Genomic DNA, 57,671 nt, shown 5'->3' with positions numbered 1-57,671 from the left:
GCACCGCGTCGGCGTCGGACGGATGGATCGGGCGCAGGTGGGCCGTCCCGCCGTCGCGCAGCACAACATCGGCTTCCCAATATTCCGGATATACGCCGTCCACGGGCTGATCCACCATAGGCTTAGCCTAGTCATAAACTTACGCAGCTTTCGTTCTGCACCGCTCAGAAGGACCCACCAGCCTCATGGCCCGCCGCCAAACCCCGTCCCCGGCAGGGGAAGCCAGCCAGGATTTCGTAGAAAACATCGTCGATATCGACGTCACCTCCGAGATGGAAGGTTCGTTCCTCGAGTACGCCTATTCGGTGATCTACTCGCGGGCGCTTCCGGATGCCCGGGACGGCCTGAAGCCAGTGCAGCGGCGCATCCTCTACATGATGAGCGAGATGGGCCTCCGCCCGGACCGCGGCCACGTCAAGAGCGCCCGCGTGGTGGGCGAGGTCATGGGCAAGCTGCATCCGCACGGTGACACCGCGATCTACGACGCCATGGTCCGCATGGCGCAGGACTTCTCGCTGCGGCTGCCGCTCATCGACGGGCACGGCAACTTCGGCTCGCTCGACGACGGCCCGGCGGCCCCGCGGTACACCGAGGCCCGGCTCGCGGCGGCGGCCCTGACCCTGACGGACCACCTCGACGAGGACGTCGTCGACTTCGTCCCCAACTACGACAACCAGCTGACCCAGCCGGACGTGCTGCCGGCGGCGTTCCCGAACCTGCTGGTCAACGGCGCCACCGGCATCGCCGTCGGCATGGCCACGAACATGGCCCCGCACAACCTGGTCGAAGTGATCGCCGCGGCCCGGCACCTGATCGAGCACCCGGACGCCACGCTCGAGGACATCATGCGGTTCGTCCCCGGCCCGGACCTGCCCACCGGCGGCCGGATCGTGGGCCTGGACGGCATCCGCGACGCCTACGCCACCGGCCGCGGCTCCTTCAAGACCCGCGCCAAGGTCGAGGTCGAACAGCTCTCGGCCCGCCGCACCGGGCTGGTGGTCACGGAACTGCCGTACATGGTGGGGCCGGAAAAGGTGATCGAGAAGATCAAGGACGCCGTCAACGGCAAGAAGCTCGCCGGCATCAGCGACATCGTGGACCTCACGGACCGCAAGCACGGCCTGCGCCTGGTGATCGAGCTGAAGAACGGCTTCAACCCGAACGCCGTGCTGCAGCAGCTGTACCGCTACTCGCCGATGGAGGATTCCTTCGGCATCAACAACGTCACCCTCGTCGACGGGCAGCCGCAGACCCTCGGGCTGCTGCAGCTGCTGACCGTCTATGTGGAGCACCGCATCACCGTGGTGCGCCGGCGCACCGCCTTCCGCCTCGGCAAGAAGAAGGACCGCCTGCACCTGGTCGAGGGCCTCCTCATCGCGATCGTGGACATCGACGAGGTCATCCAGATCATCCGTTCCTCGGACGAGCCGGCCGCCGCCAGGACCCGGCTGATGTCCATCTACGACCTCTCCGAAATCCAGGCCAACTACATCCTGGAGCTCCGGCTCCGGCAGCTCACCAAGTACTCGCGGATCGAACTCGAGAAGGAGCAGGAGGAACTGCGCCGGGAGATCGCCGAGCTCGAAGCCATCCTCGGCTCCAGCGAGCGGCTCCGCGCCCTGGTGTCTTCCGAGCTGGCCGAGATCGCCGAGAAGTACGGAACGCCGCGCAGGACCGTGCTGCTCGAATCCGAGGCCGTCTCCCCCACTGTCGCCGCCCTGCCCGCCGCGCCCGGAGCCAAGGGCAAGGCCAATCCGCTGGCCCTGGAGATCGCGGACGATCCCTGCTGGGCGATCCTGACCGCCTCCGGCCAGATCGCGCGGACCGCCAACCAGGACAGCCTCGCCGAGTCCGGCCCGCGGACCCGGCACGACGTGTTCACCTCCGTGGTGAAAACGTCAGCCCGGGGCGAGATTGCCGCCGTCACCTCCCAGGGCCGCATGCTCCGGCTCCAGGTGATGGACATGCCCGTGCTGCCGCCGACGCAGGGCACGCCGAACATGGCCGGCGGTGTGCCGGCCAAGGACTTCATCACCCTGCTCAAGGGCGAATCGCTGGTGGCGTTCACGCCGCTGGATGAGGTGCTGGCGGTCGGGACGGCCCAGGGTGTGGTCAAGCGCGTCCAGCCCGACTACCCGCTGAACCGCGAGGACTGGGAAGTCATCGCACTCAAGGACAAGGACACCGTGGTCGGTGTCGCCCCCGCGGGTTCCGACGACGTCGACCTCGTCTTCGTGACGCGGCAGTCGCAGCTGCTGCGCTTCCCTTCCTCCGCGGTCCGTCCGCAGGGCCGGACCGCGGGCGGCATGGCCGGCATCAAACTTGCTGCCGGGGACCAGGTGATGTTCTTCGGCGCCGCCAGCCCGACCGACCCCGACGCCGTCGTGGTGACGATCGCCGGCACGGACGGGGCGCTCCCAGGCACCGCTCCCGGGGCCGCCAAGGTCACCGCCCTGAGCGAATATCCGGCCAAGGGACGCGCGACCGCCGGGGTGCGGGCGCACCGTTTCCTCAAGGGCGAGGACACCTTGCTGCTCGCGTGGGCCGGCCACGGCCCCGCAAAGGCGTCCTCCCAGGCCGGGGTGGCCCGTTCCCTGCCCGGGGAACACGGCCGCCGCGACGGGTCCGGGATCCCGCTCTCCCAGGCCATCGACGCGATCGGTCCGAGTATGTCCTGGCAGCCGGAACCCGGGGCGGAAGCCTAGGCCGCTGGGGTTTTCGTCACCCGGCCGCCGGGTCTGCGGCGTTGCCCGGGGACTCGTCACGCCCGACGCTCCCCCATTTGCCACGAGTGGCCGCTATCGATCACCCATTCACCACAATGGCCGCTATTCTGCCCGCCTTGACGGCCATTCGTGGTGAATGGCCGGGGTGGACTCACCTGCGGGCCCGGCTCGAGAGTGCACACGGTTGACTGCGCAGTGCTGTCGTTCGACGCTTCACTGCATGGTCACCGGTGATGAGGGGCCAACCTGGCCAATGCGAATGCGCGAGGCTTCGTAGCAGCAAGGTCGCCTGCCTAACCTGGTCGTGGAGTGCATCCGGCCCTCGACCGCAGCCGGGAAAATGCGCTTAGACTGCTCGCATGCCTATCATCCCGGATATCAAGGATTGGACCTGGGTCCTGCAGCGGCCCTGCCCGGAGTGCGGTTTCGATGCGTCGGCGGCGACGCCCGCGACGGTGGCGGGGATGGTGGACAGTATGCTCCCGCGCTGGCGGGTGGCCCTGCGGCGTCCGGACGCCACGGAACGCCCGGATGGGAACACCTGGTCGGTGCTCGAGTATGCCTGCCACGTCCGGGACGTCTTCACCCTGTTTGATCACCGGTTGGGCCTCATGCTCAGTGAGGACGACGCCCGGTTCGCGGACTGGGACCAGGACCTTACCGCGGTCGAGAAGGACTATGCCAACGCCGACCCGGCCAAGGTCAGCGCGGAACTCACAGCTGAGGGCGAGCAGATCGCGGCCTCCTTCGCGCGGGTCACGGAGGAGCAGTGGAACCGCAAGGGCACCCGCAGCAACGGCTCGGAGTTCACCGTGCTGACTTTCTCGCAGTACTTCCTGCACGACGTCGTTCATCACCTCCACGATGTGGATGGCTAAATTGCGGACGGTCAACGTGCGGAGGGCTGGCGGTCGGCTGCCCCGCTACAGTTCCTTGTCCCAGGCCATGCTGGTGTTGACGGCGACATAGCCCATCTTGGCGTAGAGGGCCAGGGCCCCGGTGGGGTTCTCCGAATCGACGTCGAGCGAGGCCTTGTCCATCCCGGCTGCGGCGAAGCGGCGCATCGCATCGGCCAGGAGCGCCTGGGCCACCCCGCGGCCGCGGAACTCGCGCCGCACACCCAGCAGGTCCGTGTAGCCCTCCTTGTAGCCGCGCGACCCGGCGCTGACGGCGTCATGGCTGGCGAGCTGGTAGCCGGCCACCTGGCCGGTGGACTGCTCCAGGACGACAGCGCTCAGGTCCGGCCGGGCCAGCGGATCGTTCACCACGAAGCCCCAGGCCTCCTCGTCCCGCGGCTCGCTGCCCCAGTGGTCCCGGAACGCGTCGTTGTGCGCGAGCCGCACCGGCTCGTGCAACTCCGGCCCGAAGCCCACGATTTCCAGCCCCTCGCCCAGCACCGCCTCGGGAAAACCGTCCGCCAGGGGCCGGTGCATCTCGTTGTAGTAGCGGACGATCCGGTAGCCGGCGTCCCCGAACAGGGCGGCCTGGTGCATGTGCTGCTGCTCCATATGGAGCCGCAGCCTGGGCGTGGAACCCTGCCCCGCATCCTCGGCAAAACGCTGCCGGGTCCTCGCCTCCATCCAGCCCAGCAACCCGGTGCCGATCCCGTGTCCCTGCCACGCGGGGTCGACGCAGCCGTACCCGATCGCCTTCTCGCCGTCCGGGTTTTTCGTGATCCGGCCGTAGGCCCGGGCCGCGCCCCGCACGTCGAAGCCGAGAACCGTGTTCGCGGCGGCCGGGTTCGTCCGTGATTCGAGGACCTGTTCCAGGTCAGCGCGGCGCTCATACCAGACGGGCCGTTCGACGGCGGCGGTCCGGGCTATCAGCGCCGCCCAGTCGTTCAGGTCCGCGGTGCCGGCAGTCCGCCACTCGAGGCGGGGGTCCAGGCTGGCCAGGGGGTCGCGTCCGTTCATGGCAACAGGCTAACGTCCGGCCTACCCGCGCGCCAGCAACGGCGTTGCCTCCGGGGTCGGCGCAGCAGGGGCGGCGGCCGCACGGTCAAGGTCCAGCCGGCTGTCCTCCGCGGCGATGTCGTCCGGATTGTGGGTCACCAGGACAACGGTGCGGTCCCGCAGGCCGTGCCGGAGCTCGGCCAGCATCGCCCGGCCGGACTCCGCATCCAGGTGGGCCGTGGGTTCGTCAAGCAGGATCACGTCCGCGCCGGTCAGGAGCGTCCGGGCGACGGCGAGGCGCTGGCGTTCGCCTCCGCTGAGGAAGGCTCCGCCGGGTCCGATCCGGGTGTCCAGGCCGTGCTCCAGCCGCCCGATCAGCGGTCCGAGGCCCACCGCGGTCAGGGCGTCCTGCAGCCGCGGTTCCGGCTCTCCGCCGCGCTGGCTCTCCGGCAGCCCCAGCAGCAGGTTGCCGCGGATGGTCGAGTCGAAGAGGTGCGCCTCCTGCGGGCACCAGGCGGCACGCCCGCCCAGCAGGATCTGCCCGCTCGCTGCCGGGAGGAACCCCAGGACGACGGCGAGCAGGGTGGACTTACCGGAGCCCGAGGTTCCGGTGACGGCGAGCCAGCGCCCGGGTTCCGCCGTGGCGGTGAGGCTGGTGAAGACCGGCGGCCCGCCCGGCCAGGCGGCCGCGAGGTCCCGGAGTTCGATGCCGGGCTTGCCGCCGGGCCTCCCGGCGACAGGGACCAGGCCGGCAGACGCGTCGGCGTCGCCGTCGTCTAGGACGCCCGCTGCGCCGATGCGCTCCAGCACGGCCCGCAGCGCGGGATATTGCCGGACGGCCGTCGCGATGGCCGCGTAGGGCTCCACGAGCGCGAGCTGGAGCAGCACCACGACGGCGACGGTGGAGGCCTCAACGGCTCCGCCGAGGGCCAACGGGGCGGCCAGCACGGCGCTGGCCAGGGCGGCGGTGCCGCAGGCCAGCACCGTCAGGCCCTGGCCGAGCCCCTCGGCCCACGCCGAGCGCTGGGACGCGGCGGTCGCGGAGCGGTCTGCGCGGGTGATGGCCGCGAGCACCGGCACGGAGACGCCGTTGGCGTGGAGTTCGGCGCGGGCGTCGAGGGCGGCCGCGACCTGCCGGAGGACGCCGGAGCGCAGCCGCTGCTCGGTGCCGGCGGACATCCGGTCCGCTGCCAGCGCCAGGGCGGGGGCTGCCACGAGGCTCAGCACCGCGGCGGCAATCACGGCAGGGAGCGCGGCCGGGAGCAGCAGCGCGATGCCGGTGACGGCGGCCGCCGCGACGGCCACGGCGGTGAGCGGCGGCAGGACGACCCGGGGCAGCAGCTCCCGTACCGTGTCGACGTCGTCCACCACGGTGCCCAGGACGTTGCCGCCCTGCAGCAGCCGGCGCAGCGAGAGGGCGCGCCGGCTGAGTGACTCCCAGAGCCGGCCTCGGAGCCGGGTGAGGGCCGCAAAGACGGCGTCGTGCAGCAGGAGGCGTTCCAGATAGCGCAGCGCGGCCCGGCCGATGCCGAAGAAGCGCACGCCCACGATCGCGGTGAGCAGGTACAGGATGGGCGGCTGCTCGCTGGCACGGATGATCAGCCAGCCGGACAGCCCGGCGAGGGCGACGGCGAAGAGCGCAGCCAGGGTGCCAACGGCGCCGGCCGCGGCGAATTTAACGCCTACGGGTGCGAGCAGCCGGCGGAGCCGGGTTGCCGTTGACCCGGGCGAGGTGCGTCCGGCCGTCCCCGCCTGCCGCACGCGGGGATCCTCGTTGCCGGCCGGCCCGGGTCCAGTCTGCCCGGCGGCGGCCGGCCGGGAGTCAGGCAGATTGCCGGCAGGGACCCGGGCGGTGGCCGAATCCGTAGCCGGCGCTTCGAGGGCCAGCGCTGTGACGGCGGATGCTGCGACGGCGGATGCTGTGACGGCGGATGCCTCGGGCGCGGCCCCGGGGGCCACGGCCACAAGCTCATCGGCGAGTTCCCGGGTCAGCCGGTCGTGGGCCACCAGCAGGACGGTGACCCTGCCGCGGAGCGCAGCGATGGCACGGCTCAGGGCCGTGGCGGATTCCCGGTCCAGGTGGGCAGTGGGTTCATCCAGCAGCAGCACCCGGGCTCCGGCTTCGATCCTCGCCAGACCGCGGGCCAGCGCGACGCGGCGCAGCTCCCCCGGGCTGAGTTCGGCGGGGTGCTTCGCGGCGAGGTGCTCCGCGGCGCAGGCCGCCAGGCAGCGCAGGGCCGCGGCGTGCTCCGGATCGCCGTCGGCACCGTCCGCCGCAGGTCCCGCGGCGGATCCCAGATACAGACGGATCTCGTCCAGCACGGTGGGGGCCACCATCACGGGATGCTGCGGCACCCAGGCGAGGTCCGCCGTCGTGAATCCGTCGAGCCGTCCGGTGACGGTGGTTTCCTGGCCCGAGCCGCCGCCGTTCCCGATGATGCCGGCCAGCACCCCGAGGACGGTGCTCTTGCCGGCGCCGCTGGGACCGTCGAGGGCGGTGATGCGTCCCGGGGCTGCCGTGAAGGACAGGGGCCCGACGGCGGCATCCGTCCGGCCGCCGTAGCGGACGGTCAGCCCGGCCACGCTCAGGGCAGGCGGACCGCCGGTTCCGGCGTCAGCCCCCGCAGAGGCGGCGGCGTCCGTAGCGGGCCCGGCGGGCCGGAGCGGCGCGGGCTCGGGCGCCCCGAGGACGGCGGTGGTTTCGGCGAGCGCGGCACGGCCGTCGTCGCTGGCGTGGTGGGCGGTGCCCAGTTCCCGGAGCGGGAGGTAGCAGTCGGGGGCGAGGATCAGGGCCAGCAGCCCCGCTTCCAGCGCCATGTCGCCATGGACCAGCCGCACGCCGATGAAGACCGCGACGACGGCCACGGAGAGGGTGGCGATGAGTTCCAGCGCGAGGGCGGAGAGGAAGGCGGTCCGCAGGGTTCCCATGGTCCGGTGGCGGTATTCCTCGGAGAGATCCTCGAGGGCCTTGCGCTGGGCGGTGGCCCGGCCCAGTCCCACGAGGACGGGCAGGCCCTTGGCGAGCTCCAGCATGTGGCCGGAGAGCCGTGACAGGGCCGACTGGGCTTCCCGGACGCGGTCATCGGTGTAGCGGCCGATCAGGACCATAAAGAGCGGGACCAGCGGCACGGTCAGCACGATCACGACGGCGCTGACCCAGTCGGCGTACAGGATGCGCGCCCCCAGCAGCAACGGGATCGCGGCGCAGTTCACCAGGGCGGGCAGGAATTGGGTGTAGTAGCTGTCCAGGGCGTCCAGTCCCCGGGTCGCCAGGATCGCGAGGCCGCCGTCGGAGGGGCCGGCGGACCGGGTGCCGTTGCGCAAAGCACGCTCGAGCAGCTGCGAGCGCAGCTCCTCCTTCGCGCCCAGCGCCGCACGGCGCGACGCGACAGCCTGCGCCCAGACCGTCAGGGAGCGCAGCACCACTCCCGCAACCCCCCAGTACAGCTGACCGCCCCAGCCCGGGTCGCCGGCCATCAGCCCCGCCAGCATGGACGCGACCGCCTGCGCGATCAGCACGAGGGACAGGGCTTTCAGGGCCGCAAGGAGGCCCAGCAGGTAGAGGGCGGCGCGGTTGGCGGGGCCCGGCGGGAACTGCGGTCTCATCAGTTGCTAGTCCTTGGGTGCCAGGGCTTTGGCGGCGATGGCGGGGAGGAAGCTGTGGGCCTCGGGGATGTGTGCGTCACTGACCCGGCGCCGGAACACCCAGTAGGTCCACGCCTGGTAGGCGAGCACCAGCGGCAGCCCGATGCAGGCGACGATGCTCATCAGCCCCAGCGTGTAGTCCGAGGAGGAGGCGTTGGAGACCGTCAGGTTGAAGGCCGGGTTCAGCGTGGACGGCAGCACCACCGGGAACGCGGCGCCGAAGATCGAGGCGCTGCCCAGGAGCAGGAAGGCGCCCAGGGACAGGAACGCCCGGCCTTCGGCACCGGCGCGGGCGAAGTTCCACGCCAGGACCGCGGCGACGACGGCGGCGACGACCGCCAGCACGGTCCACACCTCGCCGCTGAGCAGCTGCAGGCTGATCGCCCAGCCCGCGATCGGCAGCAGCAGTACGGGCAGGAGCCGGACGAACCACCGGCGGGCGCGGTGCCGGATGTCGCCGTCGGTCTTCAGGGCCAGGAAGGCCAGGCCGTGCAGCAGCGAGAAACCAACGACGGCGAGGCCGCCCAACACCGCATAGGCGCTGAACCACGCGAACGGACCGCCTTCGCGGTCGCCGTTGGCGTTGAGCGGGAGTCCGGTGGTGGTCAGCCCCAGCGCTGCGCCGATGCCAAAGGCCGCCACGAGGGAGCCGAGGGAGATGGCCCAGTCCCAGCGGGCACGCCACCGGGGGTTGTCGACCTTGCCGCGGTATTCGAACGCCACGGCGCGGAAGATGAGGGCGACGAGGACCAGCAGCAGGGGCAGGTAGAGCGCGGAGAACAGCGAGGCGTACCAGAGCGGGAAGGCCGCGAAGGTGGCGCCTCCCGCGGTCAGGAGCCAGACCTCGTTGCCGTCCCAGACCGGGCCGATGGTGTTGAGCAGCACGCGGCGTTCGGTGTTGTTCCGGGCGAAGGCCTTCATCAGCATCCCGACGCCGAGGTCAAAGCCCTCAAGGAAGAGATAGCCCGTCCATAGCACCGCGATGGCGATGAACCAGATGGTGGGAAGGAGATCCATGCTGCGTATCCTCTGCGTTTCTTTGGGGAGCGAAGGCTTAGTAGGCGAAGGCCAGGACGTCGTCGGCGTCCCCGGGCTTGCCGGGGCCACCGCCCCTGGGAGTGGCGTCCTCGTTCTCATCCGCGGGCACGTGCGCCAGTTCCGGCATGGCCGCGACCACGCCGCCGCGGACGTATTTGACCAGCAGCTTGACCTCCACCACCAGCAGCACCGCATACACGGACGTGAGCGCCACCAGGGAGGTCAGGAGCTCGCCGGCGGAGACGCCGGGTGAAACGGCGGCGGCGGTGAACATAAACACCTGGTCGATCCCGCTGGGGTCCGGGTTGGGGGCGACGACGAACGGCTGGCGGCCCATCTCGGTGAAGATCCAGCCGGCGGCGTTGGCTCCGAACGGCGCCAGGATCCCGAACACGGCCAGCCGCATGAGGCCGCGGGAGGCGGGCACTGTCCCGTTGCGCGTGGCCCAGAGGGCAACCAGCGCGGCCAATGCCGCCAGCCCGCCGAAGCCGATCATCATGCGGAATCCCCAGTAGGTGACCTCCATGACCGGGACGTACTGGATCTCCTGCCCGGCCCGTTCCCCGTAGATGGGGTTGTCCGGCAGGTGGGTGCCGTAGTCGGCCTTGTACTGGTCGATCAGGCTGTTGACGCCCTGGACCTCGGTGGTGAAATCGCCCTTGGCGAGGAAGGACAGGATCCCGGGGACCTCGATGAGCGCGACGATGTCGTCGCAGTTCTTGGAGCCGACGTTGCCGATGCTCAGGATGGAGAAACCCGTGCCGTCGTGGCAGGCCGCTTCGGCGGCGGCCATCTTCATGGGCTGCTGTTCGAACATGAGTTTGCCCTGCAGGTCCCCGGTGATGGCCGTGCCGGCGAAGGAAATCATGGCGACGACGGCGCCGATCCGCAGGGAGCGGATCCAGACGGCGTGGTCGGTGCGGTCCCGGCCGGGGATGGCGGCCTCGCCGGGTACAACCTTGCCGTCCGCGCCGATGGTGTCGATCCCGTCGTGCCGGCGGCGCCACAGGTGGTACCAGGCGATGCCGAGGAGGAAGGCGCCGGCGACGGCGAGCGCGCCGAAGATGGTGTGCGGGACAGCGACGAGGGCGGTGTTGTTGGTGAAGACTGCCCAGGCGTCGGTCATCACGGGACGGCCGTTGATCATCTCAACGCCCACGGGGTGCTGCATCCAGCTGTTGGCGACGATGATGAAGTACGCGGAGAAGACCGAACCGATCACCGCGATCCAGAGGCAGGCCAGGTGGACGCCGGGTTTGAGCTGCTTCCAGCCGAAGATCCAGAGGCCCAGGAACGTCGATTCCACGAAGAACGCCAGCAGGGCCTCCATGGCCAGTGGCGCCCCGAACACGTCACCCACGAAGCGGCTGTACTCGCTCCATGCCATGCCGAACTGGAATTCCTGCACAATGCCGGTGGCGACGCCCATGATGAAGTTGATCAGGAAGAGCTTGCCCCAGAATTTGGTCATCCGGAGATACTCCGGCTTGCCGGTACGGTGCCACATCGTCTGGATCACGGCCACGACGAGTCCCAGGCCAATCGTGAGCGGCACCATCATGAAGTGGTAGACGGTGGTGATTCCGAATTGCCACCGTGCGATTTCCAAGGCGTCCAAGGCAGTCCTTCACTTGCTAGGAGCAACTTCTACATCACGTAGAAAGATTCTTCTACAGAGTGTAGAACACTTTGAGGGTTCAATGCACCCAGAGTCCCACGGCAGGTAACGGCCCGCAATGCAGGCGGCACCGTAGACTCTTTGGACCCGGGGCGTCGCTGAGTCAAAACCCGGAAGTCATCATTTCCGCACCGTTGGTAGTCTTTAGCCGACCGACGCCTTCCCACGAGTCATCATTTGAGGTGCGAACAATGCCCGCGACGACACCCCCTTCGGGCACCGTCCTTCTCGCCGGCGCCACCGGCGATCTCGGCGGACGGATCCTGCGGAATCTGGTGACCCTGGGGGCCACCGTTCGGGTCCTCACGCGACCAGAGACCGATACAGCGCGGATTGCCCGGCTACGCGCCCAGGGAGCCGAGGTGGTCCAGGCGGATTACGCCGATCCGGACGGCCTCAGAAGGGCCTGCACGGGAGTTGATTGCGTGGTCTCCGCGATAAACGGTCTCGACAGCGCAATCTTCGGCGCTCAAACGCGCCTGCTGGAGGCGGCTGCCGCGGCGGGCGTGCCGCGTTTCATCCCGTCCGATTTCTCCATCGACTACCGTGGTATCCGGCCCCGGAGCAACCGGAACCTGCAGCTCCGCAGGGACTTCGCACAGACACTGGACGCAACCGAAATCCGGGCAACGTCGATCCTCAACGGCGCCTTCACCGACATGCTCTCCGGGCAGGCGCCAATGATCCTGTTCTCCCGTCACCGGGTGCTCTTCTGGTCCGACCCCGACCAGGTGCTCGACTTCACCACCAAGGACGACACGGCCACCTACACCGCCGCCGCTGCCCTCGACGAGCGGGCGCCCCGCGTCCTCCAGATCGCCGGGGACCAGGTCACGGCAAGGACCCTGGCCGGCACAATGACCGACCTGACCGGGACGCAATTCCGGCTCCTCTACGCGGGCAGCGTCGGTTCCCTGACGACAATGAGCCGTGCAGTGAGAGCCCTCACGCCGGCCTCTGACGCACCGTTCCCGCCGTGGCAGGGCATGCAGTACTTCGCCAGCATGTTCAGCGGCGACGCGAACCTGCACCACATCAACAACGACCGGTACGGCAGCCGGAAGTGGACGACCGCCCGGGACATCCTGGAACAGCACCGGCAGCAAAACTGACCGCGGAGCAAGCGAAGCGGGGCATCTGTCCCTGGAACCAACGGGACGTGGCCTGGAACCAACGGGACGTGGTGGCCCGGCCATTTCCCGGCTGCGGGATCGGCGCTCCCACTTGCCGCTAGGGTTTCTGGTCCTTCGCAGCCTCGGTGAAGAGGGCTCCCTGCGCGGCGCCGGAGCCCGACTTGCCGCCGCCCCCGCCGCGCAAAAGGAAAGCGATGCCGACGGCGACCACCGCGCCGGCCAATGGCCCAGCGACATACACCCAGTAGTCATTAAAGTTTCCCCCGGCGAGATCGGGCCCGAACGTGCGTGCCGGATTCATCGATGTGCCGGAGATAGGGCTGCCCCATAGACCGGCCACGGCAATGTACGCGCCCACCGCAAACGCCCCGAGCAATCCGACATTCTGCGCCCCGGAGGCGGTTCCCAGGATGACGCTCACCAGCACCAGCGTCAGCAGTGCCTCCATTCCGAACGCGGCGCCCGCCGAATAGTCCGCCGCCGGGTAGTTGGATCCGTAGGTGGCGGAGACTCCGATCAGGGCCTGGAGCAGCACACAGGCAAGCGTCGCCCCGATGAGTTGTACAACGATGTAGCCGGGCACCCGTCGCCACGGGAAGTCACCGCGGAGCGCGAACGCAATGCTGACCGCGGGGTTCAGATGAGCGCCGGAAATTTTGCCCATGAAAAGGATGATCCCCATCACCATGAGGCCCGGGGCCACCACGGCCGCCGACCGACTGATGACACCGGGAAACGCCTGATTCATCATGCCGCCTCCGGCCGCGACAATGACGAGCAGAAAGGTGCCGTACAGCTCCGAGAAGAGGCGCCTCCATTCCTGGCGCGGATCATTAAAATCCTGGATCCGCAGCAGGATGTTCTGCTCGACAACGCCCAGTTCGCTGGCGAGATTGTGGTCATGCGCCCGGTCCTCATCCGCGCGCACGCGTCCTCTTCTGACTTTTCGCTGATTTTCCTCCATGGCCGATCGCCTCCGCCGACACTGGCATCGTGCCGGCCCGGAAGAGAGCCGGCACCTGAAAAGGCCAATGTACCGCTGCTGGAGTCCCTTGTCAGCGCCGCGGGGGTCGCTCGGTACTAGTTGGCGAACGGCACAATACCGTCCACCAACCAGGGCAGTTCCGGGCCGGTCAACATTTGCGGCGCCAGGGACACCATGAGCCACGCGGGCAGAACCGCCAGACACAGGACATCCTGCCCTGACGTCGCCAATGACGCTTCAACCTCCCGACCTCGTGACGGGATCCTTCGGCATCGCGTTGACCACGGGCCGATTCAGGGCCACAATCGCAAATACCTGCGCAGCCTCATTGAGCGCAGGGCCGAGGCGCGTTTGCGCAACTCAGCAGGGACTGGCCCAGGCAACGGGTGCTCGGGGCGGTTCCTGACCTTAAAGGGAGGTCGTCGATCATGGCCGAGACCAAAGTCAAGCACTGGAGCGTCGAGGAACGGGCCGCGAAAGGCAAGGGCTACCGTAAGAAGACTCCAGTCTCCAGTCCCGCGGGTTGGGTTCCCGCGCCGGACCGGCCGGATCCGGTTGCGCTCCTCGAGGAACAGAATCTTACGCGCGAGCAGGACCTCGTCCCGGTGCGCCACGGACGGATGCTGGTCTCACCGTTCACTTTCTACCGGGGCGCGGCCAAAATAATGGCCGCCGACCTGAAGGACACTCCACGGGCCGGTCTGGTCGCCCAGCTGTGCGGGGACGCCCATCTGTCCAACTTCGGCGTCTTCGCCTCCCCGGAACGTAATCTGCTGTTCGACCTGAACGACTTCGACGAGACACTACCGGGCCCGTTCGAGTATGACGTCAAACGCATGTCCGCGAGCTTCACCATCGCAGCGCGGAACAACGCCTTCACCAAGGCAGAAACCCGCGATATAACCCTTACCGCGGTTCGGGCGTACCGCGAAGCGATGGCCCAGTTCGCGCAAATGCGCACGCTGGATATCTGGTATGCCCGCCTGTCCGAAGAGCAACTGGTAGAAGCGATCGACCTTGCAGCGGGAACGCAGAAGGGAAAAGCGCTCAAGAAGGCAGCCCAGGGCATGGCAAAGTCCGCGCGGCAAACCGTCGCGAAGGCCCACACCCGGGACAGTCTGCAGGCACTGTCCAAGCTCGCCGAAAGCGTCGACGGGCAGTACCGAATCGTCAGCCAGCCACCCATCGTTATCCCCCTCCGGGATCTGGGCGAATCGTACAGCATGTCTGCTGATGAGGTGGAGCACGCGGTTCGTGAGCAGTTCCGGTCCTACCGGGCCACGCTGCCGGATGACCGGCGCCACCTGCTCGAGCGCTTCGAAGTCATCGACGTCGCCCGCAAAGTCGTGGGCGTCGGCAGTGTCGGCACCCGGGCGTTCATCGCCTTGCTCCAGGGCCGCGACCAACAGGATCCGCTGTTCCTCCAGGTCAAGGAGGCGACGAAATCCGTGCTCGAGGACCACTTGCCGAAGAGCAAGTTCAAGCAGCCGGGCGAGCGCGTGGTGCAGGGGCAGCGGATGATGCAGGCCGCGAGCGACATCTTCCTGGGCTGGACCAAGGGCGTCCAGGACAACCGGTACCTCTACTGGCGCCAACTGCGTGACATGAAGGGCTCGGCCGTCGTGGAAGCGATGCAGCCGCTCGGCATGACCTTCTACGCCAATGCCTGCGGCTGGACACTGGCGCGGGCGCACGCCCGGTCCGGCGACCCGGTCGCGATCGCCGCCTACCTGGGCAAGAGCGACAAGTTCGATCTGGCGATCACCGACTTCTCCGCCCGCTACGCCGACCAGAATGAACGGGACTACCAGGCCTTCGCTGACGCGGTCCGCTCCGGCCGCCTGGAAGCAGTCGAGGGACTCTAGGTCACCATCGTCCACGACACGCCCGGGCCGGGCACTTCTACCTCATGTAGAAACTATCCGCAAAACACGCTAAATTTAGGAGTGAAGTATTCACTGACCGCCCGGCCGAGTCGATTCGCCGGGCGGCCCTCACGAAGGACGTACGAATGGCAAGTCTCGGTGAACTGGAACGGGCAGTGATGGATCTGCTCTGGGCAGGCCATGAGGCTGCGACGGCGAACACCCTGCGGGATCTGCTCGCACAGAGCACGCGCCCCGAAAACGGTACCGCCGGCCACGAGGGCAAGGACCTGGCCGTCACCACGGTACTGACCGTGCTCTCCCGTCTGGAGCGCAAGGGCCTGGTCGAGCGTGAGCGCGGCACCCGTCCGCACCGCTACCAGGCAGTGTCCAGCCGTGAGGACCACACCGCTGAACTGATGCACGAGGTGCTGGGCTCGGCACCCGACCGCGAGGCCGTGCTGGCCCGCTTTATCGGCTCCGTCACCGACACTGAAGCAGAAACGCTGCGCAAGCTGCTGGGACTCAGCTAGCGCCCAATGTTCTGGACCTCATGGTTTCTGGCGGTCCTGGCGATAGCGCTGGCCTGGCCGGTGCCTATCCTGCTGTCCCGTGCCCAGTGGCCGGCACGCTCGCCGTTCACGGCGATGCTGCTCTGGCAGGCCATCGCTCTCGCCGGCGGGCTGTCCATGATCGGCGCCATGCTGGTCTACGGACTGGAACCGATCGGGGACAACCTGCTGGCCGGCCTCAAGGCTCTTGCCGGGATGGTCCTCCACAACGCGCCCACCACGGAACTGGGTTTCTGGCACATCTTTGCGCTCTCGGCCGCGGCACTGCTGACAGCCCATCTGGTTTTCACGCTGCTGCTGACGTACTACAAGATCCAGCGCCAGCGGCGCCGGCACCGCGAGCTGCTGGCCCTGCTCGCGTCCCCGTCCGCCGACGGCCCGCGGACCATGGTGATCAACGTCGACTCCCCCGTTGCCTACTGTCTGCCGGGAGGGGCCCGTTCGGTCACCGTGCTCTCTGACGGGCTCATGGCGGCACTGGAACCCGCCGAGCTCCGTGCGGTCCTGAACCATGAGAACGCCCATTTGGACCAGCGTCACCATTTGCTGCTCTGGGCTTTTGCCGCCTGGCGGCAGGCGCTGCCGTGGCTGCCCACCACGCGGCTGGCGCAGGAAGCCGTCAGCTCGCTGATCGAGATGCTCGCCGACGACGTCGCGCTAAGGACCGAGAGCAGGGGCACCCTGATCAAGGCGATCGCGATTGTGGCGAGCGGCTCCCCCGGATTGCCCGCTGCCCGGATGGCTTTCGGCGAACCGGAACTGTCCGACGGAGAGGCAGGCCAGCCGGGTGCCACCGGCGGGGCGGGTTCGGCCCGGACGACGGCGTCCCGCGTCAGCCGCCTGCTCTCGCCGCGGCCTCCGCTCCCGGAACCCCTGCGCGCGGCGGTCCTGGCGGCCTGCCTGCTGCTGCTGGCGGTTCCGACCGCCCTGCTGATTGTCCCCGGTCTGCTGGGCTGAGCCCCTCCGCGTCGACCGCCGCTGGGGCAGGTCCGGGGTCCCACCGGAGAGGCCAACGCGGTCAACGGCGAAGTAAACGCCGGCCGCTTTCCTCTTCATTAAGGGCCGGGTCAGGCGTCGATGCGCTCCCGGTCCAGTCCCGCCGCCCCGGCGATGATGAAGTCCTTGCGCGGCGCGACGTCGGATCCCATCAGCAGGTCGAAGGTCTCTTCGGCGTGCTTGGCGTTTTCGATGCCGACCTTGCGCAGGGTGCGGTGCCGCGGGTCCATCGTGGTCTCGGCCAACTGCTCCGCGTCCATCTCGCCCAGGCCTTTGTACCGCTGGATCGGCTCCTTGTACCGCTTGCCTTCCTTGGCGAGCCTCGCCAGCAGGACATGCAGTTCCGCCTCCGAGTAGGTGTAGATCATCTCGTTGGCCTTCTGCCCGGCGTTGATGACCTCCACCCGGTGCAGCGGCGGGACGGCCGCGAAGACCCGGCCCTCCTCGATCATCGGCCGCATGTAGCGGAAAAACAGCGTGAGCAGGAGCGTGCGGATGTGGGCGCCGTCGACGTCGGCGTCGGTCATCAGGATGACCTTGCCGTACCGGGCGGCAGTGATGTCAAAGCTCCGCCCGGAGCCGGCGCCCACCACCTGGATGAGCGCGGCGCATTCGGCGTTGGAGAGCATGTCGCCCACCGAAGCCTTCTGGACGTTCAGGATCTTGCCGCGGATGGGCAGCAGCGCCTGGAAGTCGGAGGAGCGCGCCAGCTTGGCGGTGCCGAGCGCCGAATCGCCCTCGACGATGAACAGCTCGGAACGCGCGACGTCGTCCGTGCGGCAGTCCGCGAGCTTGGTGGGCATGGAGGACGTCTCGAGGGCGTTCTTGCGGCGCTGGGTTTCCTTGTGGACGCGGGCGGAGATGCGCGACTTCATCTCGCTGACGACCTTTTCCAGCAGCAGCGCCGACTGGGCCTTGTCGTTGCGTTGGGACGAGGTCAGCTTCGCGTTGATTTCCTGTTCCACGACCTTCGCCACGATGGCCCGCACGGCCGAGGTGCCCAGGATTTCCTTGGTCTGGCCCTCGAACTGCGGTTCTGCGAGCCGGACGGTGAGGACGGCGGTGAGTCCTGCGAAGATGTCGTCCTTCTCGATTTTGTCGTTGCCGGCCTTCAGCTTCCGTGCGTTGGTCTCGACCGCCTTGCGGAAGGTCTTGAGGAGCGCCTGTTCGAACCCGGTCTGGTGGGTTCCGCCCTTGGGCGTGGAGATGATGTTGACGAACGTGCGGACCGTGCTGTCGTAGCCGATGCCCCAGCGGAGGGCGACGTCGACCTCGCAGTCCCGCTCGACCTCGGTCAGGTGGCTGTGGCCCTTGTCGTCCAGGACCGGAACGGTCTCCTTGAACTTGCCGGCCCCGTGCAGGCGCCAGACATCCGTGACGGCGGGGTCGGCGGCAAGGTACTCGACGAATTCGGAGATGCCGCCGTCGTGGTGGAAGACCTCCTCGTGTCCGCCGAACTCGCCCGGGGTGCCGGGGAGCTTGCGCTCGTCCCGCACGGTGAGTTTCAGGCCCGGGACCAGGAAGGAGGTCTGGCGGGCGCGGGCGGCGAGTTCGTCGTAGGAGAACTTGGCGTCCGGGGTGAAGATCTGCCGGTCCGCCCAGTAGCGGATCCGCGTGCCCGTGACGCCGCGCTTGGCCTTGCCCACGATGTCCAGGACGGAACCGTCGACGAAGGGCGCGAAGACCGAGGCCGGGTCCGGCCGGGAGCCGGTGTCCTTGAAGCGGCCGGGCTCGCCGCGGCGGAAGGACATCTTGTAGGTCTTGCCGCCGCGGTCCACTTCCACGTCCAGCCGGGCGGACAGGGCGTTCACGACGGAGGCGCCGACGCCGTGCAGCCCGCCGGAGGCCGTATAGGAACCGCCGCCGAACTTGCCGCCCGCGTGCAGCTTGGTGAAGACAACTTCGACGCCGCTGAGCCCGGTTTTCGGTTCGATGTCCACCGGGACGCCGCGGCCGTCGTCGTGGATCTCCACCGAGTTGTCCGCATGCAGGATGATTTTGATGTCATGGCCGAACCCGGCGAGGGCCTCGTCGACGGAGTTGTCGATAATCTCCCAGAGGCAGTGCATGAGTCCGCGGGAGTCGGTGGAACCGATGTACATGCCCGGACGCTTGCGGACGGCCTCGAGGCCTTCCAGTACGGAGAGGTGCCGGGCGGTGTAGTCAGAACTTGGTGCCACGGGGCGGAAACTCCTTCAGGAACGGGACCGTCGCCATTGGACGGACAAAGCTTTTGGCGCTCTTCCTAGGGTAGTCGGAGTGCCGGCGTCCGGCGTGCTGCCACTCCTCCGGGGCCGCACGCGCCGGAACCCGTTACCGAGACGTGATACGCGTACAGCGAAAGTGGGCCATCCGTGCCATGTTTTGGCTGCGAATGCTGGTTATATAGGTATACCGATCTACCAAGGAGGCCGAACATGACAACAGCAGTTGCGGACCGCACACTCAACACCGTCGACCGGTGCGATCGTTGCGGAGCACAGGCGTATGTCCGGGTTGTTCTCGGCGCCTCCGGAGGTGAGCTTCTATTTTGCGGCCACCACGCCCGCGCCGTAGAACCGACGCTCAGGCCGCTTAGCTCTGACTGGCACGACGAGACGGGCCGACTTCACGAGAAGCCGGCGGTCGCGGTCGACTAAAGTCCGGTCCCTAGACCACCACATGAGAAAGAGCCCCTCCGATTCCGGAGGGGCTCTTTCGCGTTCACGACCAACCATTACGAACAGCGCACGTCGTTTAACGAACAATGCGGGGTCCCTCCCGGCCCGATCCTCCGCGGAGGATGAGCCGGGAGGTGACCCCGCATTGTTGATGCGTGCCTAGTCCAGGTAGTCCCGGAGGACCTGGGAACGCGACGGGTGCCGCAGCTTGGACATGGTCTTGGATTCGATCTGGCGGATCCGCTCACGCGTGACTCCGTAGACCTTGCCGATTTCGTCTAAAGTCTTCGGCTGTCCGTCGGTCAGGCCGAAGCGCATCGCGACCACGCCGGCTTCGCGTTCGGAGAGGGTGTCCAGCACCGAGTGCAGCTGTTCCTGCAGCAGGGTGAAGCTCACCGCGTCAGCGGGGACCACTGCCTCGGAGTCCTCAATGAGGTCACCGAATTCAGAGTCGCCGTCCTCGCCCAGCGGAGTGTGCAGCGAGATCGGCTCGCGGCCGTACTTCTGGACTTCAACGACCTTTTCCGGTGTCATGTCCAGTTCGAGGGCCAGCTCTTCGGGTGTGGGTTCGCGGCCGAGGTCCTGCAGCATCTGGCGCTGCACGCGGGCGAGCTTGTTGATGACCTCCACCATGTGCACCGGGATGCGGATGGTGCGGGCCTGGTCGGCCATGGCACGCGTGATGGCCTGGCGGATCCACCAGGTGGCGTAGGTGGAGAACTTGAAGCCCTTGGTGTAATCGAACTTCTCGACCGCACGGATCAGGCCCAGGTTGCCTTCCTGGATCAGGTCCAGGAACAGCATGCCGCGGCCGGTGTAGCGCTTGGCCAGCGAGACCACGAGGCGGAGGTTGGCCTCCAGCAGGTGGTTCTTGGCACGCTTGCCGTCGTGGATGACGAATTCGAGCTCACGCTTGAGCTTCGGATCCATGGTCCCGTCGTCGGCGTTGATCTTTTCCTCGGCAAAGAGGCCGGCCTCAATGCGCAGGGCGAGATCGACTTCCTGCTCGGCGTTCAGCAGGGCGACCTTGCCGATCTGCTTCAGGTAGTCCTTGACCGGGTCGGCGGTGGCGCCGGCGGACATGACCTGCTGCACGGGGGCGTCGTCATCATCGGCGTCCGAGTAGACAAAGCCGGAGCCGGTGGCGGCCGCGGCGGCCTTGGCGGGGATTTCCTCCCCGTCCTCTCCGATCTCGACAGCCTCCACGACGACGTCGTCGAGGTCTACCTCGGCTTCCTCATCGGTGTCATCGTCACCGTTGGCTTTGCCGGCGGCTTGCGCCGCGGCCTTAGCGCCGGGCTTGGGCCCGCGCTTCTTGGGTTCAGGCTTGGCGACTGCCGATGCGGTGGTGTCACCGTCGGCCGAGGCTGCGTCTTTGACAGCCTTGTTGGCTGCGCGCGTGGCGGCGCGCTTGGCGCTCGTCGCCGCCTTCTTCTCCTCGGGGGACAATACGGCCTGGTCGGCGGGTTCCTTCTTCGCGGAAGACGGGGTCACAGAAAACCTTTCTAGCGGCGGTCTGTGGAATCACCATACGGGCAACACCACTATGACCCTGTCAAGTCCGTGTTTGACATCAGGTGCAATCACGACCAGCAGAGCCACTAAGTAGAACTCCTGGGGTGACCGTAATGTTCCCTGTTTCCACGGTTCACTACAAGCACTTGATACACGGACCCAACCGGGTCTCGGCAACCATTGTCTCACGGTTTTCTCAATCGGGACCGACGCGGGGCGCGGGCCCGCGATATCCGGCGGCGGCGCTGCGCCCGGCGTGGGCCCGGCGGTGGACGGCGGTGGCTGGTGCTGGTCCGGGCGTGGCCCGGCGGTGAACGGGGTGGCCTGGTGCTGGCTTGGTGTCAGGCAACGTCAGGCTCGAACCGCTGCCAGGCCGTCTCTCGACTGGCCGCCCAGCCGCAGAGCGTCCCGCGGCGGACCAGCTCCGCCAGCAGCTCGGCCAGCCGGTAGCCCGGGAGCTCCTGCTCCGCGCGGCGGAAGAGTGCATCGGCGAAGGATCCTTTGCCGCGGCACCACTCAATCCAGCCCCGCCCGGTCAGCGCGGCGGCTCCCGCCTCACCGCCGGCGGTGCACAGCTGCTCCAGCACCCGGTCCAGGCGTGCCATCAGGGCCCAGTCCGGCAGCGGTGGTGCCAGGCCCAGCAGGACCTCTCCGTACCCGGGAACCTCCGGCCGCTCATGGCCTGCACCACTGCCGCCGCCCTCTCGCCCGCCGCCCCTTCCCCGGGGGTGCCCACTCCCGGGGCGCCCTCTCCCGGGGCCCCCACACCCGGGGGCCGGGCCGCGCGGCGGGAAGCCTTCCAGCGGAGGCAGCGGAGCCAGAGGTGGTAGAGACTGTTGGGAAGCAGGAAGGGAACCGCCCCCTCCGGGATCCGGCGGTCCGCCGTGGAACACACCGAAGTCCTCGGCTCCGCGCTCAGCGGCCTCCGTCCCGGCCGCCGCCATCACCAGCACCGCGTCGCGCCAGGACGGGACGCACAGGGATGCGCGCAGGTAGCCGGTGAGCGCCGTGGACAGTGTCGGCGCGTGGGTCTGCAGCACGCGCGCCCACACGTCCAGGACCTGGCCGAACTGGTCCCTGTCCCGCACGTGGGCGGAGAACAGCTGCGCCCAGTCCCGCTGGGCCTCCAGCACGGCGGGATCCGGCGGACCCGCCGGCGGCGTGAGCAGGGCGGCGCCGGGAGCCGCGCCCACGGTGCTGCCGCGGTAGACCATCTCGGCGTTGAGCCTGCTGTTCCTGATCTCCTCCACCGGACGCCCGGGCGGTGCGCAGCACGACGGGTCCAGGCAGTAGGCGTTGCGCCAGTGGTCGGCGCCGACGAGCCAGGCGTCCCGCACGGGCATGCCGGCGTCGGCCAGTGCGTTTTCCAGCGCCGCCAGGAGTTCCGCCCACGGCGCGCCGTCCCCGTCGGTTTCGGTGAAGAGGGCCAGCAGCGAGCCGTCCGCCTCGGCGTCGGCCGCCAGGTAGGACACCACGGAACGGGCAAAGCCTGCCGGCCCGGGAGTGCCGGACCAGTCCGGGCTTCCGCCGCCGCCCGGGAGGTCCACCCGCAGCGTGGCACCGAGCCGTTTGCCCTGCATGGTCATGGCCACGAGGCTGCGGGCCGGCCAGTAGCCCAGGGAGTGCGGGATGAACCCGAGGATGTCCTCCGGGCCGGTGATTCTCAGGTGATCGGGAGGTGTCATGAAGCCAGCTTCGCGGCCCGGACAGGCCCGCGTTAGGGCCGGCGTGTCCTATGTGGACAACCCGGGTTGTCAAGCCCGGGCGGACTGCATGGCGTGGACCGCGGCGGGAGACCGGGCCAGGTCCCTGCGGTCAGGGCGTGCGCCGCCGCTCTGCACTGCGCCGGCGCTGTTCGGCGAGGGCCGCCAGCAGCGGCGGCACCCGGACCCCCTGTGCCGCCATCTGCTTCCGCACCTTCCGGCGGCTGACAACGATGGCGGCAGACCCGCCGGCCAGCAGCAGGAACTGCACGCTCAGGGCAATCCGGAACGGATCGAGCCCGTACAGCTCGCCCTGCGAGAAACCGGTGGCGTGCAGAACGTCAAGGACCAGGCCGATCAGGTAGATGGCGATGAGGGAGGCAATAAAGCCGCCCACGTTCACAATCCCGGTCGCGGTGCCGATCCGGTGGGCCGGGTTAAAGGTGCGGGCGAAGTCGAAGCCGATCATGGAACCGGGGCCGCCGATGGCGAGCACCACCACGAGCCCGGCCAGCAGCCACAGCGGGGAACGTCCCGGAATGAGCAGCACCGCCGCCCACGCCGCGGCGGTGGCGGCGGAAATCAGCAACACCATGGTGGACCGCCGCAGCGGGTGCCGCGCGACGAAGCTGCCCATCAGCGGCCCGGCGGCGATGGCCGCGGCCACGTACAGCGTCATCAGCGCGGAAACGGCCGGCGTTTCCAGGCCCTGCGCCGAGATCAGGAAGGGATAGCCCCAGGTCATCGCGAAGACCGTGCCGCTGAACTGGACCGTGAAGTGGCTCCAGAGCCCCAGCCGGGTACCGGGCTGCCGCCAGGCGTGGGAGATGGAGATCCCGGTGGCGCGCAGCCCCTGGGACGGTTCCGGTGCCGGATGCCCGGGCGGCCGGTCCTGGAGCAGGACCAGCACAAGCACCACGGCAAGGACGGACATGGCCGTGAGGGTCAGGAACGCGGGGGTCCAGCCGGCGAGGTGCAGGATCATGGCGAACGGCACCACACTGAAGAGCTGGCCGAGCTGGCCGGACATTCCGGTCAGCTGGGTGAGCAGCGGGACGCGCGCGGTAGCGAACCAGATCGGGATCAGCCGGATCACGGCGATGAACGTCATCGCATCGCCGGCGCCCACCAGGACCCGGCCCAGCACGCCACCGGGGATGTTCTCGGCAAAGGCCAGCTGGAGCTGCCCCAGACCCATCAGGACGGCGCCGCCGGCGATCATGGCCCGGGAACCGAAGCGGTCCACGAGGATGCCGACCGGAATCTGCAGGGCCGCGTAGACGAGGAGCTGCAGCACGGTGAAGAAGGAGATTTCGGCCGCGCTGGCGTGGAAGCGTTCCGTGGCCTCCAGCCCCACCACGCCGAACGAGGTGCGCTGGCTGACCGCCACGAGGTACGCGAAGACCCCGACGATCCAGATCAGCCATGCGCGGGGTGCAGTCACTCCCCCATTATGCCCAGCAGAAAGAGAAATAGTATTTATTCGCCGGGTTCTTTACGGGCCAGGTAGGCCTCGACGGCGGCCCCGAGGTCATCGGCGTTGGGCAGCTGGTCGTTCTCATCGGCGAGCAGGGACCGGCGGACGGTTCCTTCGGCGTTCTCGTCGTACCGGGTTTCGAGCCGTGAGACCACCTGCTGCACATCCTCCGAAGCCTCAATCTGCTCGGCGATCTGGCGCCCGACATCCCGGCCCGCTTCCCGGAGCCGGTCGGCGGGCAGCATCAGCGAGGTGGCCGCCCCGAGGTATTCGAGTCCGGCGACGGCCGCCGTCGGGTACTCGGCCTCGGCAAGGTAGTGCGGCACGTGCATCACGTAGCCGGCGACGTTGCGGCCGGCCTCCGTGAGCCGCAGTTCAAGGATGTGGCCAACGGCGGCAGGAACCTCGACGGTGGGCTTCCACACCGAGATGCCCTCGATAAGGTCCGGGCGGTTGCCGTGCACCGTCACTCCGACGGGCCGGGTGTGCGGGACCGGCATGGGAATGGAATGGATCCAGGTGACGAGGTTGACGTCCAGTTCCTTGACGATGCCCACGACTGCGCGCGCGAAGCGCTCCCACTGCAGGTCCGGTTCGAATCCGGCCAGGAGCAGGAACGGGCTGCCGAGCCCGTCGACCAGGCGGTAGAGCGCCAGGCGCGGCGCCTGATAGTCCTGCAGGTGATCCTCGACGAAGCTGATCTGCGGGCGGCGGGACCGGTAGTCGATCAGCTGGTCGGCGTCGAATTCTGCCACCATCTCGGAGTCCAGGGTATCCAGCAGTTCGGCGGTGATCTGCCGGACGACATGTCCTGCGTCGGCGAACCCGGTGAAGCCCATGACGAGGTTCAGCCCGTGCAATTCGGGGCTGTGGAACAGCGCGTCATCACGCAGGTAAAGCGATTCGGGGTCCAGCAGGGAGCCGGAAATCCGTTCAAGCACGGCATGTTCCTTTCGTTGTAGTCAGTGGGCAGCCGGACGGCCCTGCGGGGCGGCGGCGCTGATATGGGGTACAACACGGCGGAGTACCGGCGCATTCCTGATCGGGGTGTGCTCCAGCTCTCATTCAATTGAACACCCGCGCCGGGGAGAGACTACGATCGGAGCTGGCCGTATGACGGCTTGAAGACACTTGGGTTACGTCTCAAACCGGCAGCGGCCCAGGTTCCAAGGCAGGGCGCCGAACATGCAGTTCCTGCCGTAAAAACTCAGAGAATTGAGGACTGTCCTCGTGGTCAAGAATACTGAAGTCAAACTGAGTGCAGTCGCGGGGGACCTTAAGAAGTCCCCCAGCGACGCCCTTGTCATCGGCGTCGGGCAGGGCACGGACGGCCCTGTCCTGCTCAGCAATCCCCTGACGGCCAAAGCGGCCGAAGCCCTGGCGGAATCACTGAGTGTTCTTGGCATCACCGGGGCAGCCGACCAGGCCCACCGCCTCCCGGGCCTGAGCGAAACCGGCGCGACAGTCCTCGTACTCACCGGCGTCGGAAAGATTTCCGCCGCGCAGCCGCTCACCGAAGAGGCGCTCCGGCGTGCCGCCGGCTCTGCCGTCCGCCAGCTGGCCGGCGTCGGCACGGTCTCCCTGGCCCTCCCGACGGCGTCGCTCGCCGACGTTGCCGCCGTCGCCGAGGGCGCCGCGATGGGCGCCTACTCCTTCACCGAATACCGCTCCTCCAGGGGAGACCTGAAGGATCCGGTCAGGAACGTCGTGATTGTCACGGACTTTGCCGCCAACAAGGCCCTGTTGCCGGTCCTGGACCGAGCCGCCCTGATCGGCAAGGCCGTCAACGCGACCCGCTCCCTGGTCAACCAGCCGCCGAGCCACCTCTACCCCGAATCCTTCGCGGACGCCGCCAAGGAACTGTCCAAGGGCCTGCCCGTCAAGGTCACAGTATGGGACGAGAAGCGCCTGGAAAAGGAGGGCTTCGGCGGAATCCTCGGCGTCGGCAAGGGTTCGACCCGGCAGCCGCGCCTGGTCAAGGTCGAATACTCCCCCGCCCGGGCCACCGCCAAAATCGCCCTCGTGGGCAAGGGCATCACTTTCGACACCGGCGGCATCTCGATCAAGCCGGCCCTCGGCATGGGCGACATGAAGTCCGACATGGCGGGCGCCGCCGTCGTCCTTAACAGCGTGCTGGCCATCGCCGGCCTCGGCCTGCCCGTCAAGGCGACCGCCTGGCTCTGCATCGCCGAGAACATGCCCTCCGGCGCCGCGCAGCGCCCGGCCGATGTGCTCACCATGTTCGGCGGCAAGACCGTCGAGGTCCTCAACACCGACGCCGAGGGCCGGCTGGTCATGGCCGACGGCATCGTCGCCGCCAGCCAGGAGTTCCCGGACGCCATCATCGACGTCGCCACCCTCACCGGCGCACAGCTGGTCGCCCTCGGCGACCGCACGGCCGGCGTGATGGGCGCCGACTCCGTCACCGGCCCGCTCAAGGCCGCCGCGGACCGCGCCGGCGAGCTGGTCTGGCCGATGCCGCTGCCCGAAGAGCTGCGCCCCAGCCTCGACTCGCAGGTCGCGGACATCGCCAACATCGGCGAACGTCACGGCGGCATGATGACGGCGGCCGTTTTCCTGCGCGAGTTCGTGGGCAAGGGCAAGGACGGCGAGCCGATTCCCTGGGCCCACATCGACATCGCCGGCCCGTCGTTCAACAACGGCAGCCCCTACGGCTACAACCACAAGCAGGGCACGGGCTGCACCGTGCGCACGCTGGTGGCCTATGTCGAGGACATTTTGGCCAAAGCGGCCTAGGCGCAATCCGCCCAGCCGTCCGCGCGGCCTGCTGGGCGGGGCAGCCTGCCCCGCCCAGCAGGCCGCGTGACACTGGACACAAGCGCTCCACAAACGCCACGGCAGGGTGGAGCATGTATTAGTGGTTCGCTAAGGTGAACAACGGTAGTCACAAATGAAAGGGAACTGTCCTGCTGGCATAATCACGGCAGGGAAGTTCCAAGACCAGATGATGCGTACTCTCGTGTCATCGTTCACGCGAGGGAGCGTTTTAGTGGCCGATCAGGCAACTGCGCAAGAATTCGACATCCTGGTACTCGGCGGCGGCAGCGGCGGCTACGCAACTGCCCTGCGTGCCGTTCAGCTCGGCCTCACCGTCGGCCTGATCGAAAAGGGCAAGCTCGGCGGTACCTGCCTGCACAACGGCTGTATCCCCACCAAGGCCCTGCTGCACTCGGCGGAACTGGCCGACCACGCCCGGGACTCGGCAAAGTACGGCGTCAACGTCACCCTCGACAGCATCGACATCACCGCTGTCAACGCCTACAAAGACGGCATCATTGCCGGCAAGTTCAAGGGCCTGCAGGGTCTCATCAAGGGCAAAAAGGGCATCACCGTCATTGAGGGCGAAGGCAAGCTCCAGGGCACCGACACCGTCGTCGTGAACGGCACCGCGTACAAGGGCAAGAACATTGTCCTCGCGACCGGCTCCTACTCCCGCTCGCTGCCGGGGCTGGAAATCGGCGGCAAGGTCATCACCTCCGACGAAGCCCTCACCATGGATTTCATCCCCAAGAGCGCGATCATCCTGGGCGGCGGCGTGATCGGCGTCGAGTTCGCTTCAGTCTGGAAGTCCTTCGGCGTCGACGTCACCATCATCGAGGGCCTGCCCTCGCTGGTCCCGAACGAGGACGCGACGATCGTCAAGGCCTTCGAGCGTGCCTTCAAGAAGCGCGGCATCAAGTTCTCCACCGGCACCTTCTTCCAGGGCGTCGAGCAGTACGCCGACGGCGTCAAGGTCACCCTCGTGGACGGCAAGACCTTCGAAGCCGACCTCCTGCTCGTCGCCGTCGGCCGGGGCCCGGTTACGGCCAACCTCGGCTACGAGGAAGCAGGCGTCACCATCGACCGCGGCTTCGTCATCACCAACGAGCGACTGCACACCGGTGTCGGCAACGTCTACGCCGTGGGCGACATCGTCCCCGGCGTCCAGCTGGCACACCGCGGCTACCAGCAGGGCATCTTCGTCGCCGAAGAAATCGCCGGACTGAAGCCCGTCGTCGTCGAGGACGTCAACATCCCCAAGGTCACCTATTCCGAGCCGGAAATCGCCACGGTGGGCTACACGGAAAAGGCCGCCAAGGCCAAGTTCGGTGACGACCAGATCCAGACCCAGGAATACAACCTCGCCGGCAACGGCAAGAGCTCCATCCTGGGCACCACCGGCCTGGTCAAGCTGGTCCGCCAGAAGGACGGCCCCGTCGTCGGCGTCCACATGATCGGCGCCCGCATGGGCGAGCAGATCGGCGAGGCCCAGCTGATCGTGAACTGGGAAGCATACCCGGAGGACGTGGCCCAGCTGGTCCACGCACACCCGACCCAGAACGAGTCCCTCGGCGAGGCCCACCTGGCTCTGGCCGGCAAGCCCCTGCACGGCTAACAGTTCCGTCCGCACCACCGCAAGAACTCCGTGTTTAGTGCACCCGGCCCAAAACGCCGGGTGCACTAAGCTCGACCAAGGCAGCAATCATCCGCACTAAAGATCAATAAGGAGAACGGGGACGACATGTCTGAATCCGTTAACTTGCCCGCCCTCGGTGAGAGTGTCACCGAAGGAACCGTCACCCGCTGGCTCAAGCAGGTAGGTGACCGGGTAGAGGTGGACGAGCCGCTGCTCGAGGTTTCCACCGACAAAGTAGACACCGAGATCCCCTCTCCGATCGCCGGCGTGATCGAGGAAATCCTCGTCGCCGAAGACGAGACCGCTGAAGTTGGCGCGCCGCTGGTGCGCATCGGCGACGGCTCCGGTTCCGCCGGCTCGGGCGAGGCGCCCGCCGCCGAGGCTCCGGCCGAGGAAGCGCCGGCAGCTGCGGCTGAAGCACCCGCCGCCGAGACCCCGTCCGCCGCCGAAGCTCCGGCCCCCGAAGCTGAAGCACCCGCCGCCGAGGCTGCTGCTCCCGCCGCCGAGCCTGCTGCTCCCGCCGGCGAAGGCCACGAAGTCACGCTCCCCGCCCTGGGCGAGAGCGTCACCGAAGGCACCGTCACCCGCTGGCTCAAGAGCATTGGCGACACCGTCGAGGTTGACGAGCCGCTGCTTGAGGTGTCCACCGACAAGGTCGACACCGAGATCCCGTCACCGGTCGCCGGCACCCTGCAGGAGATCCGTGTCGCCGAGGATGAAACGGCCGAGGTCGGTTCTGTCCTCGCCGTGATCGGTTCCGGTGCGGCCCCCGCCGCTGCTCCCGCCAAGGAAGCCCCGAAGGAAGCGGCAGCAGCTCCCAAGCAGGAAGCTGCCCCGGCAGCGGCTCCCAAGCAGGAAGCCGCCCCGGCTGAGGCACCGAAGCAGGAAGCCCCCAAGCAGGAGGCCCCCGCACCGGCAACGGAAGCCGCCCCGGCTGCGCCCGCTGCCGCTGCTCCGGCCGCCGCGTCCGCGGAGTCCGGCTACGTCACCCCGCTCGTCCGCAAGCTGGCCAACCAGCAGGGCGTGGACATCTCCTCGCTCTCAGGCACCGGCGTCGGCGGGCGCATCCGCAAGCAGGATGTGCTGGCGGCGGCAGAAGCCAAGGCCGCACCCGCGCCCGCCGCGGCTGCCCCGGCTCCCTCCGCTGCTCCGGCGGCGCGTCCCTCCGCTGATCAGTCCTCGCTGCGCGGCACCGTGCAGAAGGCCCCGCGGATCCGCCAGGTCATTGCCCGCCGCATGCGCGAGTCGCTGGACATCTCCACCCAGCTCACCCAGGTGCACGAGGTCGACATGACCAAGGTCGCCAAGCTGCGCGCCAAGGCCAAGAACTCCTTCCAGGCCCAGAACGGCTCCAAGCTGACCTTCCTGCCCTTCATCGCCAAGGCCGTGGCCGAGGCACTGAAGCAGCACCCGAAGGTCAACGCCTCCTACGACGAGGACAAGCAGGAGATCACGTACCACAACGCCGAGCACCTGGCGATTGCGGTGGACACTGACAAGGGCCTGCTGGTTCCCGTCATCACCGACGCCGGCAACCTGAACCTTGCCGGCCTGGCCGGGAAGATCGCCGACGTCGCGGACCGCACCCGCAATGGCAAGATCGGCCCGGACGAGCTCTCCGGCGGAACCTTCAGCATCACCAACATCGGTTCCGTAGGCGCGCTGTTCGACACGCCGATCATCAACCAGCCGCAGGTTGCCATCCTCGGCACCGGGTCGATCGTCAAGCGGGCCGTCGTCGTCGCCGATGAGAACGGCGATGACTCGCTGGCCATCCGCTCGATGATGTACCTCTCCCTGACGTACGACCACCGGCTGGTCGACGGCGCCGACGCAGGACGCTTCCTGCAGACGCTGAAGGCACGCCTTGAGGAAGGCGCCTTCGAAGCCGACCTGGGGCTCTAGCCTCGAAGGGCATTTAGCACACCGACGGCGACGGCGGTGCGGGCGCCGGTGGGAAACCACCGGAACCCGCGCCGCCGTCGCCGTTTTCGTGGCCGGCCGGGCGCGTCCCCGGGCCGGGCGGGTCTTTACTACGGAGCGTAGAACGTTCTGGCTAGACTGATGCCATGAATATCGTCTATAACGTCATGGTCTTCCTGCACATCGTCGGCGCCGCCATGATCGTGGGCATCTGGATCGGCCAGATGAAACAGCCCACCGTGCACCCGCGCCAGTTCGACGGCGCCGTGCTGCAGCTGCTCACCGGCATCGCCATGATGGGGCTCATTCCGGTCTTGGACATGGAGGCCAACTACGCCAAGCTCGGCATCAAACTGGTCGTGGCAGTGGTCGTGGCTGTCCTGGCCTTCATCGGCCGCCGCAGGTACAAGAAGGGCGAGGAGGTCGGCAAGGGCCTCGCCCATGCCGTCGGCGGGCTGGCCCTGCTCAACGTGGCCATCGCCACCCTCTGGCAGTAGCTCTCCCTCCTGGCATTAGCTCCCATCAGCAGCGACGGCGACGCACCCTCCCGGGGTGCGTCGCCGTCGTCGTCCGGGTGCGGGTCATAATCCTCCGAGAGCGGACACCGGTGCGCCGGAGGCGCCGAATCCCTAGGATGGGACACGACATGATCCGGCTTCGCCGGGTCTGTGGAATTTCAACGAACTTGAGGAGTGGACATGGCTGCTACACGCACCGCACACACTGTATGGAATGGCGACCTGATGACGGGCGCCGGCAACACCACGCTGGACAGCTCCGGGCTGGGTAACTTCGATGTCACCTGGAAGGCGCGCGCCGAGGCTTCCGAGGGAAAGACCAGCCCCGAAGAGCTTATCGCCGCCGCGCATTCGGCCTGCTTTTCCATGGCCTTCAGCCTCGCCGTCGCCCAGGCCGGCCACACGCCCGAGGAGGTCAACACCAAGGCCGATGTCACCTTCGTGCCCGGCACCGGCATCACGGACAGCCACCTGACCGTCAGCGCGCGGATTCCGAATATCACGGAAGAGGAATTCCAGCGTATCGCTGAGGAAGCCAAGGTGGGCTGCCCGGTCTCGGCCGCCCTGACCGGCATCAAGATCACCCTGGACGCCACCCTGGCCTCCTAGCCTCTGAGGCGTTACGGCGAAGGCCCCCGTTCCCTGACCAAGGGAACGGGGGCCTTCGCCGTTTCCCGGCGTCGTCGGCGGGCGGCGCCGGACGCTGGCCTAGTTGCCGGGCTGGCGGTCCGGCAGCGGGGCGGGCCGGACCCGGCGGTAGCCCTCGCGCAGGGGCGGCCGGTCGGTGGGCAGTTCCTGGATCATTTCCTTGAGGGCGCCGATGCCGTATTCCAGCTGCGGGTCGGTGCCGGCGGCGTACGCGTGCGGCGGGAAGGTCACTTCGATGTCCGGGGCGACGCCGAAGTTCTCAACCCCCCAGCCCACGCCGCCGGAGAACCAGGTGGCGTAGCGCGGCTGGGTCACGCCGGTCCCGTCGGCCAGGGCGAAGCGGTTGTCGATCCCGACGACGCCGCCCCAGGTCCGGGTGCCGATGACCGGGCCGATCCCCCGCAGCTTGGAGACCTGGGTGATGATGTCGCCGTCGGACCCGGCGAATTCGTCGGTCAGGATGATGACGGGTCCGCGCGGCGCGTGGTGCGGGTACGTCCGCGGCCGCTCCCCGCGCGGCATGCTCCAGCCGGTGACCTTGCGGCCGATGAGCTCCGCGACAAGCTGGGAGGTGTGCCCTCCGCGGTTGCGGCGGACGTCGACGATCAGCCCGTCCAGGGCCGTCTCGGTGTCGAGGTCGCGGTGCAGCTGGGCCCAGCCGTTGGCCATCATGTCAGGGATATGCAGGTAGCCGAAGGTTCCCTGGGAGGCCTGCCGGACGGTCCTTCGGTTCGCGGCCACCCATTCCTGGTACCGCAGCCGCTCCTCGTCCTTGACCGGGACCACGGCCACACGGCGCTGCTTCCCTGCCTGGCTGCCGTGCCCGGCGCCGTTGCGCAGCGTCAGCTCGACGGCGCGTCCCGCGGCGCCGACCAGCTGCATGGCGGGCGTGCGCTCCGCGGTCAGCTCGACGCCGTCGATCGCCAGCAGCACGTCGCCGGCCTTCGCGTCCGCGCCGGGGCGGGTCAGCGGCGAGGTGGCGAGCGGATCGGAGGACTCCCCCGCGAGGATCCGGGTGATCTCCCAGCCCTCTCCGGTGAAGGCGAGATCCGCGCCGAGCCGGCCCTGGCCGTTGCTGCCGTTCTCGGTGACAGCAAAGGGACGGACGTAGGCGTGGGAGGTGCCCAGTTCACCGTGGAGCTCCCACAGCAGGTCCACCAGGTCATCGTGCGAGCCGAGCCGGTCCACGATCGGACGGTAGCGGGCGTGCACCGAGTCCCAGTCCTGCCCGGCCATGTCTTCCGTCCAGAAGAAGTCGCGCTGGAGCCGCCAGGCCTCGTCGAAGGCCTGTCCCCAGACGCTGAGCGGGTCGAGCTGCACGCGGATGCGGCTGAGGTCGACCTTGACCAGCTGCCCGGATTCCTCGTCCGCCTTGGCGTTGGCCGGCGAAACGCGGATCTGCTTGTCCTGCAGGACCACGACCTTCTCGCCGTCGCCGGAGAGCCGGTAGCTGTCCAGGGCGTCCACGATGATCGTGGTTTTGCGCCGGGCCAGGTCGAAGCGGACGAGGCAGGGCGCCGCGTTCTTGTCCTCAAGGCTGGCGCGGCCATCGCCGGTGACACCAAAAAGCTCGTGGTCGAGCCAGAGCAGGGCCCCGTCGGTCGCGGTGAGGGCGGAGTAGTTGCCCTGCGGGACCGGCACGCTGATGACGCGGTGGGCCAGGCCCTCGGCGTCGACCCGGACCGCGGGCACCTGGTCCTGGTCCGAACCCTCGGCTTTGGCACCGGCTTCGGGGCCGGTGCCGGCGTTGTCCGCCAGGTCAACGCTGGGGCCGAAGGGCGAGGGAGTGTCCGCGGCGAGGGCCACGAGGTAGGGCTTGATCGGGCTCGGGAAGGACAGGTCGAAGGAGTGACCGTCGTAGACCGGGTCGAAGCTGCGGTTGGAGAGGAACGCCAGATACTTGCCGTCAGGCGTGAACGACGGCGATTCGTCGCGGAAGCGCCCGTCGGTGACCTCGATGATGGTGCGCTTCCCGTCCGCTGCGGCGCCGGCGTCCACGCCGGTAAGGCGCAGCCGGCTGCGGGAGCCGAAGGACGTCACCGGCTCGGACCAGCCCAGCCAGGCCGAGTCCGGGGACCAGCTGAAGCCTTCGATGCTGCCCTCGCCGATGCTGCTCACGAGGGTCAGGGTGCCGGTCCGGGTGTCGGCCAGGTAGATGTCGCCGAAAGCAGTGCCGACGGCGAGCCAGTTGCCGTCCGGGCTGGCCTCGATGGCGCTGGCCCGGGTCGGCTTGGGGAAATTGATCCTGGTCGGGCGGCCCGACAGTTCCTGCGGCGCCGGGACGTTGACTTCCGCAAGCCCGGCGGTATCGGCAGCGTCGTCGGCGTCGTCCGGGATGGCCGGGTGTGCTGCCGGGACCGCGGCTGCGGTGCCCGGCCGGGTGAGGGCTGCGGCGGGGACCGGGCTGGGCAGGGGTGAGCCGGCGTCGGAATCCCCGGCCGGCTGGGCCCCGGGCTCGTGTCCGGCAGGGTTTCCTGCGAGGTTTCCGGCGGCGGCGTTTCCGGCCGCGGGGTTTCCGGCGGCCAGGGGCGCGGCGATCGCCTTCAGATACAGGGCCTCGACGCCGTCGTGGTCGGCAACGTAGGCGATCCGGCCCGCGCCGAACGGGCGCGGCAGGCGGGCACGGACGCCGGGGGTGGCTTCCAGGACGCGCGAGGGGCCGTCCTGATGCCGCAGCCAGTGCAGGGTGCCGTGGGACTCGACGGCGCTGGAGCCGCCGGTACGGTCCGGAATCACATCGCCGAGGTGCTTTGACGGCTTGAGCGGCGCTCCGCGGCGGGCCTGGGACGCGGAGCCCAGGGAGATCTCAAGTTTGACGGCCTCCGAGCCGAGGTCCGGCAGCAACCACAGCTCACCGGCGGATTCGAAGATGACACGCCGGCCGTCGGTGGCGGCGTGCCGGACGTAGAAGTCCTCGTGGTCCGTGTGGCGGCGCGGTTCGGAGCCGTTGGGCAGCACGGAGTAAAGGTTGCCGTAGCCCTCGTGGTCGGAGAGGAAGGCGATCCGGCCGTCGACCCACATCGGGTCGGTCAGGTTGCCGTCCAGTTCGGCGGCGAGGCGTTCGAATTCGCCGTTTCCGTCGGTGTCGATCCAGAGCTTGCCGGCGGCGCCGCCCCGGTAGCGTTTCCACCACGCGGGTTCACGGGAGAGCACGCTGGCGAGGACGACGGGGCGTTCGTCGCCGACCACCGGTCCGAAGGCCACGGACTCCACCGGGCCCAGCGGGAGTTCCGCGGCCCAGCCGCCGATGACGGGCAGGCTGTAGGCGTGTGTGTGGCGGCTGTCGGCCTGGCGGAAGGCGCTCGTGACCAGGACGTCGCCGTCGGGGGTGAAGCCCTTGACTTTGGTGGTGGCGTGGCCGAAGTAGCTCAACTGCCGGTAGCCGCCGCCGTCGACGTCTGCCGTGACAACTTCCGGGGCCGTACCCTGAATGACCGTCCACACCAGGCGCGTGCCGTCCGGCGTGAAGCGGGGGTTGCGGGCCGGCAGCTGCAGCGAGGAGACGCGCCAGGCGCGGCCCCCGCCGAGAGGCGCAATCCAGACGTCGTCCTCGGCCACGAAAGTGACCAGATCGCCGTGCAGATGCGGGAAACGGAAGTAACTCGAAGAGGTCATCGTTAGATCATAGTCAAGACGGGCCCTCCCGCCCGGGAGGTATCCCTGCCGTGCCGGGCATGGTGAGATGGATCATGCGAATCATTATTGCCGGAGCCTCAGGGCTGATCGGAACCGCCCTTTCCAGCACCCTGCGCAGCGCCGGGCACGACGTCGGCACGCTGGTCAGGCGGGCGCCCGCGGCGCCGTCCGAGTTCCAGTGGAACCCCGCGGAGGGCAGCATCGACGAGACCGCGCTGAAGGGGGCCGACGCCGTCATCAACCTCTCCGGTGCGGGTATCGGCGACCGGCCCTGGACCCGTTCCCGCATCAACGAACTCCGCAGCTCCCGTCTCGGTCCGACGCGGACGCTGGCGGCGGCCATGGGCCGCCTGGACACCCCGCCGGCAGTCTTCCTGAGCCAGTCGGGAGCGAACTACTACGGCAACGCCGGACTGACGCTGCTCCAGGAGAACGCTCCCGCCGGGAGCGGTGTGCTGTCCCGGATCTGCGCCGACTGGGAAGCCGCCGCGCACGAGGCTCCGGACGGCGTCCGGGTGGTCACTCCGCGCACCGGCGTCGTGCTGAGCCGTTCGGGCGGCGCACTGGGACGGCTCATGCCGCTGCTGCGCCTGGGCGTGGGCGGACCGCTGGGCAACGGCCGGCAGTACTGGCCGTGGGTCACGCTCCCGGATGTAGCCGGCGCCTTTGGTTTTCTGCTCGGCAGCCGGCTGTCCGGGCCCGTGAACCTCTGCGCCCCGGAAATCGCGGACGTGAACTCGCTCGTCGCGGCGCTGGCCACGGCACTGCACCGCCCGGCGGTGCTCCGCGTCCCCGCCCCGGTGCTGCGGCTGGTGATGGGCAAGCTTGCCGATGAGCTGCTGCTCTCCAGCCAGCGGATGGAACCGGCCGTCCTGAGCGAGGCGGGCTTCGAGTGGCAGCACCCCTCGCTGGCCGAGGCCGCCGCGTGGGTGACGGAACGCGGCCCGAAGTCCTGAGACCCGGCGGCTGCAAACCCCCTGCCGGTTCCGGCGGGGTATCACCGCCGGCGGCACCGGAGTCCGGGGGCTACGGCGGCGGGGGCGCCGGCGCCGCGGGGGCCTCCCTGCCCGTGCCGGCGGGTGCACCGGCGGCCGGAAGGATGTCCTGGATCCGCCAGCGACCCTCGACCGTCGCCAGGACGAGCCGCAGCTGCTGATCCGGTGCGGCCGCGGCGTCCGCCAGCACCGCCCCGGTCGCGTCGCGCTCCTGGTAGGCGGGTGTGCTCGCGGTGACGGCCACGACGGCCAGGGTTCGGCCGCTGTCCCCCGCTGGGGCCGCTTCATGTGCCACAGCGCTCAGGAGGGTCGTGAATCCCGACAGCATCCGACCGGACTCCTTGAGCCCGGCGCTAATCCGCCCATCGGCCACGGCCGCCGCCGACGCTGGCACGTTGACCTGCTCCAGCAGGCCGAAGTCCCCCGAACTGAACGCCAGGGAGCGGATCCGGGCCAGTCCGCGGACGGCTTCCTCGGGGTCGGGCGATGCGAGCTGTGCCTGCACATCGGGCGGAAGGGCCGTCGCAGCGGCACCGGCACCAAGGCCCGGCTCCGCACCAGGGTCCGGCGCCGGATCAGGTCCCGGCTCCGCGGCCGCCGGGGCGGACTCCGTTACGGACCCGGCGTCGTTGCCGGCAAAGCCCGGGAACGGCGCCGGCAATCCGGCCCGGACAAACCCCCACGCGGCAGCCAGGACACCCACGAGGGCCAGGCCAGCGGCCACCGCCCGGAGACCACGGCGGCCCTGCCGTGCCGGGCGTGCCGGGCGTGCGGGACGTGCCGGGCGTGCGGCAGAAGGCCGGACGGAGCCGGGCCGGAGGGAGGGCCGTCCGGCGGTGTCACGGCGGGCCGAGCGGCGCGCCCCACGGCCGCCTGCCCCGCGCCCGGCGCCGCCCGCACGGACGGAAGCGGGAACCCCAGGCCCAGTCGACTCGGAGGCCGGCAGCGGGGCGTCCGCGCGCGCCCTGCGGAGCCGGCCCGGCAGGGACAGGAGTTGTTCAACCCGACGCTCCCGTGCAGTGCCGGGCAGGGCGCGCCGGGTCAGCAGCTGCGGAATGACCGTGGGATGGACCGAAACCGAGAGGTCCACCGGAGCGGCCCGGACGCTGCGGTGAACGGCGGAGGCCAGCTCGGCTGCGGTGGGCCGGAGCCTGCGGTCCTCCTGAAGTCCGGATTCCAGCGCCGCGGCCAGTTCAGGCGAAACCCCGGGTACCAGCAGCGGCAGCGGCGGCCGCTGCGGGCCCGGCTCAGGGGCGCGCCCGGTCAGGCAGTACCAGCCCAGGGCCGCCAGGGAATACACATCGCGTTCCGGTTGCAGCCCGGCCCGGACGGCGTCCACGGGCGCCGGGTCGCGGAAGCCCTCGGTGCCGGCGTCGGGCACCACCGTGGCGTCAGCCACCATGCGGGCCACGCCCAGATCGGCCAGCAACGGTTTGCCGTGGGCGGTGAACAGCACATTGCCGGGAGCGACATCGCCGTGCGTGAAGCCGTGACCGTGCAGGTAGGCGAGGGCCTGGGCGATCGGAGTCAGGACGGTCACGGTCTCCCCCGGCCCCAGGCTTCCCCGGCCGGCCACGAGCTGCCCCAGCGAGCCACCCGCGGCGTAATCCATGATCAGCCCGAGGCCCCCGGCACACGGCCCCTCCAGCCGGACGACGTCGTACGCCATGACCAGATGCTCATGGTCGAGCGCGGACAGTATCCGCACCTCGCGCCGGATCGCGTCCTCCCCTTCGCCGCGGTCGGCGGAGTCGCTGGCAAAGAAGCACTTCAGCGCGTACTCGCGGCCGGTCGATTGTTCGGTCGCCAGCCAGACCGTGGCGCCGCCGCCGCCGCGTCCGAGGCTACGGCCGACGTCGTATCCGGGAACCTCAGGGTTGGTGGCGCCGGAGGGTGCGTGATCGTCCATACCCAAGGAATAGCGGATCCGGCGGAATCCCGCAGGAGTTATCCACAGGGGGTGAGAGCTTCGCCACAGAATCGGCCGCTGCGACAGCCGGGGTCTAAGCTGGATGCCATGACTCTTGAGTTCTCCCAGCTGGGTCTCGACCCGGAATTCGTCGATTACGCGCGCGGCTGGGACATCCAGCGCGAACTCCACGGGAGGGTCCTCGCCGGCGCCGCCCCCAGCACGGTCCTGCTGCTGGAGCATGCCGCCGTCTACACGGCAGGTAAACGCACCGAAGACCATGAACGCCCGTTTGACGGCACTCCCGTGGTCCCGGTGGACCGCGGCGGCAAGCTCACCTGGCACGGCCCGGGTCAGCTGGTCGGCTACCCCGTCATCAAGCTCAGGAACCCGGCAGGAATCCGGGACTACGTGGAGCGGCTGGAGGCCGTCATCATCGCCGTCCTGGCCGACTACGGCGTCGAGGCGGTCCGGATCAAGGGCCGCGCCGGCGTCTGGATTGAGCAGGACGAGAAGGGCCCCGCGCGCAAGATTGCCGCGATCGGTATCCGCGTCCACGAGGGCGTCACCATGCACGGCTTCGCGATCAACTGCAACAACGACTTGGCGCCTTACGCCCAAATTATCGCCTGTGGCATCACCGACGCCGGCGTCACCACCATCTCGCAGGAGACGGGCCGGGACGTCACCCCCGCCGACCTCGTGTCGCGGATCATCGAAGAACTGCGCAACAATGAAGAAGCGCTAGTTGCAACCCATGAAGGAGCTCTACTGTGACCCTGGCACCAGAAGGCCGGAAAATGCTGCGTATCGAGCAGCGCAATGCGGCCACCCCGGTGGAACGCAAGCCGGAATGGATCAAGGCCAAGGTCCAGATGGGTCCCGAATACGTGCAGCTCAAGAACCTCGTCAAGAAGGAGGGCCTCCACACGGTGTGTGAAGAGGCCGGCTGCCCCAACATCTTCGAATGCTGGGAAGACAAGGAAGCCACCTTCCTGATCGGCGGCTCCGAATGCACCCGGCGTTGCGACTTCTGCCAGATCGACACCGGCAAGCCCTCCCCCGTGGACGTCTTCGAACCCACGAAGGTGGCCCGTTCGGTCCTGGCGATGCAGCTCCGCTACGCCACCGTCACCGGCGTGGCCCGCGACGACCTCGCCGACGAGGGCGTCTGGCTCTACGCCGAAACGGTCCGCAAGATCCATGAACTCAACCCGGGCACCGGCGTCGAGCTCCTGATTCCCGATTTCTCCGGCAAGCCGGAGCACATCGAAGCGATCTGCGACTCCAAGCCCGAGGTGTTTGCCCACAACGTCGAGACCGTCCCGCGGATTTTCAAGCGCATCCGTCCGGCCTTCCGCTACGAGCGGTCGCTGGACGTCATCACGCAGGGCCGCAACCTCGGCATGGTGACCAAGTCCAACCTGATCCTGGGCATGGGCGAGACCCGCGAGGAAATCTCCGAGGCGCTCCGGGACCTGCACGACGCCGGCTGCGACCTGATCACCATCACCCAGTACCTGCGCCCGAGCGAGCGGCACCTGCCGGTTGACCGCTGGGTCAAGCCGCAGGAGTTCGTGGACCTGCAGCAGGAAGCCGACGAGATCGGTTTCCTGGGCGTCATGAGCGGTCCGCTGGTGCGTTCCTCCTACCGCGCGGGCCGGCTCTGGGCCACCGCGATGCGCAAGAAGGGCCTGGAAATCCCGGCCCAGCTGGCCCACATCGAAAGTTCGGGCAGCACCCGCCAGGAAGCCAGCTCGCTGCTCGCGGCGCGCGCCTGAATCCAGTCGTAATGATTGCGGCGCAGGGCCGGCACCGGAGGTATCCGGCGTCCGGCCTTTCGCCGTCCATCACGTAGAATTAAGGCACTATGGCGAATTCCCCTGATTCCAGCAACTCCACTCCTGCTTCTGATGCCCCGAAGCGCGGCCTGTTTTCCCGAAAGCCCAAGGTCGCCAAGGTCAAGAAGCCGAGCCGTCTGAAGCAGATCCGCGAAGTCTTCCAGATGACGCGCCAGCACGATCCGATGGTCCCGTGGCTTATGCTGCTGGCGTTCCTCGGTGTCGTGGCTGTCAGCTTCGTCGTGGGCTTCCTGCTGGATAACTGGATCACGGGCCTGCTCATCGGCCTCCCGCTGGGTCTTCTCGCGGCCACGCTGATCCTGTCCCGCCGCGCCGAGCGCGCCGCCTTCGCACGGATTGAAAACCAGCCCGGAGCATCGGGCGCTGCGCTGGGCACGCTCAAGCGCGGCTGGATCGTCGAAGAGCAGCCCGTCGCGGTGAACCCCCGCACCCAGGACGCCGTTTTCCGTGCCATCGGCCGTCCCGGCGTTGTTCTGGTCAGCGAGGGCCCCAGCCACCGGGTCAAGCCGCTGCTCGACGCCGAACGCAAGCGGCTCGCGCGCATCCTGCCCAACGTCACCATCCACGTGATTGAAAGCGGCCGTGGCGAGGGCCAGGTTCCGATCAGCCAGGTCTCCAAGAAGATGACCAAGATGAAGAATGAGCTGACCAAGCTCGAGGTCAACACGGTGTCCAAGCGCATCTCGTCGCTCGGAAGCCGCCTGCCCATCCCCAAGGGCATTGATCCCTACAAGGCCCGCCCGGACCGCAAGGCGGCCCGCGGACGCTAGGCCGCACACGCCAGCCCGCAGGAACGCCCCGGTAACCGCCTTTCAGGCCGGCAGCCGGGGCTTTTCTTTGCCCAGCACATAAGGTCCCCTCGGGACAGAAACCGGAGACTCCGCCATGAAACTTCCGTCTACTTCCTCCGTGATCCGCATCTTCCGGGTGCTGGCCATCGCCGAGGCCTTCAGTTGGGCCGCACTGCTGGCGGGGATGTTCCTCAAATGGGTCACCCGGACCACGGAACTGGGGGTGGAAATCGCCGGCCCGATCCATGGAGCGCTTTTCATCGGCTACGGGATCGCGGCACTGAGCCTGTGGGGCATGCAGCGCTGGCCGTTCCGGGTGGCCCTGTTCGCGGGGCTGTCAGCGGTGTTCCCGTTCGCCACGGTCTGGTTTGAGCGCTGGGCGGGCCGCCACGGGTACCTGACGGTCAGGGCCGGACAGGATGCTGCGCAGCCGGCGCAGGAGCCGGCCGGCGAGACCGCCGGGGTTTAGCCGCTTCAGGACCCTCGGGTGTTCCCCCGCGATGCGGCCGAAGACCGCCCCGGTGCCCGCACCCATATGACGCAAGTGGCCGCTAAACCGGGAGGTTTAGCGGCCATTCGTGGTTAATCGACGAGGTGTAGCGGCCATTCGTGGCGAATCGTCGAGGTGTAGCGCGGCGCGCGTCCCGGCGAAAGCTACATCCGGACCAGGACCGTGTTCATGGCCTTGTCGTGGAGCCCGCGGTGGTCGGGGTCGAAGATGACGGCGGGGATCACGAGGCATATGAGGAGGCTGCGGACCAGGGCCGGCACGGGGCCGGCGGGGCCGCCGCCGAGCCGGACGACGTGGATCCCCACCATGCGGTGGCCGATGCTGTAGCCGAGGGTGCCGACGAGCAGTGCCTGCTCGACGGCGAACACGGCCAGGGTCGCCCAGGGATCTCCGGCGAAGGCGTAGTTGCTGATCAGCAGCGCGATGGCCCAGTCAACGCAGATGGCGACGATGCGCCGGCCGGCACGGGCAATGGAACCCGGCCCGGACTCGGGCAGGCCCAGCCGCTCCCCCGGGTACTTCGAAATGCCGGACGTATCCGGCCCGGTGAGCCATGAACCTATGTCTTTACGATCAACCACCCTCCAAGACTATCGGCAATGGATGCCTCCCCGCGCTGTTCATAGTGTGGACGTTCAGGGGCCACACTCTGGTCACGGATAGGCCACGTTGTGGACAGCGGCTACCGTTTACCTGTCAGGGCATTCTGTAACCTGCCGGAAACAAAGCGGACACCGCGGGGAAATCCCGTGTCCTTAGGGTGGTAACAGTTGCTAGCGGCATAGGAGCGGGGGCACTTTTGTGTTTTCCCCGCTGTCGGATTGCGCTGGACCACACGGCCTGACGGCCAGATCTTTCACATGCATAAGGAGCATAGATGTTCAAGACTGCGGACGAAGTCCTCAAGTTCATCAAAGACGAAGACGTTAAGTTCGTCGATATTCGCTTCACCGATCTCCCTGGCGTGCAGCAGCACTTCAATGTGCCCGCCAAGAGCGTTGACGCGGACTTCTTCGTCGACGGCCAGCTCTTCGACGGATCTTCGATCCGCGGCTTCCAGGGCATCGCCGAGTCGGACATGCAGCTCATCCCGGACGTCACGACGGCGTTCCTCGACACGTTCCGCATGGAGAAGACCCTCGCGCTGAACTTCTCGATCGTGAACCCCCGCACCGGTGACCCGTACCACCGCGACCCGCGCGGCGTAGCCGAGAAGGCCGAGGCCTACTTGGCTTCCACCGGCATCGCCGACACCGCATTCTTTGCACCCGAGGCCGAGTTCTTCGTCTTCGACAACGTGCAGTACCAGTCCTCCCCGCAGGGCAGCTTCTACAAGATCGATTCCGAGGAAGCTCACTGGAACACCGGCCGCGAAGAAGAGGGCGGAAACCTCGGCTACAAGACCCCGATCAAGGGCGGCTACTTCCCGGTCTCCCCCACCGACAAGCAGGCCGACCTCCGCGACGCCATGTGCATCGCCCTGGACGAAGCCGGCCTTGAGGTCGAGCGTAGCCACCACGAGGTCGGTTCCGCCGGCCAGGCTGAGATCAACTACAAGTTCACCACGCTGACCCACGCGGCTGATGACCTGCAGAAGTTCAAGTACGTCGTCAAGAACACGGCCGACGCCTGGGGTAAGTCCGTCACCTTCATGCCGAAGCCGGTCTTCGGTGACAACGGTTCGGGCATGCACTGCCACCAGTCGCTGTGGACCAATGGCGAGCCGCTGTTCTACGACGAAAAGGGCTACGCCGGACTGTCTGACATGGCCCGCTGGTACATCGGCGGCCTGCTGAAGCACTCCTCCGCCGTACTGGCATTCACCAACCCGACGGTGAACTCCTACCGCCGCCTGGTCAAGGGCTTCGAAGCTCCGGTCAACATGGTCTACTCGCAGGGCAACCGCTCCGCCGGTATCCGCATCCCGATCACGGGCTCCAACCCGAAGGCCAAGCGCATCGAGTTCCGCGCGCCGGACCCCTCCTCCAACCCGTACCTGGCGTTCGCTGCCCAGCTGATGGCCGGCATTGACGGCATCCGCAACCGCATCGAACCGCCGGCCCCGATCGACAAGGACCTCTACGAGCTCCCCGCCGAGGAAGCCAAGGACATCCCCAAGGCTCCCGGCACGCTCGAAGAGGCCCTGGATGCCCTGGCCGAGGACAACGAGTTCCTCCAGGCCGGCGGCGTCTTCACCCAGGACCTGATCGACACCTGGATCGAGTACAAGTACGAGAACGAGATCCGTCCGCTCTCGCTCCGCCCGAACCCGTTCGAGTTCGAGCTGTACTACGGCGTCTAAGTAGAGGCTGTCCCCAAGGGATTGCACGACGGCGGCCCCCACCTCACGGTGGGGGCCGTTTGTCGTTAAGCCACGGCCGCCCGGAGTCCGGTTCAGCGCTTCCCGTACTTCCTGTGCACGGCCTGCTTGCTGACGCCGAGACAGGTTGCGATGGCTTCCCACGACAGACCTGCCCGGCGCGCCCGCAGCACCATTTCCGTCTCGGTGCGGGCCACTTCCTTGCGCAGCTCGGCCACCTCGTACAGCGCCTCCGCGGGGCCCTTGCCGTCCATTGAACCGATCAGTGTTTTCATCGGCACCTCCTGGCGTCAACCTTAGTTGACACTCGCGCCGAGAGTCAACGTAAGTTGACGAAGTTGTGGCGGTCGGCCGGATCGCCGGAACGGAGCAGACTGATTTCTCTTGTAGCATGTGTCCCTAAGTCCCACCCCGGTCACGGCAAGGGCATTCTTTGGGGGAAAATTGAAGAGATCTCTGTCGCGCGCGGCTTCTGCCGTCGGTGCCGCCATCATCCTGTCCACCGCCGGCTTCGCCGGCCCCGCCCAAGCGACATCCGCCTGCTGGGATACTGGTTATGGGACGGCGTGCCGCGACTACCGCGAAAGCGCCGCAGGCCTTGCCATAGTCCGGGCGGCGGAACAGCCGACCTTCACCGGCATCCTCAAAGCGGGACAAACCCTCACTTCCTCCGCAGGCGTGTGGCTCTACGGCCAGGGGACCGAAACAAATACGCTGAAATACCAGTGGCTGCGCGACGGTGTCGGCATCCCCGGAGCCGTAGGGGAAACCTACAAGATCACGAAGTCCGACACGGACCATTCCCTGGCGCTGCGTGTTAGCGCGTCCGCCCCAGGGGTGAACGACGGGGTGGAGACAACCCTGCCGTCCCCGAAAGTCAGCGAGGCCAACACCGCCGAGTACACCGGCCGGCCCGGCATCACCGGCGAGGCCCCGACCGTGTGGGGCCGGACCAGGGTCGGATCCACGCTGGAGGTCAGCAACCTTGGGACCTGGTCGCCCAGCTGGATGACCCTGAAACTTCAGTGGCAGGCTGACGGCGTGGACATCGAGGGGGCCACCGCCAACGCCTACACGATCAAGGCCGCCGACCTGGGCAAAATGGTCACCCTGAAAGCGACCGGCATTTCGGCCGGCGTGCCAAGCGTGTCCATGTCAAACACTTCGACGGCGGTCACCCCCGGCTTCATCGCGCCCCCCGATGAAATGTGGCTGTCCGGCGGGGACAAGGTCGGCAACACGCTCAGTGTGGAACCCATCCAGTGGTGGTACGCCGGCGGCGAACCGGTGACCCTGCTCTTCCAGTGGGAGCGGGACGGCCAGTCGATCGCCGGGGCCACCGCAAGCACCTACACTGTCGTGGCTGCCGACGGCGGGCACTGGATCCGGGCGAAAGTCACCGCAACGGCGCCGGGCTACAATCCGGACACCCAGACTTCGCTGTACATCGACATCGTCGACAGCGCTACGGGCGGGAACGGCGGGGTGGACCCCGGAGCCCAGCCGACCCCCGTGCCGGTCCCGGAACCAGCCCCGGAACCCGCCGCCGTCCCGGCACCCACCGACGCGGCACCCACCGACGCGGCACCTGCGGAACCGGCGTCCGCCGACGAGGCACCCGCCCCTCAGGCTCCCGCAGTCCAGGCCGCCGCAGCCCGGCCACTGGCCCGGACTTCCCCCGCGCAGAACTATCTTCCGGCGCAGGGCGGAAGCGGTGACGTCCGGCCCCAGGCGGCAGGGCCGGTCCAGGCTGCCGTTACCGGCGCCGTCGTACCGGCCGACATTGCTGCTGCCCCGACGGAATCCGCACCCGCGGCCCCGGCACCGGCTGCCACGGCGAGCCCGTCGCCGTCGCCGTCATCCGGACCGGCGGCCGCCACAACACCAGCGGCCGCCAGACCCTTCAACCCGCTGCCGGCATTCTTCACGATCGCCGGGGTCCTGATCGCCGCCGGCCTGGTCTGGGTCATTCGTCCGCTGCGCGCCTCGGTACTAAGAATTGCGGGCCGGAAAGCCCCCTAGGAATGGCGGGTGCCCGCCGAGGACCGGTGACGGGTCTCTGCGGATCAGAACGGCCGGTACAGGGTCCGCTGCGGGCTGGCGTCGCCGCCCAGGTACTGGCCGCGGTCCTCGAACCCGGCCGTCCGGTAGGCGGCCTGCCCGGCAGGGTTGTGTTCGTTGACGGAGAGCACGACGCCGGCCTGCCCGCCGCCGAGGGCTGCCGTCAGTTTCCCGGCGGCCCGGACGGCGGCCTGCGCTGCCAGCGCGCCCAGGCCCTTGCCCTGCTGCCGGTAGTCGATCAGGAAGCCCCGCAGCAGCCAGACCGATTCGTCGTCCGCCCAGCCGGCCAGGGTCGCGGCTCCGGCCTGCAGCGTCAGGACCCCGACGGCGGATCCGTTGGCGTCGATCGCAAAGGGGTGCCGGGACTCCTCTTCCAGCCCGATCAGCACCATCCGCAGCGGCTCGCCCACGAACCTGCGCTGGCTTGCCAGGACCTCGAGTTCGGCAATCTCCCCGAGCTTGACGGCACGCGCGTCGTCGCCAAGGTCCTTCAGCGGCAGCAGCCACACGTGTTCAGCCATAAAGGAAGCCTACCCACGCCGGAGGGTGCCCCGCTCCGGGGTGCCCCGATCGGCTCAGAGCGCCGCGTCCTTGGGCGGCCCGGCCGGGTCCATCCAGAAGACCTCCCACAAATGGCCGTCCGGGTCCTGGAAGCTGTGGTTGTACATGAAGCCGTAGTCCTGGGCCTCCTCGGACGGGGTTCCGCCGGCGGTGAGGGCCGTCCTGACCAGCTCGTCCACGGCCTCGCGGCTGTCCACGGAGAAGGACAGGATGGCCTCGGTGGTGCTACGGGCGTCAGCGATTGGTTTGGACGTGAAGGTCTTGAAGTAGTTCTCCACCAGCAGCATCACAAACGCGTCGTCGTTGATGATCATGCACGTGGCGTTCTCATCGGTGAAGTCGGGGTTGAAGGAAAACCCCAGCGCGGTGAAGAACGCGACCGATTTGTCGAGGTCCTTCACGGGGAGATTCAGGAACATTTGCTTGGCCATGGCCCCAAAGTAGCACCGGGCCCCGGCGCATGTCAGCCCTTGACGGCGACCGGCTGAGCCCCTGCCGGCCCCGGCGGGCACCAGCAGGAGTCCGCCGGGAGTCCGCGGGATCCCGGCGGACAACGCTACTGGCCGTAGAAAACCCGCTCGAACACGCTCCGGGCGCGGCGGCTGAGCCGCAGGTAGTCCTCCTCGAGCGCGGCGGCGTTGCCCTGCCCGTAGCCGCACCAGCGGGCCACCGCTTCCAGGTCCCGGCGGGAGGACGGCAGCATATCCGAGGCCCGTCCGGTCCAGATCACGTTGGCGGACCGGATTCGGCCCGCCAGGTGCCAGGCACGGAGCAGGATCACCACGTCACCCGCATCGAGGAGCCCGACGGCGGCCGCTCCCTCGAGCGCCTCGACGGTGGAGGTGGTCCGCAGCTCGGGGTGCTGTCCGGCGTGCTGCAGCTGGAGCAGCTGGGCCAGCCATTCGACGTCGCTCAGGCCACCGCGGCCCAGCTTCAGGTGCCGGGCGGGATCCGCGCCGCGGGGCAGCCGCTCCGCTTCCACCCGGGCCTTGACCCGCCGGACCTCGCGCGCGTCCTGCTCGGAGAGCGACTCGGGGTAGCGGATCGGGTTGATCAGGGCCACGAACCCGGAGGCCAGCTGGTCGTCGCCGGCCATCGGGCGGGCACGCAGCAGCGCCTGCGCCTCCCAGATGAGCGACCACCGCCGGTAATACTCTGCGTAGGACTCCAGCGACCGCACCATCGGCCCGCTCTTGCCCTCCGGCCGCAGGTCGGCGTCCACCATCAGGACACGCTCCGCGAGGATGGCGGGCTTGAGCGGCTGGGTCAGCAGGTTGGAGAGCCTGCTGACGATCTGCAGGGCCTGCTGCTGGGCCTCGTCCTCCGGGACGCCGGGAAGCCCGCGGTGCACGTACATGACGTCAGCGTCCGAGCCGTAGCCGATCTCCCGGCCGCCCTGCCGTCCCATGGCGACCACCAGCACATGCGTCTTGAGCGGCTCGTCGCCGGTGACCATGGTTTCCGCGACGCGCAGTGCGCCCAGGACCGCGGCCCGGTCCGTGTCGGCCAGCGCCGCGCCGACCTGGTCCTGGTCCAGCAGCCCTTCGCTGTCCGCGATCGCAATCCGCAGGATCTCGCGGCGGCGGATCAGCCGGATCAGGCGCATCGCGCTTTCCGGCTCCGCGTGCCGGGACATCTTCGAGACGATCTCGAGCCACTGCGCCTCGAAGGTCAAGGGCACCAGTTCCTTGTCCGAGCCGAGCCAGGCCACGGATTCGGGTGAGACTTCCAGCAGGTCCGCGATCAGGCGGGAGTTGGACAGCACGTGGCAGAGCCGCTCGGCCGCCGCCGTCGAGTCCCGGAGCATCCCGAGGTACCAGTGCGTGGTGCCGAGCGCTTCGCTGACCCGCCGGAAGGCCAGCAGGCCGGCGTCGGGGTCCACACCCTCCGCGAGCCAGCCGAGCAGGATCGGCAGGAGCTGGCGCTGGAGCGCGGCGCGGCGGCTGACTCCGGCGGTGAGGGCCTCGATGTGGCGCATGGCGCCGCTCGGATCGAGGTAGCCCAGGGCGGCGAGGCGCCCCTGCGCGGCTTCCGGGCTGAGTCTGGCTTCCTCGCTGCTGAGCGCCGCCGCGGTGTTGAGCAGCGGCCGGTAGAAGATGCGTTCGTGCAGCTCACGGACGGAGCGTTTGGTCTTGCGCCAGGCCGCGACCAGGGCGTCGGGTTTGGGCCGTTCACTGGAGAAGGGCCCGAGCACGGCTTTGGCGAGGGCCCGCAGCGAAGCTTCCTTGACGGGCATGAGGTGGGTGCGGCGCATTTGGAAGAGCTGGATCCGGTGTTCGAGGAGCCGGAGGTAGCGGTAGTCGCGGTCGAACTCGGCGGCGTCCGAGCGGCCGATGTAACCCCCCGCGGACAACGCGGCGATGGCCGAGGTGGTGTCGCGGCAGCGCAGGCTCTCGTCGGATTTGCCGTGCACCAACTGCAGCAGCTGGACGGTGAATTCGACGTCGCGCAGTCCACCCCGGCCCAGCTTGATCTGCCGTTGCTCCTCCTCGGCGGGGATGTGTTCGGTGACCCGGCGGCGCATCGAGCGGACGGACTCCACGAAGCCTTCCCGGCCGGCGGAGGACCAGATCAGCGGCGCGACGGCGGCCTCGTAGCGGGCGCCGAGCTCGGTGTCCCCGGCGATGGTTCGGGCCTTGAGCAGGGCCTGGAATTCCCAGCTCTCGGCCCAGCGGGCGTAGTAGCTCTCATGCGAGGCAAGGGTCCTGACCAGCGGCCCGGACTTGCCCTCCGGCCGAAGGTTGGCGTCGACCTCCCACAGCCCGGGTTCACGGCCGATGGACATGATCGCCCGGGAGATGCCGGACGCCAGGGCCGTGCCGATCGTGTTGGCGCGTGAATCGTCGAGCTCGCCGGACTCGATCACGTAGATGACGTCGACGTCGGAAATGTAGTTGAGTTCGCGGGCACCGCATTTGCCCATGCCGATGACGGCCAGCCCGACGTCGGCCACCTCGGTGGCGCTGAAGTGCTCGGCGGCCTCGGCCCGCGAGACAGCCAGGGCCGCCTCGATCGCGGCGCCGGCGAGATCCGCCAGTTCCGCGCCCGCGGCGGGCAGAAAGTCCAGCGGATCGGCGGCGCAGAGGTCCTTGACGGCGAGCTCGACGAGGCCGCGCCGGTACTCCGTGCGGAGCGCCACGTAGCCCTCCTGCCCGGTCAGCGCCGCGACCGGGCGGCCGGATTTCGGATCGGCCTGCACGGAGCGCAGCAGCCGGGCGCGCAGTTCTGCGGCGTCCGCTGCCCGCGGTTCCGGGCTCGCGGTCACCTCGAAGACATCGAGATGCTCGGGGTGACGGATCAGGAACTCACCCAGCGCCTCCGAGGCGCCCAGCACCCGGTACATGGGTTCGCTGCGTTCCGCGTCCGCGACCGCCAGCTTCCGCAGGTCCGGGTGCTTTTCGATCAGCCGGACCAGCGACTGCAGCGCCGTGTCCGGATTCGCGGCCAGCTGCAGCCCGGAGAAGAGGAGGTCCTGGTCCAGGCCTTCCAGTTCCGGGGCCGCCAGCCACCGTTCGCCGTTTTCCAGATCGCTGAAGCCGGCGGCGATGAGGCGTCGTGCCAGGCTCATCGGGGCCGCCTAAAGGATGCCGAGGTTGCGTTGCAGCTCGTAGGGCGTGACCTGGAGACGATAGTCCTGCCACTCGGCACGCTTGTTGCGCAGGAAGTGTTCGAACACCTGCTCACCCAGGATCTGCGGCATGAGTTCGGAGTCCTCCATCGAGCGGATGGCGTCGTGCAGGCTGGCCGGGAGCGGGTCGTGGCCCATCGCACGGCGCTCGGCCGAGCTCAGCGACCAGATGTCGTCCTCGGCGGCGGCGGGAAGCTGGTAGCCCTCCTCGATGCCCTTGAGCCCGGCGCCCAGCAGCACGGCGTAGGCGAGGTAGGGGTTGGCTGCCGAGTCGATGCCGCGGTATTCGATCCGCGCGGACTGGCCCTTGCCGGGCTTGTACAGCGGGACGCGGACCAGGGCCGAGCGGTTGTTGTGGCCCCAGCTGAGGTAGCTGGGTGCTTCTCCGCCGCCCCAGAGCCGCTTGTAGGAGTTCACGAACTGGTTGGTGACGGCGGTGAATTCCGGGGCGTGCTTAAGGATGCCGGCGATGAACTGCCGGGCCGTCTCGGAAAGCTGGAACTCCGCACCCGCCTCGTAGAAGGCATTCGTGTCGCCCTCGAAGAGCGAGAAGTGGGTGTGCATGCCGGAACCCGGGTGGGCCGTGAACGGCTTCGGCATGAAGGTGGCGTACGTGCCCTGCTGGAGCGCGACCTCCTTGATCACGGTGCGGAACGTCATGATGTTGTCCGCGGTCTGCAGGGCATCCGCGTAGCGCAGGTCGATCTCGTTCTGGCCGGGGCCGGCCTCGTGGTGGCTGAACTCGACGGAGATGCCGACCGATTCCAGCATGGTCACGGCCGTGCGGCGGAAGTCCTGCGCCACACCGCCGGGAACGTGGTCGAAGTAGCCGCCCTCGTCCACGGGGACGGGGGCGCCGTCGGGACCCGGCTGCTGGGACTTGAGCAGGTAGAACTCGATCTCGGGGTGGGTGTAGCAGGTGAAGCCCATGTCCGCGGCCTTGGCCAGGTTGCGCTTGAGGACGTTGCGCGGATCAGCGGCGGAGGGTTCGCCGTCGGGCGTCAGGATGTCGCAGAACATCCGGGACGTCGCTTCGGTCTCGCCGCGCCACGGCAGGATCTGGAAGGTGGCGGGGTCCGGCTGGGCCAGCATGTCGGACTCGAAAACGCGGGCGAGGCCCTCAATCGAGGAGCCGTCAAAGCCCAGGCCCTCCTCGAACGCGCCTTCCACTTCGGCTGGGGCCAACGCCACGGACTTCAGCGATCCCACGACGTCGGTGAACCACAGCCGCACAAACCGCACGTCGCGCTCTTCGATCGTCCGCAGGACAAACTCTTGCTGGCGGTCCATACTGGCCTCTTTCCGGTTCTTTCGTCCGTGCCCCAGGCCCGTCGTACATGGGTCCCGCGGCTGCTCACCGTTCACTTTACTAATCATTGCCACCGATTGCTGGCGCAGCTGCCCCGCGTAACACAGCGTTAACACCGGGAACCCTGAATTCGACGCCCCAGACCGGTCCCAGGCTCATTCCGACGGCGACCGTGTGACGTGACTCACGCGCCCACGGGCTGGAGCCCAGTAGCTAGCACCCGCCGGATCGCACTACGCTCGTGCCATGGCCACAAGCACAAGCCCCGATTCCAGCCTGCCCGCAGAACTAGCCGCCCCCTATGGCAACGGCCCGGCCGCCGCGGGCGCGTCCGCGGCAGCGGAAACGTCCCCGGCCGCGTCCGCGGGCTCGACGGCGGGCCAGGAGCCCGGCGCCCGGAAGCCGGTGGCGAAGATCCGCACGCACCACCTGCGCCAGGCCAAGCTCAACGGTGAGCGCTTTGCCATGCTGACCGCGTACGACCAGTACACGGCGGAAATCTTCGACCAGGCCGGCATCGAGGTCCTCCTCGTGGGCGACTCAGCCTCCAACAATGTCTTCGGCAACGAAACCAGCCTGCCCGTCACCGTGGATGAGCTGCTCCCCCTGTGCCGCGCGGTCACCCGCTCGGCCAAGCGCGCCCTCGTGGTGGCGGACCTTCCCTTTGGCAGCTACGAGGTCTCCGCCCAGCAGGCGGTGGCCACCGGCGTCCGGTTCCTCAAGGAAGGACTCGCCCACGCGGTCAAGATCGAGGGCGGGGCGTTCTATGCCGAGACCGTCCGGGCGATGGTCCAGGCCGGTATTCCGGTGATGGCGCACATCGGCTTCACCCCGCAAAGCGAGCATGCCCTCGGCGGCTACCGGGTGCAGGGCCGCGGCGATGATGCCCGGCGGCTGATCGACGACGCCGTCGCCCTCACCGACGCCGGCGCGTTCTGCGTCCTGATGGAAATGGTGCCGGCGGCGACGGCGGCTGCCGTGGACGCCGCCGTCGACGTCCCCACCATCGGCATCGGCGCCGGCAACGCGACCACCGGCCAGGTGCTGGTGTGGCAGGACATGGCGGGCCTGCGTGGCGGCAGGATGGCCAAGTTCGTCAAGCAGTACGCGGACCTGCGCACCTCACTCAGCGACGCCGCGAAGGCCTACGGCGAGGACGTGCGCTCCGGCCAGTTCCCCGGCCCCGAGCACTCCTTCTAGGCGGCCGCCGCGGGCCGACTCTCCAGGCCGCCGCGGGATGACCCTCCACGCCGCCGCTGCGGGTTTGCGGAGCCACCTCATCCTTGACGAACGATGCGGTGCTCCGCCCGTCCGGGCAGGCTGGCAATTGAGGGCCTGCATCGGGCCCCGGCAGATGTTCCGCCATTGCGGCCTGCTTCGTGCGCGAAGCGACGGCCAGGCACCGGCGGGCACTAGTGGAGGAGTAGCCATGGGCTCAATTTCGACTGACTTCTGGGACATCCTGCTATGGAGTTTCTGGTTCTTCATCTGGATCGCGGCCCTGATGGTGTGGTTCCGCTGCCTGTTTGACTTGTTCGGCGACCGATCGCTCAGCGGCTGGGGTAAGGCCGGCTGGGTAATACTGCTTGTCTTCGTGCCCTGGCTTGGCGCCCTCATCTACCTGATCGCCCGTGGCCGCAGCATGACCGAGCGGCAGATGGCCGCCATTGCCGATCAACAGGCCGCCCAGCAGGAGTACATCCAGCAGGTCGCAGGAAAGTCGGCGAGCCCGGCCAGCCAGATCGCCGATGCCAAGGCCCTGCTCGATTCCGGAGCAATCAGCCAGACCGAGTTTGACTCCCTCAAGGCAAAGGCCATGGCCTGACCGGAGTCGACGGACTGCGCCCCGGGGTCCGGGCCGCATTCATTGCTCTGCACGATCGACAGCCCCACCCCGGGGCTGTGATGGCAACCCACGTTAAGGAGATCGACCATGTCCGCTCAGAGTGAGAACCCGGTTCTGGAGACCATCGGCGCCATTACTGACGCCTCCCTGGGACGCTCCGACCTGCCGGCCGACGCGCTGCTCATGATTCGCATCGCTGCCCTCGCCGCCGTCGACGCCCGGCCCATCTCCTACCTTGCCCATGTGGGCCCCGCGATCGAGTCAGGGGTTACGGCCAAGGACGTTCAGAACGTGCTCGTCGCCGTGGCCCCCATCATCGGAACGGCCCGGACGATGTCGGCTGCGATCAACGTCACCGAAGCGCTGGGTTTCGCGATCGCCGTTATGGAGGAAGAGACGGAGTAGCGCAGGTCCCGGCATGAGACTCACCTGGCTGGGCCACTCCTCGGTGGTCCTGGATCTCGACGGGGTTCGGGTCCTGACCGATCCGCTGCTTCGTCCTCATGCCGGGCTGCTGCGGCGCCTGGCGCCCCGGCCGGACCCTGCGTCGTGGAGCCGGTCCGACGTCGTGCTCCTCTCCCACCTGCACCACGACCACGCCGAGCTGCGCTCCCTCCGCATGCTGCCCGGAGCGGCCCTGATGAGTGCGCCCGCGAACATCGCCTGGTTGCGCCGCCGCAAGTTCATGAACACGGTGTCCTTGGGCGACGGCTGGACCCCGGCCGGCCGCGGTGTCGAAATACGGCAGGTGCCGGCGGAGCATCGTCACCGCCCGATGCCGCACCGACCCAACGACGCCCATGGCCAGCTGGTTCGCGGTCCTTCGGGCACCGTCTGGATCGCGGGTGACACGGGGCTGTTTCCGGAGATGGCCGGGATCCCAGCCATGGCGGGCGGTCCCATCGATGTCGTCGTGGTGCCAGTCTGGGGATGGGGACCGAGGCTCTCGGCGGGGCACCTGAACCCCGAGACCGCCGCCCGCGCCGTCGCACTGAGCGGCGCGCGGTACGCCCTGCCGGTGCACTGGGGAACCCTGCACCCGCCCTTCGTCACACACTTTGCCCGGAGCTGGCTCGAGCTGCCCGGGCGCCGGTTTGCCGATGCGGTGGCGGAGCAGGCTCCCGGCTGCACAGCTGTCGTTCTCTCCCCCGGCCAGTCATGGGTCGCACCCGGATGAGTAGAGGCCCGTGAACTGTCCCGCGGACCGGGCTCACCCGGTCACTCAACGCGGGAACGCCGTCGTGGTGCGCTGGCCACAGGCCTCGAGCATCGCCACCAGCAACCGGTGGAGCTCGTCGGCACCCTCAATTCGCTCGGGCAGCCCCGCCATGAGATCGGCGGGACCGAGCAGCACGGCGCGGTCCTGCCAGCCGCCGAGGCCCCCATGGGATCCGACCAGGCCCTCGAAGGCCGTGACGTCGTTGGTCATCGGATCGACCATGCTGTTGACGTAGAGATCCGGCGCCTTGGGGTCCATCAGCGCACGTCGGAGCACCCGCGCGGCGTGGGATCCGAAGCCGGCCAACGGGTCAGTGCCCTCCACGGCCCCGCTCGTCAGATTGAGTCGACCGCCACTCCCGATCGCCCATTCCCGGCCGTCTTCATCGATCCCGGCGATGAACCCGACCCCAGGATGTTCGGCCAGGCCGGGGACCAGGGCGGGCCACTCCCTCTCGAGGTCCTCGAGCGTCCAGCGCCGGTCGCCCCGCACGAAGACCAGGCCTAGGTTGCCGGAGCCCAGCACCACCACCGGCTCCTCTTCGGCGTTGCCGGGATCCGGTGTCTGCTGTGCCTTGGTCAGCCCTTCGTTGGCGCGGGCCGCAAGCTTCCCGGTCATCCCCCCGGCAGCGATGTCGCCGGCAATGGAGTCGGCGCGACCCAGCCCTTCGACGGACGCGTCGACAGTCTGTACGTGTTCCTGCATTAGCTCGGCACACAGATCACCGAGGCTCTGGCCGTACCGGTCAGCGAAAGGAGTGCCCTGGGACTGGCCGTGGTCCGAGAGTACGACCAGCCGGTAGCGGCGGGGAGCGGAACCGGCGAGCCGGGCCAGGAACCCCAGTGTGCGGTCCAGGCCGTCCAGGGCGGCGAGCGACTCAGGCCGGAAAACGCCTGCGTGGTGGGCGATCTCGTCGTAGTCCACGTAGTCGACATAGATGCACTTCGTGCCTCGACGCAGCTCCTCGGCGACCAGGGCAGTGTTCAGGTCACGCAGGAGACCATTCGTCACTGCGCGAAGCAGGGCGAAAGTCCAGTCCCGGTGCACGCGGGGGTCGAAGTCGCGTCGGACCTGTCGTCGGGCCTGCCACCGCTCCTTGAGGACCTCCCCGACGGTCCGCGTGAAGCTGCGCATGAACCCGTTCGGTGAGGTGAAGAACCAGGCGAACGCACGGCGCGTCTGCGTGGACCCGCGCCGGACCTCCACGTGGCTCATCGTCAGGAGCGATCGTGGCGCGTCGCCGGTGAAAAGGTTCGAAATGGAGACCCCGTCGTCGTACAGCAGGCCCTGGCCGGTGCTGTGCCTTTCCTCGATCACCCGGGCGTCCGCCGGGCGGTTGGCGACCAGGACCCGTTTGAGCTCCCGGTCGTACCACCGGAAGGCGGGGATTCCGTCAACGGTGCCGTGCAGAATGCCCATCTGGCTGGCTGGCGTGGTGCACGGGAGCTGGGGAGTCCATTCGCGGCAGGTGTAGTCCCCCGAGGACAGCCAGCGCCGGATATGCGGTACTGCCCCGGACTGGACTGCCCACTGCAGCACCGGGAACGGGACACCGTCGAGCTGCACGAACAGGACGCCGTCAACCTCCGGGTCGGTCACCGTGGTCTTCCGGCGTGCCCTGCCGGCCAGGGAGGTGACCAGTCCATCATCGGTACCGGCTGTGGTGGCCCACGAGATAAGGGTGGCCACGACCGCACTGATCCAGGTTGCGGCAAGGGCGGTCCACGCCGTCGACTCGATGCCCGGCACCAGGCGGATGGCGACATACATGATCAGGGCCTGCCCGACAACAGCGGTAAGAAGCACCGCCAGCCAGCCCACCCGGGCCGAGATCTCCACCAGCGCGGGGCGGAGGACCAGACCGACGATGCCGGCCACTGCTGCCACGGCGGCGTAGTCCCACCAACTGGATGCAGAGAATCCAGGGAGCAGCGCGCCGGTAATGATGAGGGCCACCGTCGAGGCGGCCCAGGCAAGGGCCAGCCTGGCCAGGTCGGTGACTCGGACGCCGCGGGTGCGGGTATCGCGGGTGCGGGTATCGCTCGTCGGCATTTTCCCAGTATGGCCCGCGGCAACCGGCAGGCACTCATCCGCACAGGGTGAGAAAAACAGCCCACAAGGGCGTTGGCTCCGCGGCTTCACCGGGAGCGTTGGCTCCCCGGCTTCCCGGGACGCTCTCACCCCCATGGCCCGTCGGCCGGTACGTCAGCCGTCCGCCCGGCATCACGCTGAGCCCATCTGGCTTCATCATTTAATGTCGGTGGCTCGTGATGTCATGGGGGTATGGAAAGCACGGTCTGGAGTGCGGAGAGCAGGGAGGCCCTGGCGGCTGTCGCCGCGTCCGTTGCTGCTTTGGCTGTCTTCACCGGTTCCGGGGAGGACCACGCTGATTCGGCCCGCATCATTCCGTCCGGCGCCGGTCCGTCCCGGGGTACCGGGTCTGGTCCGCCGTGGGCGGATCCGTTGCGGCTTCTGGCGGACGCCAGCCTGGACGGGCTCTCAGGGTTGGCCGTTGTGGAAGCCCGGTTCGCGGCGCTGAAGGTGCTGCTGACCGCGGACTACGCGGCGGCGACCCGGGCCCTGGCGTCCCCGACGGCATCCCTGCGGGACCGCACCGTCCAGGAAATGGCGATGGTCGCCGAGCTCGCCTGTGTCCTGACGGTCAGCGAACACGCCGCCGGAGCCCTGCTCGGCGAGAGCCAGGCCCTGACAACAGCACTGCCGCTGACCCTGGACGCGTTGCGGGACGGGACGATCTCCTGGGCCCACGCCCGGATCATGGTCGACGAAACCGGTGACCTGGACCCGGCCGGGGCGGCGGCGCTGGAGGCGCACTTCCTGGACCCCGACGCGCCCAACCCGGCCCGCGGATGCCCGGCCGGGGAACTCGTCCCGTACCGGTTTCGCGCCAAGGCCCGCAGCTCCGCGCCGACGTCGCCGCCACCTCGCTCCTGAGCGCCGGTACCGACGCCGACGGCAACGGCCTGACCGGGGAGGTGCCGGTCCCGCGGGCGCAGGTCCTGATCACCGTCCCGGTCCTGTCCCTGCTCGGCGCCGGGGAGGAACCGGCGGTCCTGGACGGGTACGGGCCGATCCCGCCGTCCATGGCCCGGGCCCTGATCGCCGACGGCGCGGAGTCCTTCCACCGGGTCCTGACCGACCCGCGTGACGGGGCCCCGCTGGAAATCGGCCGGACCAACTACCGCCTCACAAAGGCTATGCGCCAATGGCTGCGGCTCCGCGACGGCCGGTGCCCCTTCCCGGGCTGCAACAACCCCTCCCTGGACAACGAGGCCGACCACCTCCTGGCCTGGGCCGACGGAGGCACCACCGGGCTCAACAACCTCGGACAGCCCTGCCCGAAACACCACCGCCTCAAACACGGCTCCGCCTGGACACCCGCCGGGGCCAGCAAAGACAAACCGCCCGGCTGGACCTCACCCTCAGGACGGTACTATCCCAGCGAACAACAGGACTGGGAACCACCCCACTGGCCACCAAACATTCTGGCCACCGACGAAGGCCTAGATGTACTGCGCCATTAGGTTGGTGACACTCGGGTGATGGGTGTGGTTCCGATGCCGGTGTGGATTCGTTCAGTGTTGTAGTGCTGGAGCCAGGGCGCAAGTGCT

The 57,671-nt window shown here is 68.5% G+C and carries 43 protein-coding genes and 1 pseudogene (1 of these 44 running past the window's edge); 24 read left to right on the top strand and 20 right to left on the bottom strand.

Features of this window, described 5'->3' with window-relative positions; genetic code table 11:
• Positions 1–118 carry the beginning of a bifunctional acetate--CoA ligase family protein/GNAT family N-acetyltransferase gene (locus ACZYZ5_RS00220; RefSeq protein ID WP_463898295.1) on the bottom strand. Its footprint begins 2,567 nt before the window's first position, so 118 of the gene's 2,685 nt are visible here — the first part of the coding sequence; the start codon lies at positions 116–118; the stop codon falls past the left edge of the window.
• Between the two features lie 67 nt (positions 119–185).
• Between ACZYZ5_RS00220 and ACZYZ5_RS00215 the strand changes: the two genes are divergently transcribed.
• Positions 186–2,705, top strand: coding sequence for a DNA gyrase/topoisomerase IV subunit A (locus ACZYZ5_RS00215; protein WP_463898293.1), 2,520 nt, complete (start codon positions 186–188; stop codon positions 2,703–2,705).
• A gap of 380 nt (positions 2,706–3,085) precedes the next feature.
• The gene (locus tag ACZYZ5_RS00210) at positions 3,086–3,604 is read left to right on the top strand and encodes a DinB family protein (RefSeq protein ID WP_463898291.1); all 519 of its coding nucleotides are present in this window, start codon (positions 3,086–3,088) and stop codon (positions 3,602–3,604) included.
• A 45-nt stretch (positions 3,605–3,649) separates the two neighbouring features.
• Here the strand turns inward: ACZYZ5_RS00210 and ACZYZ5_RS00205 are convergent, their stop codons facing one another.
• From ACZYZ5_RS00205 to ACZYZ5_RS00190, 4 genes are read right to left on the bottom strand one after another with little or no spacing between them, the layout of a single operon-like run.
• Positions 3,650–4,639, bottom strand: a complete 990-nt coding sequence (locus ACZYZ5_RS00205) for a GNAT family N-acetyltransferase (RefSeq protein WP_463898289.1) — start codon at positions 4,637–4,639, stop codon at positions 3,650–3,652.
• 21 nt (positions 4,640–4,660) lie between these two features.
• Complete coding sequence (cydD, locus tag ACZYZ5_RS00200; protein WP_463898287.1) at positions 4,661–8,224, bottom strand: thiol reductant ABC exporter subunit CydD; 3,564 nt, start codon at positions 8,222–8,224, stop codon at positions 4,661–4,663.
• A 6-nt stretch (positions 8,225–8,230) separates the two neighbouring features.
• Positions 8,231–9,280, bottom strand: coding sequence for a cytochrome d ubiquinol oxidase subunit II (gene cydB / locus ACZYZ5_RS00195; RefSeq protein ID WP_463898284.1), 1,050 nt, complete (start codon positions 9,278–9,280; stop codon positions 8,231–8,233).
• Positions 9,281–9,317: 37 nt separating this feature from the next.
• Positions 9,318–10,919 carry a cytochrome ubiquinol oxidase subunit I gene (locus ACZYZ5_RS00190; RefSeq protein WP_463898282.1) on the bottom strand — a complete coding sequence of 534 codons (1,602 nt, stop codon included), beginning with the start codon at positions 10,917–10,919 and terminating at the stop codon, positions 9,318–9,320.
• A 251-nt stretch (positions 10,920–11,170) separates the two neighbouring features.
• Here ACZYZ5_RS00190 and ACZYZ5_RS00185 point away from each other — a divergent pair, with 251 nt between their 5' ends.
• Entirely contained in the window at positions 11,171–12,091 is a 921-nt protein-coding gene (locus ACZYZ5_RS00185) for an NmrA family NAD(P)-binding protein (RefSeq protein WP_463898279.1), read from the top strand.
• A gap of 118 nt (positions 12,092–12,209) precedes the next feature.
• Here ACZYZ5_RS00185 and ACZYZ5_RS00180 read toward each other — a convergent pair whose 3' ends face one another.
• A complete protein-coding gene (locus ACZYZ5_RS00180; RefSeq protein WP_463898277.1) occupies positions 12,210–13,076 on the bottom strand; it encodes an MIP/aquaporin family protein in 867 nt (288 codons plus the stop codon).
• A 449-nt stretch (positions 13,077–13,525) separates the two neighbouring features.
• Here ACZYZ5_RS00180 and ACZYZ5_RS00175 point away from each other — a divergent pair, with 449 nt between their 5' ends.
• The 3 genes from ACZYZ5_RS00175 to ACZYZ5_RS00165 all read left to right on the top strand — a co-directional run bounded on the left by ACZYZ5_RS00175 (position 13,526) and on the right by ACZYZ5_RS00165 (position 16,491).
• Positions 13,526–14,962 (top strand): DUF2252 domain-containing protein, encoded by a 1,437-nt coding sequence (locus ACZYZ5_RS00175; protein ID WP_463898274.1) that lies wholly within the window; start codon positions 13,526–13,528, stop codon positions 14,960–14,962.
• A 146-nt stretch (positions 14,963–15,108) separates the two neighbouring features.
• Positions 15,109–15,495 carry a BlaI/MecI/CopY family transcriptional regulator gene (locus ACZYZ5_RS00170; RefSeq protein ID WP_069951345.1) on the top strand — a complete coding sequence of 129 codons (387 nt, stop codon included), beginning with the start codon at positions 15,109–15,111 and terminating at the stop codon, positions 15,493–15,495.
• Positions 15,496–15,501: 6 nt separating this feature from the next.
• Positions 15,502–16,491 carry a M56 family metallopeptidase gene (locus ACZYZ5_RS00165; RefSeq protein WP_463898271.1) on the top strand — a complete coding sequence of 330 codons (990 nt, stop codon included), beginning with the start codon at positions 15,502–15,504 and terminating at the stop codon, positions 16,489–16,491.
• A 110-nt stretch (positions 16,492–16,601) separates the two neighbouring features.
• On the opposite strand, the gene ACZYZ5_RS00160 is transcribed toward ACZYZ5_RS00165, so the two are convergent.
• Positions 16,602–18,710 (bottom strand): DNA gyrase/topoisomerase IV subunit B, encoded by a 2,109-nt coding sequence (locus ACZYZ5_RS00160; RefSeq protein WP_463898268.1) that lies wholly within the window; start codon positions 18,708–18,710, stop codon positions 16,602–16,604.
• Positions 18,711–18,947: 237 nt separating this feature from the next.
• Here ACZYZ5_RS00160 and ACZYZ5_RS00155 point away from each other — a divergent pair, with 237 nt between their 5' ends.
• Positions 18,948–19,169, top strand: a complete 222-nt coding sequence (locus tag ACZYZ5_RS00155; protein ID WP_463898265.1) for a DUF7455 domain-containing protein — start codon at positions 18,948–18,950, stop codon at positions 19,167–19,169.
• 180 nt (positions 19,170–19,349) lie between these two features.
• On the opposite strand, the gene ACZYZ5_RS00150 is transcribed toward ACZYZ5_RS00155, so the two are convergent.
• From ACZYZ5_RS00150 to ACZYZ5_RS00135, 4 genes are all read right to left on the bottom strand, one after another.
• On the bottom strand, positions 19,350–20,684 hold the full coding sequence (locus ACZYZ5_RS00150; RefSeq protein WP_463898262.1) for an RNA polymerase sigma factor: 1,335 nt from the start codon (positions 20,682–20,684) through the stop codon (positions 19,350–19,352).
• A gap of 362 nt (positions 20,685–21,046) precedes the next feature.
• Positions 21,047–22,390: a DUF4192 family protein gene (locus ACZYZ5_RS00145; RefSeq protein ID WP_463898260.1), complete on the bottom strand. Its 1,344-nt coding sequence runs from the start codon at positions 22,388–22,390 to the stop codon at positions 21,047–21,049.
• A 130-nt stretch (positions 22,391–22,520) separates the two neighbouring features.
• Entirely contained in the window at positions 22,521–23,852 is a 1,332-nt protein-coding gene (locus ACZYZ5_RS00140) for an MFS transporter (RefSeq protein ID WP_463898257.1), read from the bottom strand.
• 35 nt (positions 23,853–23,887) lie between these two features.
• Positions 23,888–24,826, bottom strand: coding sequence for a proteasome assembly chaperone family protein (locus tag ACZYZ5_RS00135; RefSeq protein ID WP_463898255.1), 939 nt, complete (start codon positions 24,824–24,826; stop codon positions 23,888–23,890).
• A gap of 289 nt (positions 24,827–25,115) precedes the next feature.
• Here ACZYZ5_RS00135 and ACZYZ5_RS00130 point away from each other — a divergent pair, with 289 nt between their 5' ends.
• From ACZYZ5_RS00130 to ACZYZ5_RS00110, 5 genes are all read left to right on the top strand, one after another.
• A complete protein-coding gene (locus ACZYZ5_RS00130; protein ID WP_463898252.1) occupies positions 25,116–26,642 on the top strand; it encodes a leucyl aminopeptidase in 1,527 nt (508 codons plus the stop codon).
• Between the two features lie 253 nt (positions 26,643–26,895).
• Positions 26,896–28,281 carry a dihydrolipoyl dehydrogenase gene (gene lpdA, locus ACZYZ5_RS00125; protein WP_463898250.1) on the top strand — a complete coding sequence of 462 codons (1,386 nt, stop codon included), beginning with the start codon at positions 26,896–26,898 and terminating at the stop codon, positions 28,279–28,281.
• Between the two features lie 126 nt (positions 28,282–28,407).
• Positions 28,408–30,207 carry a 2-oxoglutarate dehydrogenase, E2 component, dihydrolipoamide succinyltransferase gene (gene sucB, locus ACZYZ5_RS00120; RefSeq protein WP_463898247.1) on the top strand — a complete coding sequence of 600 codons (1,800 nt, stop codon included), beginning with the start codon at positions 28,408–28,410 and terminating at the stop codon, positions 30,205–30,207.
• A gap of 164 nt (positions 30,208–30,371) precedes the next feature.
• Positions 30,372–30,722 (top strand): hypothetical protein, encoded by a 351-nt coding sequence (locus ACZYZ5_RS00115; RefSeq protein ID WP_463898243.1) that lies wholly within the window; start codon positions 30,372–30,374, stop codon positions 30,720–30,722.
• Between the two features lie 201 nt (positions 30,723–30,923).
• Positions 30,924–31,352 (top strand): OsmC family protein, encoded by a 429-nt coding sequence (locus ACZYZ5_RS00110; RefSeq protein ID WP_463898240.1) that lies wholly within the window; start codon positions 30,924–30,926, stop codon positions 31,350–31,352.
• Between the two features lie 99 nt (positions 31,353–31,451).
• Here the strand turns inward: ACZYZ5_RS00110 and ACZYZ5_RS00105 are convergent, their stop codons facing one another.
• Complete coding sequence (locus ACZYZ5_RS00105) at positions 31,452–35,006, bottom strand: S41 family peptidase (protein ID WP_463898238.1); 3,555 nt, start codon at positions 35,004–35,006, stop codon at positions 31,452–31,454.
• A gap of 74 nt (positions 35,007–35,080) precedes the next feature.
• Between ACZYZ5_RS00105 and ACZYZ5_RS00100 the strand changes: the two genes are divergently transcribed.
• Positions 35,081–35,983, top strand: a complete 903-nt coding sequence (locus ACZYZ5_RS00100; RefSeq protein WP_463898235.1) for a TIGR01777 family oxidoreductase — start codon at positions 35,081–35,083, stop codon at positions 35,981–35,983.
• Positions 35,984–36,053: 70 nt separating this feature from the next.
• Here the strand turns inward: ACZYZ5_RS00100 and ACZYZ5_RS00095 are convergent, their stop codons facing one another.
• Complete coding sequence (locus ACZYZ5_RS00095; RefSeq protein ID WP_463898232.1) at positions 36,054–37,931, bottom strand: serine/threonine-protein kinase; 1,878 nt, start codon at positions 37,929–37,931, stop codon at positions 36,054–36,056.
• Between the two features lie 108 nt (positions 37,932–38,039).
• On the opposite strand from ACZYZ5_RS00095, the gene lipB reads away from it, so the two are divergent.
• The 4 genes from lipB to ACZYZ5_RS00075 all read left to right on the top strand — a co-directional run bounded on the left by lipB (position 38,040) and on the right by ACZYZ5_RS00075 (position 41,053).
• Positions 38,040–38,708: a lipoyl(octanoyl) transferase LipB gene (gene lipB / locus ACZYZ5_RS00090; RefSeq protein WP_463898230.1), complete on the top strand. Its 669-nt coding sequence runs from the start codon at positions 38,040–38,042 to the stop codon at positions 38,706–38,708.
• Entirely contained in the window at positions 38,705–39,712 is a 1,008-nt protein-coding gene (gene lipA, locus ACZYZ5_RS00085) for a lipoyl synthase (protein ID WP_282383234.1), read from the top strand. The genes lipB and lipA overlap by 4 nt, the downstream gene beginning before the upstream one ends.
• Positions 39,713–39,801: 89 nt before the next feature.
• Complete coding sequence (locus ACZYZ5_RS00080) at positions 39,802–40,563, top strand: DUF4191 domain-containing protein (RefSeq protein WP_463898228.1); 762 nt, start codon at positions 39,802–39,804, stop codon at positions 40,561–40,563.
• Between the two features lie 115 nt (positions 40,564–40,678).
• Entirely contained in the window at positions 40,679–41,053 is a 375-nt protein-coding gene (locus ACZYZ5_RS00075) for a DUF3817 domain-containing protein (protein ID WP_463898225.1), read from the top strand.
• Positions 41,054–41,238: 185 nt separating this feature from the next.
• On the opposite strand, the gene ACZYZ5_RS00070 is transcribed toward ACZYZ5_RS00075, so the two are convergent.
• Positions 41,239–41,676, bottom strand: a complete 438-nt coding sequence (locus ACZYZ5_RS00070; RefSeq protein ID WP_463898224.1) for an RDD family protein — start codon at positions 41,674–41,676, stop codon at positions 41,239–41,241.
• Positions 41,677–41,972: 296 nt separating this feature from the next.
• Between ACZYZ5_RS00070 and glnA (ACZYZ5_RS00065) the strand changes: the two genes are divergently transcribed.
• Positions 41,973–43,397, top strand: coding sequence for a type I glutamate--ammonia ligase (gene glnA / locus ACZYZ5_RS00065; RefSeq protein WP_463898222.1), 1,425 nt, complete (start codon positions 41,973–41,975; stop codon positions 43,395–43,397).
• A gap of 92 nt (positions 43,398–43,489) precedes the next feature.
• Here the strand turns inward: glnA (ACZYZ5_RS00065) and ACZYZ5_RS00060 are convergent, their stop codons facing one another.
• Complete coding sequence (locus tag ACZYZ5_RS00060; protein WP_463898220.1) at positions 43,490–43,690, bottom strand: death domain-containing protein; 201 nt, start codon at positions 43,688–43,690, stop codon at positions 43,490–43,492.
• A gap of 169 nt (positions 43,691–43,859) precedes the next feature.
• On the opposite strand from ACZYZ5_RS00060, the gene ACZYZ5_RS00055 reads away from it, so the two are divergent.
• The gene (locus ACZYZ5_RS00055) at positions 43,860–45,437 is read left to right on the top strand and encodes a hypothetical protein (protein ID WP_463898218.1); all 1,578 of its coding nucleotides are present in this window, start codon (positions 43,860–43,862) and stop codon (positions 45,435–45,437) included.
• Positions 45,438–45,481: 44 nt separating this feature from the next.
• On the opposite strand, the gene ACZYZ5_RS00050 is transcribed toward ACZYZ5_RS00055, so the two are convergent.
• The 4 genes from ACZYZ5_RS00050 to glnA (ACZYZ5_RS00035) form a co-directional block, all read right to left on the bottom strand.
• The gene (locus tag ACZYZ5_RS00050) at positions 45,482–45,997 is read right to left on the bottom strand and encodes a GNAT family N-acetyltransferase (RefSeq protein ID WP_463898215.1); all 516 of its coding nucleotides are present in this window, start codon (positions 45,995–45,997) and stop codon (positions 45,482–45,484) included.
• Positions 45,998–46,051: 54 nt separating this feature from the next.
• A complete protein-coding gene (locus tag ACZYZ5_RS00045) occupies positions 46,052–46,468 on the bottom strand; it encodes a VOC family protein (protein WP_463898213.1) in 417 nt (138 codons plus the stop codon).
• A 125-nt stretch (positions 46,469–46,593) separates the two neighbouring features.
• Positions 46,594–49,605: a bifunctional [glutamine synthetase] adenylyltransferase/[glutamine synthetase]-adenylyl-L-tyrosine phosphorylase gene (locus tag ACZYZ5_RS00040; protein WP_463898211.1), complete on the bottom strand. Its 3,012-nt coding sequence runs from the start codon at positions 49,603–49,605 to the stop codon at positions 46,594–46,596.
• Between the two features lie 9 nt (positions 49,606–49,614).
• Positions 49,615–50,955: a type I glutamate--ammonia ligase gene (glnA, locus tag ACZYZ5_RS00035; protein WP_282383217.1), complete on the bottom strand. Its 1,341-nt coding sequence runs from the start codon at positions 50,953–50,955 to the stop codon at positions 49,615–49,617.
• Between the two features lie 265 nt (positions 50,956–51,220).
• Here glnA (ACZYZ5_RS00035) and panB point away from each other — a divergent pair, with 265 nt between their 5' ends.
• From panB to ACZYZ5_RS00015, 4 genes are all read left to right on the top strand, one after another.
• On the top strand, positions 51,221–52,174 hold the full coding sequence (gene panB / locus ACZYZ5_RS00030; protein ID WP_463898209.1) for a 3-methyl-2-oxobutanoate hydroxymethyltransferase: 954 nt from the start codon (positions 51,221–51,223) through the stop codon (positions 52,172–52,174).
• A 229-nt stretch (positions 52,175–52,403) separates the two neighbouring features.
• Positions 52,404–52,799 (top strand): SHOCT domain-containing protein, encoded by a 396-nt coding sequence (locus tag ACZYZ5_RS00025; RefSeq protein ID WP_463898207.1) that lies wholly within the window; start codon positions 52,404–52,406, stop codon positions 52,797–52,799.
• A 108-nt stretch (positions 52,800–52,907) separates the two neighbouring features.
• The gene (locus tag ACZYZ5_RS00020; protein ID WP_463898205.1) at positions 52,908–53,225 is read left to right on the top strand and encodes a carboxymuconolactone decarboxylase family protein; all 318 of its coding nucleotides are present in this window, start codon (positions 52,908–52,910) and stop codon (positions 53,223–53,225) included.
• Positions 53,226–53,238: 13 nt separating this feature from the next.
• On the top strand, positions 53,239–53,997 hold the full coding sequence (locus ACZYZ5_RS00015) for an MBL fold metallo-hydrolase (RefSeq protein ID WP_463898202.1): 759 nt from the start codon (positions 53,239–53,241) through the stop codon (positions 53,995–53,997).
• 45 nt (positions 53,998–54,042) lie between these two features.
• Here ACZYZ5_RS00015 and ACZYZ5_RS00010 read toward each other — a convergent pair whose 3' ends face one another.
• Complete coding sequence (locus ACZYZ5_RS00010; protein ID WP_463898199.1) at positions 54,043–56,091, bottom strand: phage holin family protein; 2,049 nt, start codon at positions 56,089–56,091, stop codon at positions 54,043–54,045.
• A 231-nt stretch (positions 56,092–56,322) separates the two neighbouring features.
• Between ACZYZ5_RS00010 and ACZYZ5_RS00005 the strand changes: the two are divergent.
• Positions 56,323–57,584 (top strand): annotated as a pseudogene (locus ACZYZ5_RS00005) (HNH endonuclease signature motif containing protein).
• Positions 57,585–57,671 lie beyond the last annotated feature (87 nt).

The organism is Pseudarthrobacter ribosi (genome assembly GCF_055412865.1).
This window is presented reverse-complemented; position numbering and strand designations above follow the sequence as displayed.

Excerpts from the sequence above, each read along its gene's own strand:
- ACZYZ5_RS00215 (WP_463898293.1), top strand. The coding sequence starts at position 186 with ATGGCCCGCCGCCAAACCCCGTCCCCGGCAGGGGAAGCCAGCCAGGAT.
- ACZYZ5_RS00210 (WP_463898291.1), top strand. The coding sequence starts at position 3,086 with ATGCCTATCATCCCGGATATCAAGGATTGGACCTGGGTCCTGCAGCGG.
- ACZYZ5_RS00205 (WP_463898289.1), bottom strand. The coding sequence starts at position 4,639 with ATGAACGGACGCGACCCCCTGGCCAGCCTGGACCCCCGCCTCGAGTGG.
- cydD (WP_463898287.1), bottom strand. The coding sequence starts at position 8,224 with ATGAGACCGCAGTTCCCGCCGGGCCCCGCCAACCGCGCCGCCCTCTAC.
- cydB (WP_463898284.1), bottom strand. The coding sequence starts at position 9,280 with ATGGATCTCCTTCCCACCATCTGGTTCATCGCCATCGCGGTGCTATGG.
- ACZYZ5_RS00185 (WP_463898279.1), top strand. The coding sequence starts at position 11,171 with ATGCCCGCGACGACACCCCCTTCGGGCACCGTCCTTCTCGCCGGCGCC.
- ACZYZ5_RS00180 (WP_463898277.1), bottom strand. The coding sequence starts at position 13,076 with ATGGAGGAAAATCAGCGAAAAGTCAGAAGAGGACGCGTGCGCGCGGAT.
- ACZYZ5_RS00175 (WP_463898274.1), top strand. The coding sequence starts at position 13,526 with ATGGCCGAGACCAAAGTCAAGCACTGGAGCGTCGAGGAACGGGCCGCG.
- ACZYZ5_RS00170 (WP_069951345.1), top strand. The coding sequence starts at position 15,109 with ATGGCAAGTCTCGGTGAACTGGAACGGGCAGTGATGGATCTGCTCTGG.
- ACZYZ5_RS00165 (WP_463898271.1), top strand. The coding sequence starts at position 15,502 with ATGTTCTGGACCTCATGGTTTCTGGCGGTCCTGGCGATAGCGCTGGCC.
- ACZYZ5_RS00155 (WP_463898265.1), top strand. The coding sequence starts at position 18,948 with ATGACAACAGCAGTTGCGGACCGCACACTCAACACCGTCGACCGGTGC.
- ACZYZ5_RS00145 (WP_463898260.1), bottom strand. The coding sequence starts at position 22,390 with ATGACACCTCCCGATCACCTGAGAATCACCGGCCCGGAGGACATCCTC.
- sucB (WP_463898247.1), top strand. The coding sequence starts at position 28,408 with ATGTCTGAATCCGTTAACTTGCCCGCCCTCGGTGAGAGTGTCACCGAA.
- ACZYZ5_RS00115 (WP_463898243.1), top strand. The coding sequence starts at position 30,372 with ATGAATATCGTCTATAACGTCATGGTCTTCCTGCACATCGTCGGCGCC.
- ACZYZ5_RS00110 (WP_463898240.1), top strand. The coding sequence starts at position 30,924 with ATGGCTGCTACACGCACCGCACACACTGTATGGAATGGCGACCTGATG.
- ACZYZ5_RS00105 (WP_463898238.1), bottom strand. The coding sequence starts at position 35,006 with ATGACCTCTTCGAGTTACTTCCGTTTCCCGCATCTGCACGGCGATCTG.
- ACZYZ5_RS00100 (WP_463898235.1), top strand. The coding sequence starts at position 35,081 with ATGCGAATCATTATTGCCGGAGCCTCAGGGCTGATCGGAACCGCCCTT.
- ACZYZ5_RS00095 (WP_463898232.1), bottom strand. The coding sequence starts at position 37,931 with ATGGACGATCACGCACCCTCCGGCGCCACCAACCCTGAGGTTCCCGGA.
- lipB (WP_463898230.1), top strand. The coding sequence starts at position 38,040 with ATGACTCTTGAGTTCTCCCAGCTGGGTCTCGACCCGGAATTCGTCGAT.
- ACZYZ5_RS00080 (WP_463898228.1), top strand. The coding sequence starts at position 39,802 with ATGGCGAATTCCCCTGATTCCAGCAACTCCACTCCTGCTTCTGATGCC.
- ACZYZ5_RS00075 (WP_463898225.1), top strand. The coding sequence starts at position 40,679 with ATGAAACTTCCGTCTACTTCCTCCGTGATCCGCATCTTCCGGGTGCTG.
- glnA (WP_463898222.1), top strand. The coding sequence starts at position 41,973 with ATGTTCAAGACTGCGGACGAAGTCCTCAAGTTCATCAAAGACGAAGAC.
- ACZYZ5_RS00060 (WP_463898220.1), bottom strand. The coding sequence starts at position 43,690 with ATGAAAACACTGATCGGTTCAATGGACGGCAAGGGCCCCGCGGAGGCG.
- ACZYZ5_RS00050 (WP_463898215.1), bottom strand. The coding sequence starts at position 45,997 with ATGGCTGAACACGTGTGGCTGCTGCCGCTGAAGGACCTTGGCGACGAC.
- ACZYZ5_RS00045 (WP_463898213.1), bottom strand. The coding sequence starts at position 46,468 with ATGGCCAAGCAAATGTTCCTGAATCTCCCCGTGAAGGACCTCGACAAA.
- ACZYZ5_RS00040 (WP_463898211.1), bottom strand. The coding sequence starts at position 49,605 with ATGAGCCTGGCACGACGCCTCATCGCCGCCGGCTTCAGCGATCTGGAA.
- glnA (WP_282383217.1), bottom strand. The coding sequence starts at position 50,955 with ATGGACCGCCAGCAAGAGTTTGTCCTGCGGACGATCGAAGAGCGCGAC.
- panB (WP_463898209.1), top strand. The coding sequence starts at position 51,221 with ATGGCCACAAGCACAAGCCCCGATTCCAGCCTGCCCGCAGAACTAGCC.
- ACZYZ5_RS00025 (WP_463898207.1), top strand. The coding sequence starts at position 52,404 with ATGGGCTCAATTTCGACTGACTTCTGGGACATCCTGCTATGGAGTTTC.
- ACZYZ5_RS00020 (WP_463898205.1), top strand. The coding sequence starts at position 52,908 with ATGTCCGCTCAGAGTGAGAACCCGGTTCTGGAGACCATCGGCGCCATT.
- ACZYZ5_RS00015 (WP_463898202.1), top strand. The coding sequence starts at position 53,239 with ATGAGACTCACCTGGCTGGGCCACTCCTCGGTGGTCCTGGATCTCGAC.
- ACZYZ5_RS00010 (WP_463898199.1), bottom strand. The coding sequence starts at position 56,091 with ATGCCGACGAGCGATACCCGCACCCGCGATACCCGCACCCGCGGCGTC.